Raw genomic sequence first — 57671 nt, 5'->3', positions numbered from 1 at the left:
CGCCGCGTGCCGTCCTCGTAAAAGTGATAGTCGAAACGCCCATCGCCGCGCCGCTTCGGCGTGACGTTGAAGATCGGCCGGAGCCCGACAAAACGCGGCCCGATCATGAGACGTTCGGCATAGGCATTCCCGCGCAAGAGAAGATGCGCGGCCGATGCCTCCCAATATTCCATTCCGGTCTGACCCGCGTTCGGGCTTGCCGTCAGGATCTCGGCGATATCCGGCTCGATCTTCTGACGCGATCCGTTCGCCTGGCGCTCATATACCGCAAGCGGAATAGACCCGATCATTTCGGAATTGCCTTTGACGCAGGCCCAACCGGCCGAGAGCGTCAGTGCAGAATTGACCGTCACGCTTTGGCCCGCGTCGCTCGTGTATCCGGCCCCGTTCCAGGGACCGACAGTCGAGACCACTTGCCAGCCGCTTTCACCGGCCGCGAGCTCTGCCCGCACGCCGCGCACCGCGGCTTTCATGTAGCGCAGGACCATCAGTAAACCCCGACCGGCGAGGCCAGCATGCCGGAAAGGCTCCGGCGCTTCGATGCCGCCGGGTTGAGGCTCATCAGATAGACCGCATTGAATGTCGACATGAGCGGATCAATCTTGCCCGCGCCAGAAACCGCCTTGGTCACAATCACCGCATTTCCCCTCGGTTCCGTTTTTGCGTTGCCCACGCACCAGGACATGAGCGGTTGCCCCCCATGCACCAGGGAGCCGTCGAAGAGCTTTCGCTCGGTTCCCTTGATCGCGCCGTTCAGCTTGTAGCCCTGTGACACGCTGGCCAGCGCGTCGGACGGGATCCCGGCCAGCTCGAGCCCGTCCACGATCGCCGCCACGCCCTCGGGATCGAGCCCGACCCCGCCACGCTCCGGCAAGAGCCCCGCGTCATGCACCCGCTTGACCAGGGCGAGCAGCTCCTCGAGATCCTGCGTCGGCGTCTTGCAGATCGTGAGCGCATCCTCGCGCTCGAGATCCCGCAGCTTTTCCGCGATCGCCTTGCGCCGCGTGAGCGCGACCTCGTGCACCCAGGCCGAGCACCACAGAAGCCAGCGCTTCGTCACCCGGTCCCGGCCGAGGATCGCGAGGCCGAGAAGGTCATCCATCCCGCCACCGTCAATCCCGATCGTGCAGACTTCCGAGCGGGCGAGCAGCGCCTCGAGATCGAGTGTCGGATCGACGGCCTCGATCCAATGGCTCGCGCCGATCCAGCCGCCCTTGTGGTGGCCGAGCCCGATCTGGATATTCAGATGCTGCGACGCCCACCGCGCCAGTTCATCCTCGCTCGTGTCGACCGCCTTGTGATACTCCGGCACCAGGCGCTCGATCGTGATCGAGGCGCCGAGGTTCGGAAGGACCGCCGGCCAGAGCCGCGGGTTTCGCCAGGGCTGTTTCTTGTCGGCCTGCAGCGCTTCCGGAAACTCGTAGAGCACCGGCAGCATGCGAACATGTTCCGTTATGTCGCCGTCCCGCACCGCCCGCGCATATTCGAGCTCCGACTTGAACACCCCCTGCGGCGGGATTTCCGATTGCGTCGTGATGATCACCAGGAGCGATTGCGCGTTGGTGATCATGCCCCCGCGGATCTGCCCGATAACCCGCGTGGCGAAATGCTTCTCGGCCATCACGTGCAGCTCGTCCAGGATGGCGAACGCCGGGATCCCGCCGGTCGTCACCTTCGGATCGAATGACGCCACCTTGCACCTGGAGTTCATCGGCCGGCCGGTTTCCGGATCCGGGTATATGTCGACGATCGTCTTCTTGTGCTCGACCACCCGGAACCGTTTCGACAGCCACGGATCCGCCTCGATCATGCCCTGCATCTGTCCGAAACAGGTATCCGCCACTTCCTGCGTCGGCCCGACCACAATGCCCTTGATGTTCGGCGTCGTGTTCATCTGCAACGCGATCAGACCGATGCAGGCGGCCAGCGTCGTTTTCGTGTTCTTCTTCGGCACAAGGCAGAAGATCTCTCCGACCCGCCGCGCGCCGTCCGGCCCGATCGAGCCGAAGGCCGCCCGAACGATATCGCGCGCCCATTCCTCGGCAACGTCCCGCATGAGCGGCTGACCAGGAATATCCGGAACGACAAGCTTGTCGAAAAGCTCGACCGCGATCTCGGAAAGGTCCGGATCGAGATCGAGCGCCGGGATCGGCGTGGCACCCCGTTGAAGCTTTTCCCACCAATCCGGGCAAGCTGCCCAGGAAAGATCACTCACTGTTGCCGACCCTTGGCATGGATACGGTCGTAAAGATCCCCGTACCCGGCCGCCGGATCGGCAGCATCAGCCAGCCGCTGCGCCTTCTTGCCGATCGGCGGCCCCTTGCCCTCAGCATCTTCATTGCCCCGGCCCTTACTCGGCGGCGGCGGCGCCGCAACGCGATCGAGGCGATCGGCGAGAGCCCGCACACTCGGCGTGTGACCTTCTCGCACCTTCTGCAAAAGCACGTCCAGGCAAAGCCCTTCCATCATCAGCGCGCCGCCCGAAAGCTCCCGGGAAAAATGTTTTCGAAGCGTCTTCACATCGCACCCGAGCGCATCCGCGATCGCGTCCTGCGACCACCCCGCGGCCGCACGAACGGCCACAAAGTCTTGATTTCGCTTATCTTTTTTGTATGACGGGCGGCCGCGTCGATCGCGTAGCGGCTCGATCAGGTTGCCGAAGAGGTCAAACCCGCCCGCCGAGCCCTGATTTTCGTCAGACATGGGAAAAAAAATCTCCGAGTGAGGGGGCGCTGGTAAGGATCCCGCGGCTTTTCTGACTTTTGACCCACCCCCTCCCGGCGGTCATCGGTCAGACGCGCGCGCGCTCCTGCTTCTGTTTTTCGCTATCGTGCCAAGCCTTCGCCACGGCCTGCAGGTTTTCGGGATCCCAAAAGAGCACCGGATCGCCCTTGTGCTCGACAATATGGTCGATCACCGGAGCGTCGGGATCGTCACGCTTTCCGATCAGAGGAACGCCCGTCTGGCGGCAGGTATGACCATCGCGCTTGAGGATCTGGCGCCGGAGCTTGTGCCACCGCGTTGAGGAGTACCAAGCGCGCCACGGCTTCACCTTGTACCGCTCACGATCTTGCGCCCTCGTGTCGCCGCTGGCGGCGCCGAGCTTCGGTTGCGCGGCTGCGATGCGCGGCGGCATTGTCTTGAGCCGGCCCATCAGGACACCCGGCACCGCACGAACCACCGCAACGGCAGACCCACGCGCAGGCAGAGCCAGGCGAGGAGGAGACCAGCGAGGCCGAGCCGCTTCACCCAGGAAAGCAGGCCGGCAGATATCCGGATCTCGCATTTGCCCACCGTCTCCATGCTCTGACCTTTCCTTGAGATTGTTGCCGGCCGCGGGAACACCCGAACCGCGGCCGGCGCAGCGCCATCGCGTCGCGGCCCCCGCAAGCCGGTCGCAATGTTCCGCTGTAAGTAATTTGCTATGAGCGGCTTGCATTAAGTGTCAATAGGCAATGCACACGAAATCATGCAATGCCCGCATCACGACGCAGCAGATCGAGGAGCTCGAGGAACGCGACGGCCAGCGCCTTGCGCTGCTTACCGTGCGCCGACCACCCACTCGCACGCAGGATCGCGCCCATATCCAAGCCATCGACGCAGACCGCGCAAAGCAGATCAAAAGCCTTGATATCCTGCGCCTTGCCGTTCCGGCGCTGGACCTTGAACGCGATCCGCTCGGCACCGCGCACAACCCGCCCGGCCCGGTGATCGAACTCCCATCCGTTCACCACATCACGCGCCCGGTTGAACCGTGCCGCGTGCTTGACCTTTGTCGTCGCCCCGCCGTCAGATATCGCGCCCTTAGTGCAACTGCCGGCAAGATCCGCCCCGGCGATCGCGCCGATCTTCTCAACCGTCGCCGCAAACTTGAGCGCCTCGATCCGCCGCGGATCCGCCGGACCGAGCGCCGCCAGGACGGGCGGGAGAGATGCCCGTGCCGTTTGATATCCGATCGGCGTCTGACGCTTGAAAATCCATTCGCCATCGTCGCACCACCCGACAGCATCCTCGATCGTGACAAGATCCCGCCGCGGCTGACCCAGGCCGGCCGGAGATCGCGCGCCGTGACCTCGATCGAGACCTTGCCGCCGCTCTGCCGCGGCCGAGAGAAAAGCCATGTTCAACCGCTCGACCGCTGATCTGGCCCGCGCCTGATAGGTTCCGTTGAGATTATGCATTATTTCGCCAGTCCTACATTTAGACACCTTTAGTCTACCTCAAACAATATCTTGAAAATCTACGGGAGTAGTGAAGCATCAACGGGAGTAGTACGGGAGTAGTACGGGAGTAGCGGATATAGCCCAAGCACCTGAAAACAAATGAATAAAACGTGTTTACGGGAGTAGCGGGAGTAATATCGCCGCGTTACACATAAACCCGCATCCGCAACCCTCCTCCCCTCCACGCGTTATAGGGAGAACCCCGAAAACTACTCCCGCTACTCCCGTAAAACACCTATCGAATTGAAATCGAACGAAAATCTGCGGGAGTAGCGTCATTTCGCTAGTCCCGCGCAGCGGGATTAACGGGAGTAGCGGCCGTTCTGAGGAGGGGTAAGGGGAGGGAAGGGAGGAAAGAGAAGGGGGGCGCGGGATCCCGGATCCGGCAACCTGCGCCCGGATCCGGAGCCTAGGTAATGCGGTGCCGGCCTTCGGCCGGCGCTTGCAAATACAGAAGCCCGGCCAAAGGCCGGGCTTTTCTGACGAAGAGGAGAGGGGCGCGACCACGCCGGACAGATCCCGGATCGGCCCGCGCTATGGCGTGCAGGCCCTGCTAAGAGGTCAGGCGGCCGCGCCCCGAGAGCTTAAGCTTGGTCGGCCGAGACCTGCCCCATTGCACTCGCGAGGCCTGCGGCGTGTACCGCTGCGCCCTCGAGCACGTGGCGCAGCTCCTCGAGCTCGGCTCCCATCGCAACCAGGCGGCCGTTCAGCGCCTCGGAAATTGCGTCAATAACCTCGAGCTCCTCGCGCGCGTTATCGACGCTCGCACCAAGCGCGAGCGTGTTGATCTGGCGCACCAGCGTTTCGCCGCGCGCAAGCTTCACCTGAAAGTCTTCTAGGAATTGGAATGTGTTGGCGCTCATAGCGGCCTCCTGCGGTTCGAATGAACCCGGCCGACAGCTTCCAATCTGGTGGCCAGGCAACAACGGGTTGGAAGACCGCCCACAGGAACGGCGCCGCTTTCACGGCCCCATTGCGCCTGACCATAGAAAAAGCCGCACTTGTGGTGCGGCTCCGTCATGCACCTGTAGATCGGCGGGCTTCCAATCCCGACACGCCCTTTTTCGACGTGCAGGGGCAGGGTGCGCCCGCCCCAGGCGCATTGTCAAGGTGGCTGTCGTCAGCCACCGTCATTCTCTAAACAGGCCCTGTTGCAGGCCGGGTTTCAGGGTTACCGCCCCTGCAGATCGCGCCGGCCGCTGCCGTTCGATCGCCGCATCGCGACGCTCCTCCGCCGCCGACCGGCACCCCTGGCACGCCCAAAGCGACCGAACGCCAGGCCGCTGCGCCTTCCGGCCCCCCGGCATCTGGAACCCGAACGGCGCAGGCTCGGCCCCGCAGATATCGCAAGGAAACGGCCGCAGCGGCGGAGCTCCGCGCACGGTCAACCCTTTCTCGCCGAGGCCGAGCGCAAGCCGTCGCCATATTGGGCAATCCGGTTCATCGCCGCCTCATGCATGCGGATCCCGCAAAATCCAACGTCCGACCTTTTCACCGAAGAGAATTGCTCGCCGTTCGGCCCCTTCACGACGCCCACCCGATCGTGAATTGCATTCGAGACCGCCCTCGACCCCCATGCCGCGTCTCCTCGATCGAGGAGAAAGGCGTTGAACCCGTCGCGCAGATCGCGGCTTGCGGTCCAGTCGTCGGGAAGGCCGGTGATCTCGCATTCGGTCTGCAGGAAAAGCCGGAGCTTGTCGCTCTCGAGGCGGTATTCGTCCGTCGCCTCGCGCACCACCGCCGGCGCCGCAAGGCCTTGATCGGCCCATTCCAGGAACCCTTGCACGGCCCAGGCAAGAATGCCTTCGGCCTCTGCCCAAAGCTTATCCGCGAGCGTCGGATCTACCTCATCATCCGGGATCTGAACAAGCCACGGCACCAGGAGCACGCGGCGCCATATGCCATCATCCGAGCCCCGGATCTCCGGCTTGTGATTTCCCGATATCATGAGCTTGAACTCAGGCACCACTTCGACAAATTCCTGCATCATCCGCCGGATCATGATCGCCTCGCCGCCGGTCAAGGCCTTGATCAGCGCCTCTTTCATCCGCGTGCCCTGTTCCGGCTCCGAGGCCCGCACGAACCGCGCGCCAGGCAGACGAACAAGATCCGGCGTCGCGTCAGACCCTTTCCGCTGTTCTGTGCCGGTCAAGGTCTCGATCGGAACGGTCGTTCCGTAATCCGCGAAGATCCTCGCCAGCACGTCGACAAAGGTTGATTTACCATTCCGCCCGCCGCCGTAGTTGAAAACAAGCTTCTGCTCGGTTGTCTTGCCCGTCAGGCAATATCCGATCCAGCGCCGCAGAAATGCCTGAACTTCCGGATCAGGCTGGACCCGATCGAGGAAGGCAAGCCAGGCCGGACACGCGGCCGCCGGATCATAGGCAACCGGGATCATTTTCGATATCAGATCTTCGCGATCGTGCGGATGCAGCTCGACCCGCCATTTCGGCCTGGCATCGCCCCAGGCCTCTTCATGCGGATCGACCCCAAAATGAAACTTGACCGTCCCGTTTGCCACGTTGACCGAATAGGGATCCGCGTTGATCTCGGCGATCATCCTCGCGACTTTCGGCTTTGCCTCCAACAGCATGTTCGAGATTTTCGCACTGTTGCCGCTCGCGCGCGCGTGTTGCCGATGCTGCGATTTTCGCCGGCCAAGATCTTTGCGGATTTCTGCCGCCTCATCTGCAATGGTTCGCAATTCCGATTTCCTGCGCCGGCCCGCTTCGTCCAGGTCTTCCGGCTTTTTGCGCTCGGCCGCGCGCAGCTCAGCCGAGGTCTCGCGCGCCAGATCCAGCCGAGCGATCTCCCAAGCCTCAAGCGCCAGATGATTGACCTCTATGAGGATCCGGCTCGCGATCTTCTGCGCGTCGCCACGCACTGTCAGCTCATCCTCATCCGCAAGCCATCGGTCGCCCTTCCAGCGATACCAGCCGAGACGCGGGACAAAGAGGATATCGTCGCCGAAATACTTGATCAGGCGCTGCCCGTTGCCGAAATCGTTGAGCGGATAAAGCGCCGCCGCGGCCTCCGGAGGCTCGACATATTCCGGCCCCGGATTGCAATCCTGGCCGCCACCGTCTTGCGACGGGATCAGCTCGGCGCGCGCAAAGGCGCCGGCAAGATCGTCCGTACCATCCATATTCTCACCTTCCCCAAGGATCCCGGCGGCCGCTCCTCTCGCGGCCGCCGGGCTTGTCACGTCACGCTCAACGGAACGCCGCCGGATACCCGGCCGAGCGCATGAAAACGGGCGGCACCTTCGGCCGCGGCCTATTCGGCCGGATCATCGCCATCGGGCTTCTCCCCTCGCAAAACATCGTTGAAATCCATGCCGGGCGGCGCGGCGACGATCTCGGTCCTGCCGATCCCGCACCGCGCCTGCGCGCGACGAAGCCCCGCGAGGAGCTTCGCCCGCGTCGCGGCCGGGTTGCTGTCACCGTCCTGCAGATAGATCAGGCGCTCGATCCACCGCGGCGGCAGAAAGGCGTCTTCATCCTCGAGATCCGGGATCCCGGAATGTCGCTGACCCTCGATCTTGATCTGCCGGCCGGCCATGTTCCCGAGATCAACCCCGGCCCAATAGGAGGCACCCTCAACCGGCGCGCACACCAGGACCGAGGCGGTCGTTTCGATGCCCTCACCCACGATCAGGCAACCACCCTCGAGCGGCATCGGCGAAAGGCGGATTGCCCCGCCCTTTTTCGACCCCCTGACCAGCTTGGAAGGCAAAGCCCCGCCGTCTCGATCGAGGATCTCCGCCTTGCGCCCAGGGCGATCGGGATCAATCCAGGTTTGATGAACTGCGCGGATCCGGCCATCTGGCGCCTGTATCGCCGCGATCATCGCAGGCCCGCGGTGAAACTCCTCGAGGCGGCCGCCGACCTTTCGCTTGTAAGGATGATCGGCGAGGCAACGGATCGTCGGCGGCCAGCTCGGAAACGAGATCCCCCGGCCGGCCAGATAGGCAACCGCCGGCGCCGGATCCTGCCCGACCGCCGAGGCCCAAATATTGCGCGCATCCTCGATCGCGTAGGCACGCGCGCGCGCCGCATAGGCGTCGCGCTGCGCGGCATCCTCGGCGCGCTTCTTTTCGCGTCGCGCCCGCTCTTCCTGAGAGATCTCGATCTCGCGAGCGCCGACAAGCCAGTCGAGCGCCGCAGGGAACTCACATTTCAAGGCCAGGCGCACCAGGGCGATCCCGTCGCCGGTTTCGCCGCAGACCCTGCAATTGAAAACGTTCTTCTGCGTATTGATCGCGAAACGATCCTCGCCGCCACAGTCTGGACACGGACCGGCGCTTTCGACCGCAGATACCCGCTTGAGCTTGAGATCGAGCCGGTCGACCACTTCCGCGACCGGCACCGCCTGCGCCTCGCGCAACCGATCATCACTCCGCATCATCGCCCCCGAAGCTGAAACCATCTGGCGCCGTCAGTCGGTATCCGACCCCCGACCAGGCCGAGATCACGGCTGGCAATCCCGCGCGTGCGATCGCCTTGCGCAATGTCGAGATCCGCGCGTAGACCGTGCCGGGATCCGACCAATCCGCCGCCGGCCGATCGCCCATTGCCGCGGCGTGCAATGACTGCAGGGTAACGATCCGCCCGCGGCGCCGATCGAGCGCATGCAGGATCCGCGCCTCGGCGGCCGAGATCCGAAGGCCTTGCGCGGCGATCGAGCTCATGAACGCGGCCGGAGGATCCAGATAGAACGCGAGGAGCCCGATCGCGTAGTCGAGCCGCTCACGCTCCGGCTGCGCCATGATCTCGGCCTCGAGCCGCGCGGCGATCATGGCTTGACCGACTTTCTGGACCAACGCACGCAGCCCACGTCGCCGGAGTGAGCCTCCTCGCGCGTGCTCAGGCAGGTTCGCGCCTTGTGATCGCGCAACTTCCCGTCAAAATGTTCGCACGTCCCGCAGATCACGCGCAGATGCCGCGGGCAGTTTTGCGCGAGCGGCAACTCCTCATTCGGCCGGAGCTGGATCACGACAGGTCTCATATGTCCGACCTCCGGCGCGCGCCGGCGCGGATCCCGGCCAGTGGATTGCGGGGCAGGGCGCCCGGCACGTCCCGCAACAGGCGCAGATATGCGGCGACGATTTCCGGGATCAGAACATCGGGCGGCACTTCGGCATCAGCCGCGATCGCCTTCACGTCGCGGCGATCCTGCGGCGAGAGGCCTGCCAGGGGATCGACCGGCTCACTCACTTTCACCCCCGGAAAGATCGAGACGCGGGAGCGGCGGGATTTCGATCCCCTCGCGGCGGGCTCGCTCCCCAATATCGGCAGTCAGCCTTGAAGCTGTGCCAAGCGTCATGTCGCGGCCGTGTTTGCCCAGGAAGTGCTGCAGCGTGTTTCTGCCGAGCCCGAGCTTTAGCGCGTCGCCGCTTGGCCGCAGGCTCAGGAGGGCCATCGACTGCCGCAACCAGGAACGGAATGCGTCGGCGTCAGGTAAGGTATCCGGTACTTGCGTTCTCATGCTGTCTCGCCTCCAAAAGTGGGGCCGCATCACTGACGGCGTCCATCCTGGAAGGCATCGCACAATAAATCATGCAAACACAAGAAAAAAGTACTCCGCACTTGTAGACGCTTCGCGCACACATGAAAGACGTTCACATTTTAATGTGCGTCGTACATTATACCACCCATTGAAAGCGACCGAGATGCTAGATCATTTAATGAACAGTCCAGTGAGCAGCCCGATTTCAGACCCTCGCGTAGAAGTCGCGCGGAACAACATCCGCATGGCGGCAGCCCTTCGTCATATGAATTTTTCAGACATCGCGCGGCAGGCTGGGCTCAGCCGGAACGCGGTTTCCCAATTCGTTTCCGGTCGATCTGCCCTGACATACCCCAACATGCTGCGCGTTTGTGACGTGCTCAAGATCCCGATCGGGTTGGTACACGTACCCGACAGCATAACCGAAGGGCGGATCCGCCTTCACTCGGCACTGGTCTCACTCCCCGCGCACAAGGCAGAAGAGGTTTTTGCCGCGATCGACGGGCTCGAGCGTTGAGGTGGCGCCGAGAGGCGCTCAAGCTCATCCGCGAGGCGAATAAGATCCGCCTCAGACCAGCCGGCCGTCATCTCGTGAGCCTGACTGATTACACTTTCATCTATTCGCATGCGTCCTCCGTCCCTCGGGCCGCGCGGCGTTTCTTCGCCCCGATCTTACCCCAAAGAGGTTTATCCTAAACGCAAACGGATTCTGCAAGTCGGATCGTGCAAATATAAGTTGTAATTGACCATGCACGTTTAAATGTGCAATGCATAGCTTCGGAGCTAGATCTGGAGAGGTGCAAAGATGTTCTCGGCCAAGCCGCAACCCGTTTGCCAGAGCTCGAATGAAGCGGCCGCAGAAGCCACGACCCGCCGACGGCCGGGCGCGATCGGCACTACCGACCGCCTGTTATCGACCGACCAGGCGGTTGCCTACCTGGCGGCGCGAGGCGTGCAGACCTCTCGCCGCCTTCTGGATCAAATGCGTGCCGAAGGCGCCCTTCCGTGGGTCAAGGCGCGCGGCCGGATCCGGATCCTATATCGCCCCGCCGCGCTCCTCGCGGCCGTTCTGCAGGAGGAAAGCGCATGCTCAGAACCCACCGAAGAGCGGCCGGCGGGAATTTCTACATCCGCGGCACCGTCGCGGGACAGCACATTTACGAAAGCACTCGCACAAGCGACCCAGGGCGCGCAGAGGCGATCCGGATCCGGCGCGAGAAAGAGCTCCTCGACCGTCACGCATATGGAAAAGCGGCGACGCTGACTTTTGCCGAGGCGGCGCTATCCTACATGCAGGCCGGCGGCGAAAGTCGGTTTCTCGCCCCGATCCTACGCCACTTCGGCCCCGATCGGCTTATCGCCGAGATTGACAACGCGGCGATCCTCGAGGCCGAGGCCGCGATTTATCCGAAGGCCGCGCCCGCTACAGTCAACCGCCAGCTCATCACCCCGATTTCAGCCGTAGTCACTATGGCGGCCGAGGAGGGTCTCGCGCCGCCCCGAAAATTCAAACGGCGGAAGGGAGACCGGAAGCGCACCCGATGGCTCACGCCGGAAGAGGCCGAGCGCCTGATCGAGGCCGCGGCCGAGCTGCAACCGCACATTTTGCCGGCGATCGGCTTGATGCTTGGCGCAGGCTTGCGATCGAGCGAGGCATTGGCGCTCGACATGGCGCATTTCTACCCAGCCACGGCCGAGGCGTGGATACCAGAAGCAAAGAACGGGCACCCGCGCATGATCAGGCTCGCGCCCCGCGGGCTCGATCTGATCCGCAGCCGGCCGCTACCAGATGCCGGCGCCATCTGCCGGAGCCCCAAAGGGAAAGCCTATGTGCAGCGCGAACATGGTGGCGGCCAGATCTCGGCCGCGTTCGCTGCGTGCGTGACGGCCGCCGGGCTCGATCGCGCCGAGGTCACGCCGCACACATGCCGACACACATGGGCAACCTGGTTCTACTCCCAAACCCATGATTTTGGCGGCCTCCTCGATATCGGCGGATGGCAAAAGGCAGACATGGCGTTGCGCTACAGAAAAATCGCCCCAGCTGATCTAGCGGAGCGACTGCTGACGCAAGGCTGGGATTTCCGTCACGGGCTGGCCACAGGTTCAAGTGAATATACAGATTCACGAAACGTCGGATTGCGTCTGGTCAGATAGCATGTGAGGGGGCAGCCGGATACCTCGGTAAGGCTTGAACGTCGGCCGCTGTTCCAGGGAGAGTTGTCCATGCTGGAAACTCTTCTTTGGCATGCCCCTGTCAGTTAGGGTGCTGGCGAAGATCAAATGTAACACTGTGGCACGGCGTCCTTGGCTGACGATCGACTGGTGGATACTAGTCCAAAACCTCACGGAGCACGTACTGCCGTACCTACACACATATAGGAAGTGGAGCAAATGGTAGACTGGGACCAGGATCTGCCTCTCAGAACCTCCAAAACAGTCGATGTGGAGCTTCTCGAGTTTGACCAAGACAATCCGCGCTTCACGCCGGACAAAAGGCCCGAGGACGGCAGCGACGAAGCGATCATAACGCTCCTAGACCGCAGTTCCGATTTGGGGGAACTGGTGCAGTCGATAGCCTTCAACGGTTATATCGATATCGAACCCATGATCGTTTATGCCAACGAAGATGGCTTAGTCGTTCTTGAGGGAAACCGCAGACTCGCGGCGGTGAAGGTGCTTCGCAGTCCAGAGCTTGCGGCTGCATGCCGGATCAGCACGCCAAAGCTGACGGACGAAGCCCGAGCCTCACTTGATAAGGTTTTGGTCTACAGGGTCGAAGACAAACATGGTGCAATCGATCTTATCGGCTTCAAGCACATTAACGGGCCTCAGGCATGGGACGCATATGCCAAGGCTTTGTACGCAATGCGCTGGCTCGATGCTGAGCGAGGGAAGAAAGACGGATTGACGCTTTCCGAAATCGCACAGCGTATGGGCGATAAACACGACACGCTACACAGGATGGTTACGGCTGCCTACGCGCTAAAACAGGCAGAAGACGACTACGTTTATGACCTTGATGATCGAATTAAGCGGCACTTCAGCTTCTCGCATCTCTACACCGGTCTTACCTATCCAGAGTTCAGCACCTTTCTCGGGATGGATCGCATTGCGCGAAGCGAGGATCCACTTGAGCGACCAGTCCCCGCGGACCATGAAGGGGAGCTACGTCAGATGCTGGTATGGCTCTATGGTTCAAAACGCGAAGATACAGATCCCGTCGTCCAAAACCAAGCCAGCGATTTGCGGCGTCTGAAACAAGTTCTAACTTCGCAAGCGGCTACCCGCGAACTAACGGAGCGCGGCGATCTCGGCGCCGCGGTGGTCACTGCTACTCCTGCATCTGACTTGTTTGCAAAGAACCTCATCGATGCTGCTGCGTCTTTGCGGCTCGCTGTGGATAATTCCACGGGGTACGATCCTGAGTTGCACCCAGATATGATGGAGTTCGCAAAGTTGTGTGTGGATCGGTCTGACATAGTTCTTGGCACTATGGAACGCCGGTCAGAAAGGTCGAAGAGAGGGAAATAGAATGACGCCAAGCCTCGTTTCTCCTCCTCCCGTTAACGCAACAGCGGATATTCTTCTCGATTGGCTCGAGTTAACGGCATTTTTTGACGAGTTTGAGCGAGCACGAATCGACGATATCGCCGGCAGTAATCGAACCCAAGAGGAAACCCAGGATGAAGATTTTGGCGACGCTGACCGGAAGGATGATAATCTTCGAGAGGAAATAGAGCGTGAGGTAGACCACCGCCAAAAAGCACTTCAAGCATCCTATCCCTTCGAGCTCGATAGGACCGGGGAAGAACTTGGCCTCAGCCGAAAATTCAATGATCCACAAGCTAGCTTTTATCTACTTTGTTTGATCGCTTCACACGTTACGAAGTCGCCACTTCTGCGCGTTCCGCCAGATGATGCTCTTGTCAATCGGATGCGGAACAGGGTGTTTCAAGTGCTTGGAACTTTAGCTGTATCTGGTTTGGCAGGAGGACCGGCGGTAAGCGTCGGATATCCTCGAGAAGACAAGGCTACGATCTTGGACGTACTTGGACGTGCCGAGGAATGGGGGTTAGGGCTGTCTCCTCGAGATAAGCCAGGACGGCACGCCGCCCCGCAAGCCAAGGATGGTGGCGTTGATGTAATTGGATGGGCTTTCGCCGATAGACCGCCACCTCCAAGTATCATTTTTGGCCAATTGGCTTCCGGGCGAAACTGGATAGATAAGCCGATGAGTATTGAATATGGAAACTTTATGAATGACTTCTTTGAAGATAGAGGCCCCGAGCAGCACAACTTTGCTACGTTAATACCTTACAGAATTTTCGATGATTTGGAGTTCCGGCGCGCAAGTGTGGTGCATCGGACTATATGTGATCGCCATCGCGCACCCAAATACGCCCTTGATGGTGCCATCTTAGCAGAAAGAGGGGTGCCAATGGACGAAATCGGCAATGTTGGTCAGATTGTCGAATGGCTCGAAGATTATCGAGCATTTGCTTTGCCAGATCCGGCTTAGATGGATTGAACGAGGATCTCACGTTCCTTTCGCGTTGTTTTTAGGCTGTAATTTACCTGGATTTTCCGCTGCCGAAAATCGCGATATAGCCTGTGGACTAACGGATGATTGTCATACGTTAGAACCCAATGCGGGAAGCGACCGCTGTTGAGCATGTCAGCCAAGGCACTGTGCTTGCTCTCGCTCATTGCGTTCAGGTACAATCGTGAACCTGCCTCGACATAAGGAGGGTCGACAAAAAACAAGGTTTTCTCAAGCGAAACTCGCGCTTCCGATCGAGCGAGGAAGACCGTCGCATCTTCGTTGGTCAAATGAATGCGGTCGCGATTTTCTCCGATCCAAGCAATTCTACGGCTCATGCTTTCGCGGTAAAATCGCGCGTCAATTTTCCATCGACCAGTTTGGTTATATCCCCCTATGGGACCAGACCCGAGAACTATCCCTGACCGACTGGTTCTGTTGATAAAATATGTGGCATATCCAACTTCGAAAGAATAGTCACCGTTCAGCTGCATGTTTTGAAGAGTTTCTCGAGCTTCATACCACTCTTCCATATCGACACGTGCAGAGGCTATACGCTCTAGGAACCGTTCGGTCTCATGCACCATGGCATTCCAAGCTGAGTACACTCTGGCGTCGGCGTCGTTAAGGTGGATGGAAGCGACCTTGCCGTCTTCTAGAAGATTGACCGCTGCACCGGCTCCGCCGCAGAAAGGTTCGGCGTAGACCTTCTCTTCGCCAGGAAGGGTATCAACCACAGTAGCCAAAAACCCAGACAGAAACCCTTTCCCGCCAGGATATCTGAAGGGTGACGCGGATTTTTGTACATGCCGGCGCGGATACTCGGACAAGTCGAGTAGATCTTCGTAGGACATAGGCCTGTTCTTGCTGCTCGAGTCTCGTTCCACCACGTATAGCGGCCCACTCGCTGACTTTACACCACAATCTGTGTATCAGATCGACTTGGGTTGCCCTTTGCTCTCGCGCTGTGGAGGCGTCCGGCCATTGTGCGGCGAGATTGGTCTCAGAACAATGTCTCCGGTCAAACTGGTAGGCAGATATAGCTGTATCAGGCCGCCTGGACATTCCGGAAACCTGCCGCGAGCGTGATACGGATGGACGAGATCACGCGCGTCGCAGCGTGTCGCTCCTACGACTGGCCAGGCTGACACACGGCCAATCTAATGACCGCCGGCGCTCGGGATCTGCGGAGCTTCCGGAATGACCGCCGGTGCCTCGACACCGTGCCGCTCGAGCCATTCCTTGATTACACCCCACCGATCGGCATCCTTCGGCGCGGATCGGTACTCATCCAGGCGCGCGAGATCTCGGGCCAGATCGTGCGGTATGTTTGAAGGCCAGGGCATCGCGCGCTCCTAAAGCCCGGCCCCAATCGGCCGGCCGCCAAGGTCTATCCCGACACCATGAACAAAAAAAGCCCCCCGCGCCAGGAGGCGCGGGGGGCTAGAAACGAAGCATCTTCGCTTCGCAGGCTCTTGAGGGGGTTTCAGCAGTCGTGACGGACAGAGCCGGGCCTGACCTTCCCGTCGGCCGACGCCGCGGGCCAGGCCTGCGGCAGCGGCGAGCCTGAGGGTTTAGCGGCTTGCTTCGCGCGGATCTCCTCGACATTCTCCCAGACCCGCTCAAGCTCTCTTTCGCCGCAGGTGATCATGTCCAGATCATGCGCCGAACAGAAGGCTGCAAGCGTAACCATCACGCCGCCGACTTCCTGGGTCGGCAATCCCGCGATCCGCGACCATGTGTATTTCTCCAGTGTGGCAACTCGATCTTTTGGGTAGCCGCACGACTGCAGTAGCTCGAAGACCTCCTCGAGTAGACGGTCGCCGCGCTCCAGGTGACAGGACGTGACTTCTGGGCCGAAACAATCCAGTGCCCATTGGGCGACACGGTCCTGGTAACCCGAAAGCGCGCTATCGGCCTCCGGCTCCCATCCGCTGAAAACGTCTTGCAACTCGCACATGTCTCCGGCCTCGATCGCCTTGATGCCAGACAGGAGACATGCAGCGCTTTCGAGGTCGAGATCATCAAGCGCGCGGGACAACCGGCTTACCAGCACTTCCTTGAAATCAACCTCGAGCTCTTCGCTGTCCGGCAGACCGCCGGTCAGCATCTCGAGATAGGCCCGCCCCGCGGAAGCTAACTCCTCAAGCGCCTCATAAGACGCGAACCCGATCCTGTTCGCAGCGCGATCCAGATCGTCCGGGTGATCGGCTTCCGGATAATGCCCTTCCCACTCTTCTCCTACCCTGCGACATTGATCGGCGCGGGTTTCTTGCGGATCGCCGATCTTTCCTTCCTTTTCCAGTGTCTCCATCGCGATATCACCGGCCAGGGCGTTGAAGTCCAAGACGACGCCGCCCTGGGATATGAGGCTCTCGATTTGCTCCCAAGTCAGGCATTCGACTATGTGCAGCGCGCCGGCGCGCAGTTCATCGTTCGGCTTGAACCGGCGGATAAGGCTCAAGGGCCTGCCGGTCGGATTGATGGCATCCACAAGCCGACTATTCTTATCGTCCACAGCAAGATGTGACGGTCGATAAATCACGATCGGTGCGTCACGCAATACGCCGCTGCGCGCATGTTCGAGTGCTAGAAATCTCATGGGCTTTCCTTCCTTTTGCATAGCACATTTTTCTGTGCATTGCGCGACAAGAAAAGCAAGCAAAAAGGCAACCCGTGCAAAATCCATGCACCTGTCGATGGCAGCGGCAGATTTGTAAAGCTAAATCAAGGGATTGTGTAGAAACTGCGCGGCCCTTAGCAGGGGAGCGCCTTCGACCACTCGGCCACGTCTCCGCCGGCGTGTCTACGGGCAGAGGCGGAGGGATACAAGAGAAAATACCCGCCGGATGCGGCCGGTTGACGGAACGGCGCAACCGGTTTCGCTCGGCTGTGGCAGTCTCGCCGTCTGGTCATGTCCAGAGGCAGGCGTCGGGGTGCGTATCGCGGATTTGCTGCCAGTGCCGGTCGTAGGCTGCCCGGAGTGTTGCGGCGTCTTCCGGCGACCACGGAGAATAGGACGGGTACTGGGCACCGGACGGAAAGGCGCGCGCCAGCTTGCGGGCGGCGCCCGGACCGCCGGGCAGGTTGCCCCGGCTGTCTGCCAGCGCGGCGAGTTCCGTCATCGCCCGGGCCGACAGCGAGCGGTTGACGCGATCGGCGGAGGCGAAGTTCACGGGGCCGCCTGCAAGGTGGCGCAGGATCGCGTCGCGGTGGGGCGTGAAATCCTCGTACTGCCAGACCGTCAGGCGGGCGTTGGGAAAGTGCGCTCGGATGTCGGCCAGAACGTCGGGCCAGCCACGGGCGAGCGCCAGCAGGGACGCGCGCAGGTCGTCGAAGGCGAACAATTTGCCACGGCGCGCCACCGTCGAGATGTTCGCGGCGAAAAAGCTGTCGTAGCTGCGGATGGACAGGCAGATCTCCGTGTCCGGACTGTCGAGGTCGGGCGGCAGGCAGGACAGGCGGGGCCCCGGATCGGGGTAAAGCGCCCGTGCCGTCAGGTTCATTCGGCTGGAGCCGAGGAGGCCCTCTTCGGACAGGACGACGCGAGGCGCGCGCGCGCCTCTCAGCAGTGTATCGAACCGGGCGCGGGTGCGATGGACCTGTGCGTCCCGGTCCGCATCCCCGGTCGAGGCATAGGCCAGATCGGGGTCTCCGCGCAGGTGTTCGGGCAAAAGCACCGCGGTGCCGCGTCGGCGCAGCGCGTCCGCGTTCAGGCTCAGCACCTTCTGGATGAAGGTCGTGGCGGTCTTGTGCGCACCAAGATGCAGCACCGTCTTTGGCGGTTCGGTCGGTCCGGGTCGGGAAGGCTGGGGCATGCCGGTAAGCACTCTGTGGCGAAGGGGCAGAGTGCGCAGGCCCGACGGTACCGTCAAGTCGGTCTCATTGTAACTAACCTGTCCGGCCCGGGTAACCGGCCATTAAGCAGGGGCTCCTAGCCTCGGCCTCGGGTGAAAATCATCGAACCAGGGGTGGGCGATGTCTATCAGTATTAAGGCGGCAGGCGCGGTGACGCGTTCTGTGAAGGTGAGTGATTCATTGTTCGGGGTGAACTTCCTGTTTCACGCGGACAGGGCGGAAATCGGCAGCGATTATCATCAGGTGATGGGGCGGACGGGCACCGAGGTGCTGCGCTTTCCGGGCGGCACGATAACGGAGCAGTTCTTCGATCCGTCCGACCCGGATGCGGATATCGGACGCGACATTGTCGCCATCAAGCACGGCGAAAGCCGTGTCGAGACGCGGACGGTCGAAAGCCTGAGCGACTTCCTGGCGTTCTGCGAAACGGAAGATTATGCCGCGACGGTGGTGCTGCCGACATACCGGTATTTCGACCAGAAGTCGGGCCGGCTGCAGGCCGGGGCGGAGGCCGAGATCAAGGGCTTCGTTCGCAAGCTGGTGGCGGGCGAATACGGCAGTGCCGACATCCATTCCATCGAGCTGGGCAATGAATGGTATCAGGACAAGTTCCGCTGGAGCGTCGAGGAATTCGCCGACGTCCAGGCGCAGGTGGCGGTCTGGGTGCGCGAGGCGATCAATGGTGTCGATCGCGGATCCGACATCCGGATCCTTGCGCAGGCCGGGCGCAATGACGACGACAACGCGATCCTTGCCCGCGCCATCAAGGACATGAAGGCGGGCGTGGATGGTGTGATCACGCATCTTTACGGCGTCCATGGCGGGGGTGACCTGTTCGGGATCGGCTACGGGCTCGACAAGCGGCTCGACACGATCTCCGATGTCTGGAAGGCGGTGCTGGACCGTAATGTGCCGATTTCGGTGACGGAATGGAACGTGGGCGAAAGCGGGCCCCAAACATCCGTCATCAACGGGCTTGAGCGTACGGTGCCGTTGATGCGGATGTTCGCGGAAATGGTCGAAAACGATGTCGACATGGCCGCGATCTGGACCGGGCAGAACATCAGCCCTGCAGCCCTTTCCACGGTCGAAGGGCAGGGCACGGCGCTGACGCCGACGGGCTACTTCTATCACATGCTGTCGACGGCGCTGCCGGGCACGGCGCTGCAAGTCTCGGCCGGTGGGCCGCAGGTGCAGGACGCCAAGGGGCATGATGTGGCCTACCAGTACAACTTCACATCGAAGGATAAGGCGGTGATCTACGTCACTTCGGGCAGCGGCGGGCGGCTGGATATCGACCTGGACGTTTCGGCCTACGCCAAGCGGGCGCATCATGTAAGCGTCACGTATCTGGAGGCAAAGCCGGGATCGAAGGCCGATGCCTATGATGCCGAAGCCCGGATGCGTGTCGATGAAGATGTCGAGATCGGCCGGAACGGGCGGCTGGACCTGAAGCTCGACGCGTTCGAGACGGCCGAGGTGACGCTGACCTTCACCGGCGGCATCCTGCTGCGGGGCGATCCGGAAAACGGCATGGCCGACCTGTTTCGTGGCACCCGGTTCGATGACGATCTGCGCGGCGGGGCCGGCGCGGACACCCTGTTCGGCAATGGCGGCGCCGACCGTCTGGATGGCGGCGCGGGTCATGACAGGATCGTCGGTGGCGGCGGTCGGGATGTGATCGCGCCGGGCGCGGGCGACGACATCGTGATCGGTGGCGATGGCAAGGACACCATCAGCTACCGCGATGCGGGGGGCGGGGTGAATGTCTACCTGTCCTCGGGACATGCCGAAACGGACGGCGGCACCGACACGCTGATCGGGATCGAGAATGTCGAGGGCTCGCAGGTGTCGGACCGGCTGTTCGGCGATGGCGCCAACGTGCTGGAGGGGTTGGGCGGCGACGATTTCATCTGGGTCGCGGGCACCCGGGGCAACCTTGCCGATGGCGGCGCGGGCGACGACGTGATCGACGCGCGATCCGGCGGCGGCGTGCTTTTGGGCGGCGCGGGCCAGGACCAGATCCTTGGCGGCACCGATGACGTGCAGGCCTATGGCGGCGGCGGTGCCGATTGGATCATCGGCGGATCGGGCAATGATTTCATCGAAGGCGGCCGCGGCAGCGACCATCTGGCCGGAGGGGCGGGGCGCGACGTGTTCCATTTCGCGCTGGGCGACGGGAACGACGTGATCGCCGACTTCGAAATCGCGCGGGACCGGCTGTCCTTCGATCTGGGCGGCAACACCATAGCGAACGCGCGGGTTTCCGGGCAGGGGGATAATACCGTCCTGAAGATCGCGGACCTGGAGATCCTGTTCGAAGGGGTCAACCCCAACGGCTTCGACCTGGACGATCTGCTCGTCTAGTCGGTCCCGTCGGGCGGTTCGTGGAAGCTCCAGCAATCCTTGAACCCCGGCATGTCGGCGCCCAGGTGGCGCCGGCTTCGGTCCATGCGGGAAAACAGCGTGTCGGCCGTTTTCAGGCGCAGGATGTATTCCGTCAGCACGCGGCCTGCCACGGGTTCGCGTCCGGCGGTTTCCAGCAGCATTGCCATCGTGTTCAGCATCAGGTCGGTATTGCCCAGCCGGAACCGGTCCATGCCGGGAAAGCCCGTCTTCGTCGTCGGCTTCGTGCCGGAATAGAGCGCATCGGGGGCGTGGCCTTCGATGGCGCGTTCGCCCTCGTACGCCTTCAGCAGGTTTGAAAAGAAGAAACCCGTGCCGCCGATCATCCGCTGATCCTCGGTTTCGCCATGGTCGAAGAAGGTCTGCAACGTCGAAATCAGCCACCGCGCGGGCAGGGTGCCCAGCAGGATCTCGTGCTCCTCGCGCCAGAGCCGGAGGAACAGGTGCCGCGCTTCTGATGTATAAGGCGTGTCGCGGCGCAGGTAGCTGATCGTCAGCGCGTTCAGAAGCGTCGCCGCGGGGCGGTGGCGCAGGCGGTGGGACAGGATCTCGATCTGGTTGAGCATGTTGGCCCGCTTGCCGCCGGGAAATTCCTCGGCCCCGTCCACAAGATCGGTGCGCAGGGCGGCAAGGTCGATATCGGGTTCCGGCAGGACATTGTCGATCTTGCCCTGCCGCGAGACCCGCTTGGCCGCGCGCTGGCCAAGGGCGGCCAACGCCTTCGGCACGGGCAGGACCGGCGCGCGCGGGGGCCAGTCCGGGTAGGAGGCCGCGGTTTGGGGCGGGGGACCCGCCGTATCCGGGGGCAACAACAACCGGGTGCGCGCAGCCTCTTTCGCGGCGGGCGATGCGGGCGCCTCGACGATGGCCGCCAATACGCCGCCGATCCCGGCATCCGCGGCCCTGCCCAGAGGCATCCGCCGTTGCAGGGCACCTGTCGGGTCCAGCCGATCAAGAAACCTGCCCGCGGCGACAAGCGCGTCGTTGCCGTTGATGGCCTCAAGCCCGGCAGGCGGAAGAACGGCCGTCCAGCCCCGGGAGAAATCCAGGCGCGCATCGCCCGCGACGCCGCGGATCTCGCGATCCGTGCGGGTGGCCAGCACGCCGCGCAGATCGGCGAGCCACAATTCCTCAGGCGGACACAGGAAATAGAACCGGCACTGCTGGTCGGGGAAGGCCGCGGCCACCTGTTCCAGCCGCTGGGCCAGATCGGGGTAGGGGCTGAAATCCTTCGACAGACCGGGCAGCGGGCCGGCCAGATCGGGGCATGAAATCACGCCGTCCAGCGACGGTGTCTCCCGCAGTTCCTTCGCCAGCCGCCGCAGCCGGCGCTGTCCTTCGGGCGCCTTGCCAGTGTTGAAGCGCAGCGCGGCCTCGGCCACCGGGATGGGGGGCAGGACCGACAGCGACAGGCGCTCCCGCAGGTCGTCGCGGGAGCTGTCCAGCGCCCGCGTGATGGCATGTTCGCCCGCCGCATGGGGGCCGATGTGGATATGGACGGTCTGCATCGGGCTCTGGCGCACCTGACTGAAATCGCCGGGCCCGGGCTCCGGCAGAATAGAGACGGAGAGTGTCAGGCTTGCCGCGGCGTTGCAACTGCGGGCGGAGCGTTCAGTCCGGCGGGTCGTCGGTGGTCTGCCCAAGGTTTTCCTTCAGCAGGATTTCCACCCGGATCGTCTCTTGCGAGGCCAACGGCTCGCGGTTGTCGCAGCGCGCGCGCAGAACGCGGATGGCGCTGCGGACAAGATGGCCGGGGTTCTGCGCGATCACCGCATCCAGTGCGCGGGTCATCAGCATGGCTTGGGTGTATTGCGTGCGTTCGTGGGCCAGCGTGACAAGGCTGGACAGATCCCGTTCGTTCCGGATCGCCTCCAACGAAAGGCGCGCCTCGGAGCTGAGGACATAGGCCGCGACGATATCGTCGTGGTTGCGGAAGGCGGTGCCGACGATGCGGCAGGCGCGGTCGGGATCGCCATAGGTTTCCAGCGTGGGCAGGGCGGTCAGGCCGGGGTAGTCGGCCGTGATGACGCTGTCGAATCCGTGCCGGCGTTCGACGCTGTCGCGGGTCATCATCGTGTCGGACACGACGAGGATCTTGCCCGTCCGGCCCCCGCAGAACTGGCCCACCAGCCGCCCCGCCGTCGCGCCTGCGGCGGCGTTGTCGACGCCCACGAAATCGATCGGCAGCTCGCCCGAATGGCCTGAAACCAGGGCCGTCACCTTCACCCCGCGTTCGTGCAGGCGCAGCATCGCGTCCCGCACCTGCGGCGAATCCGGGGCCATGAGCGCCACGCCATCCGTGTCCTCCCGCGTGATCCGGCCCAGCATCGCCGCGATCTGGTGGGGATCGGTATCGACGGCCCTGCGGCAGCGCACGAAGGTCGCCTCGGCCGCGAAGGCGGATTGTGCCTCATCGACCCGGTCCAGCAGCGTATCGAGGAACTGGTCGCCCTGTTTCGGCAGCAGGAATTCCAGCCGGTAGCTGCGCCCGCGGGCAAGGTTGGCGGCTGACAGGTTGCGTTCGAATCCGATCCGTTCGATTGCCTCGTTCACCGCCTCGACCGTGGTCTTGCGGACGCCCGGACGGCCGTTCAGAACCCGGTCGACGGTCGCCAGGCTGACGCCTGCGGCTTTGGCCAGATCCTTTGTTGTCGGTCGCATCCCGGCGTTCGAACCTCACGTTCCATGGGTGATGTCCGGTCATTTTCTCCTTGTTTGCCGGGCAATTGCAAGGCGAATGACGTACGTACCTCAAACTTTTGTTGCTATGAGGTACGTGCCTCAGTTAGCATTCTTTCAATACCGCGAGTCGCTTGAGGAGGCGACGACATTGCCTTGGGAGGAGAAACGTCATGAAGCGTAAACTGATTTTGTCCGTGGCTGCCGGCGCCCTGACTGCCGGATCTGCTATGGCCGAGGACCTGACCCTGTGCTGGGCGGCCTGGGACCCGGCCAACGCGCTGGTCGAGCTCAGCACCGAGTTTGAAGAGGAATCCGGCCACAACATGAGCTTCGAATTCGTGCCCTGGCCCAACTTCGCCGACCGCATGCTGAACGAGCTGAACTCGGGCGGGCAATTGTGCGACCTGATGATCGGCGACAGCCAGTGGATCGGCCTTGGCGCCGAGGCCGGGCATTACGTGAAGATGAACGACTTTTTCGATGCCAACGGCATCTCGATGGACGATTTCATCCCCGCGACCGTGACGGGCTATGCCGAATGGCCCAAGGGCACGCCGAACTACTGGGCGATGCCCGCGTTCGGTGACGTGGTGGGCTGGACCTACCGCAAGGACTGGTTCGAACGTCCCGAGCTTCAGGCCGAGTTCAAGGAAAGCTACGGTCGCGATCTGGCGCCGCCCGCGACGCTGGCGGAACTGAAGGACATCGCCGAATTCTTCCAGGGCCGCGAGATCGACGGCACCACGGTTTACGGCGCCGCGATCTATACCGAGCGGGGCTCGGAAGGGATCACGATGGGCGTGACGAACGCGCTTTATAACTACGGGTTCGATTACGGCACCGCTGACGAGCCCTACAAGATCGACGGCATCGTCAATTCGCCCGAAGCGGCGGCAGGGCTGGAGTTCTACAAGGAGCTTTACGATTGCTGCACGCCGCCGGGATCGTCGGACTGGTACATGTCGGAAAACATCGACGCGTACAAATCCGGGCAGGTGGCGATGCAGATGAACTTTGCCTTCATCTGGCCGGGCGTGGAAGCCGACCCGAACGTGGGCGGCGGCAAGTCGGGCTATTTCCCGAATCCGGCAGGCCCGGGCGGTCAGTTCGCGCAGCTGGGCGGGCAGGGCATTTCCGTCGTGAACTATTCCGACAACAAGGATGCGGCGCTTGAATACATCAAGTGGTTCTCGCAGCCCGAAGTGCAGAAGAAATGGTGGGAAGTCGGCGGCTACTCTGCGTTGAACGCCGTGGTCGAAGATCCGGGCTTTGCCTCCAGCCAGCCCTATGCGCAGACCTTCCTGGACAGCATGGCCATCGTGAAGGACTTCTGGGCCGAACCCGCCTATGCCGACTTGCTGATCGCCATGCAGGACCGGGTCCATGCCTACGTGATCGCGGGCGACGGCACCGCGCAGGAGGCCTTGGACAAGCTCGTCGAGGACTGGAACGAGGTCTTCGAGGACGAAGGCAAGATCTGATCGCGCGCAACGGCCGGCCCCGACCTCCTCTCGCGGGGCCGGCTTTCGGACGCCGTGGGGCGGCACCACCGCTTCCCGGCGCCCGAACTCAACGAACGGACCCTAATTCATGACGGACAGCACCGTGGATCGACTGGCCCAGGCCACGCCGCCGACCCTTGCACGCAAGGTGAAAGGCCTGTCGGACCGGGCCATTGCCTGGCTTTTCATCGCGCCCACGATCTTCCTGCTTCTGGCGGTGAACATCTTCCCGCTGATCTGGACGATCCGGCTGAGCTTCACCAACTACCGGGTGAACCGGCCCAACTCCGACGTGGACTGGGTGGGTACCCGCAATTACGAACGCATCCTGACCGACGAAGACACGTGGGAGAAGATGCAGGCCACCGCGCATTTCCTGATCTCGACCCTGGCGATCCAGGTCCTGATCGGTTTCGCGCTGGCCTACCTGATCAACAAGAAGTTCAAGGGCGATGCGCTGTGGACCACGATCATCGTCTTCCCGATGATGCTGTCGCCCGCCGTTGTCGGCAATTTCTGGACGTTCCTGTACCAGCCGCAGATCGGGCTCTTCAACACTGTTGTGGGCACGATCCTGGGCACCGATCCGGCCAGCTTTTCGATGATCGGCGACGTGCATCTGGCGCCTTGGGCCATCGTCATCGTCGACACGTGGATGTGGACGCCCTTCGTCATGCTGATCTGCCTTGCGGGCCTGCGCTCCATCCCTGAATCGATCTACGAGGCCGCCGAATGCGACCGTGCCTCGGGCTGGCGGCAGTTCTGGACGATCACCATACCGATGGTGCTGCCCTTCCTGATGCTCGCCGTCCTGTTCCGCGGCATCGAGAACTTCAAGATGTTCGACCTTGTCGTCCAGCTGACGGGCGGCGGTCCCGGAAACACCACGACGCTCACCTCGATCGACCTGAAGCGCGAGGCGTTCGAACGCTGGCGCACCGGCTATGCCTCGGCCTACGCGATCATCCTGTTCGTGACGGTCTTCGGGCTGGCCTCGATCTACGTGAAGGCGCTGAACAAGGTGAAAGAACGATGAGCTATTCAATCACCGACCCATCGCCGCGCACGAAGTGGTTCGCCGGGACGCTCGTGATCCTCTACGCGCTGATCACGCTGATGCCGCTTCTGTGGATCATCACCACAGGCTTCAAATCCCAGAGCGAGGCGATTGCCTATCCGCCCTCCGTCCTGTTCGAACCGACGCTGGAAGGCTATGTGAACCTCTTCACCACGCAGACCCGCGTGTCCGAGGCCGACCTGGCCGCCAACCCGCCAGAAACCTTCGCGGAAGAGATCGCGGCCAGCAAGGGGATGATCATCGTCGGCCCGTCGCGCTTCGGGGAGCGATTCCTGAATTCGGTCATCATCGGTTTCGGATCGACCTTCCTGTCGGTGGTCCTGGGCACGCTCGCGGCCTATGCGTTTTCCCGCTACAGGGTGCCGCTGAAGGACGACCTGATGTTCTTCATCCTGTCCACCCGGATGATGCCGCCCATCGCCGTTGCGATCCCCATCTTCCTGATGTTCCGCACGCTGGGTTTATCCGACACGCATCTGGGCATGATCCTGCTTTACACGGCGGTGAACCTGTCCCTGTCGGTTTGGCTGCTGAAAGGGTTCATCGACGAGATCCCCCGCGAATACGAGGAAGCGGCCCTGATCGACGGCTACACGCGGTTTCAGGCCTTCTACAAGGTGGTGCTGCCGCAGGCGGCCACGGGGATCGCCTCGACCGCGATTTTCTGCCTGATCTTCTCGTGGAACGAATACGCCTTCGCGGTGCTGCTGACATCGGGCAACGCCCAGACGGCGCCGCCCTTCATCCCCACGATCATCGGTGTGGGCGGGCAGGACTGGCCCGCCGTCGCCGCCGGGGCCACGATCTTCCTTGTCCCCGTCATGGTCTTCACGATCCTGCTGCGCAAGCACCTGCTGCGGGGCATCACATTCGGAGCCGTCCGCAAATGACCCAGTTCCTCCAAGGCCTTCTACGCCTCCGCCGCGGCCCGTGGGAGATGGTGGCAAGCATCCTCATCGGCCTGGGCGTGGTGATGCTGATGCAGCCCGTGCTGATGATCGCCTTCACCTATTCCTTCATCGTCACGCTGACGGGAACGGTCATGTTCCTCATCGTCAGCCATTTCCCGGAGTAAGCCATGGCCCAGATCCGGATCGAGAACCTCCGCAAGGACTTCGGCAGTTTCACCGCCGTACAGTCCTCGTCCTTCACCATCGAGGACGGAGAGTTCTTCATGCTGCTTGGACCGTCGGGCTGCGGCAAGACGACGACATTGCGCATGATGGCGGGGCTGGAGCTGCCGACATCGGGCCACATCTACCTTGACGGGGACGACGTCGCCGACCGCCCAGCGCGGCAACGTGACATTGCCTTCGTGTTCCAGATGTACGCGCTGTACCCGCACATGAACGTGCGCCGGAACATCTCGTACCCGCTCATCAGCCAGGGCATGTCGCGCGGCGACGTGCGCCGGAAAGTGGACGAGGTGGCGGGCATCCTGGGGATCGAGGATATCCTGTCCAAGCCTGTCGGCGGCCTGTCGGGCGGCGACCGTCAGCGCGTGGCCCTTGGCCGGGCCATCGTGCGGGACCCGAAGGCGTTCTTCATGGACGAACCGCTGGGCGCGCTGGATGCGGAGTTCCGGGAGCGGATGGCCGAGGAGCTGCGTGCCCTGCACGACCGCATGGGCGCCACGACCGTCTACGTGACCCATGACCAGCTGGAAGCCATGCAGATGGGCGACAAGATCGTGGTGATGAACCACGGTGTGGTCGAACAGTTCGGCGTCCCGCAGGACATCTACGACTGGCCCGCGACGATGTTCGTGGCGAACTTCATCGGCTCCCCGCCCATGAACCTGCTGGAGTTCCACGGGATGGCCGGGCGCGGCACGGATCACGTGATGCTGGGCGATGCGAAGATCGCCGTGCCCACGCTGCTGGACGGCGCGCAGGGCGATCTTGCGCTGGGCGTCCGGCCGGAACATGTGCATCTGGACGATGATGGCAGCTACCGTGGCCGGGTAACTGCCACGGAATACCTTGGCACGACGCAGATCGTCACGCTGTCGACGGCCCATGGCGACGTGAAAGCGCGGATCGCGTCCGACAAAAAGGTCGAGATCGGAGAGGTCGTGGGCCTGCGTTTCAATCCGTCCACCGTATCGGTCTTCGACCGCTCCACAAGCCGCGCGATCCTGAGCGACGGCAACAAGGGAGTGCTGGCCCATGGCTGAGATCACGCTTTCCGGCATCACCAAGGATTACGGCTCTGCCCGCGCCCTGGACAACGTCACCATGACCGTGCCCGATGGCAGTTTCGTCGTTCTGCTGGGCCCCACCGGCGCGGGGAAAACAACGCTCTTGCGCATGGTCTCGGGCCTCGACCAGCCGACATCGGGCGAAATCCTGATCGGCGGCGCCCCGGTCACCGCCCGCACACCTGCGGAAAGGAACGTGGCGATGGTGTTCCAGCAATACTCGCTTTACCCGCACCTGACGGTACGCGAGAACCTGGCCTTCCCGCTGAAATCCCCGCTGCTGCGCACACCGAAGGACGAGATCACCCGCAAGGTCCAGCTTGTGGCCGATGCGCTTCAGATCGCCCACAAGCTCGACAACAAGGCCACGGCCCTGTCGGGGGGCGAGATGCAGCGAGTCTCCATCGGCCGGGCCTTGGTGCGCGAACCTGCGGCCTTCCTGATGGATGAACCGCTGTCGTCTCTGGATGCCAAGCTGCGGTCGGATCTTCGGGTCGAACTGAAATCGATCCAGTCCAACCGTGGGGCCACATTCCTGTATGTCACGCATGACCAGATCGAGGCGATGACGATGGCCACCCATGTCGGCGTTCTGGATCACGGGCGGCTGGTGCAGTTCGGCACCCCGCGCCAGATCTACGAAGATCCGGTCAGCGTCTATGCCGCCAGCCGCCTTGGCCAGCCGCGGATCAACATCCTGCCGGCGGACCTGTTCGCAGGCGCGCCTTGGGACGCGAAGCACATCGGCCTGCGCCCGGAACAGATCCGGCAGGGCGAGGGCGAGGAGAGCATTGTCACCCGCATCGAACGCCTGGGCGACCAGACGCGGCTGCATCTGTCCTACCGCGATCACGACATCATCACCGTCACCGATCCTCACACCGACCTGTCCCATGGCGACGTGCTGAAGATCCGCCCCGAAAACCCGTTCTACTTCGACGCCACCGGCGCGCGGACCCATTGAAGGAGGAGACCATGTCTCAATTCGTCAATCGCAGGGAAGACATCGTGTCAGAGGCCGTCGACGGGCTTGTCGCGGCCTCGGGCGGAAAACTCGCCCGCTTGGATGGCTACCCCCACATTCGGGTCGTCGTTCGTGCCGACTGGGACAAGTCCAAGGTTGCGCTGGTCTCGGGCGGCGGATCGGGGCACGAGCCGTCGCATGCCGGGTTCGTTGGTCCGGGAATGCTGACGGCGGCCGTGTGCGGGGACGTCTTCGCGTCTCCGTCCGTCGATGCGGTGCTGGCGGGGATCCTGGCCGTCACCGGCCCGGCGGGCTGTCTGTTGATCGTGAAAAACTATACTGGCGACCGGCTGAACTTCGGGCTGGCCGCGGAACGTGCGCGGGCCTTCGGGATCAAGGTGTCGATGGTCATCGTGGGCGATGACATCGCCTTGCCCGACCTGCCGCAGGCGCGCGGCGTGGCGGGGACGTTGTTCGTTCACAAGATCGCCGGCGCGCTCGCTGAAAACGGCGCCGATCTGGACGCCGTCACCACGGCGGCCGAGCGGATCGTTGCGGGCACCAAGTCCATCGGCATGTCGCTCGATACCTGCACCGTGCCCGGCACGGCGAAAGAAGGCCGCATCCCCGAAGGCAAGGCAGAACTGGGCCTTGGTATCCATGGCGAGGCCGGGATCGAGCAGGTCGATTACACGGACGCCCATTCCGCGATGGAGATGGTCGCAGGCCGTCTGGCCGCCGAGATGGAGCCGGGAAAACGCTATGTCGGCCTTTTGAACAATCTCGGCGGCGCATCGGTGCTGGAAATGCAGGTACTGGCGCATGAAGTCCGCCAGTCCGCGATTGCCGATCAGGTCGAATTCCTGGTGGGACCGGCAGCGATGATGACCTCGCTCGAGATGCGCGGGTTCTCCATGTCGGTTTTCCCGGCCACCGCCGACGACCTTATGGCGCTGCAGGCCGCGACGCCCCTGGCCGCGTGGCCTGGCATGAACCGGTTGAGCGCCGTGACCGTGCAGGACCTGCCCGACGGGTTGCGGCCGATTCAGCCGATCCCGTCGAAACATCCCGCAACGGCGGCCTTCATCACGCAATGCTGCGAGGTGCTGATCGGGCTGGAGGACCACCTGAACCAGCTCGACGCACGCGCGGGCGATGGCGACACCGGCACGACGCTGGCCACTGCCGCGCGTGCTCTGATCGCCGCGATGGACAGGCTGCCCCTGGCCGATCACACGCAGCTTTACCGCGCCATCGGGCTGGAGCTGAGCCAGACGATGGGCGGGTCCTCGGGCGTGCTGCTGGCGATCTTCTTCGCGGCGGCAGGGGACGCGGCATCGAGCGGGCAGACGATGGTCGACGCGCTGAAAGCCGGGCTGGCGCGGATGCAGGAGATCGGCGGCGCCGAGCTGGGCGACCGTACGATGGTCGACGCGCTTCAACCCGCCCTGTCGGTGCTGGATCGTGGCTGGGCCGAGGCGGCGACCGCCGCGCGGGATGGCGCGGACCGGACGGCAGAAATGGACTCGGCCCGAGCAGGCCGCTCGGCCTATCTCAGCGCGCAGCAGCTGCACGGCCATGTCGATCCAGGGGCCGAGGCGGTAGCGCAGTTGTTCGAGCATCTGGCCAGCATGGACCAGAGCCGCGCCTTCGCCTCGCAGTAATGACCCACGGCCCGACCCGGCGGGCCGGATCAGCCCTTGCCGGTGAAGTCCGGTTTCCGTTTCTCAAGGAACGCGCTCAATCCTTCGGCGGCTTCGGCCCCGAAGCGGGCACGGTTGATGCCGCTGGCCTCCAACGCGAGGTGCGTCGCCAGATCGTTGGTCGGTGCGGCAGCGATTTCCGACTTGATGATCGCCATCGAGCCGGCAGGCCCTGCCGCCAGTTTCGCGGCCATGGTCGTGGCGGTGGAGAGCGTCTCTCCGACCGGTGTCACGGCGTTTACCACGCCCAGAGCGTGCAGGCGTTCGGCTTCGACCGGGTTGCCGGTCAGGCACATCTCGGTCACCAGCTGGCGGGGCAGGGCGGCGGACAGGAAATGGGTCACGCCGCCATCGGGGGCGAGGCCGATCTTGACGTAGGCCACCACGAATTTCGCCCCTTCGGCCGCCACGATCATGTCGCAGGCCAGCGCCAGCGACATGCCGGCGCCCGCCGCGCCGCCTTCGACGGCGGCGATGACCGGCGTGGGGCAGGAACGGATCGCAATGATCATCGCGTTCAGGGCGTCGGTGTTGCCCGTGACCTCGGCCATGGTGCTTTGCGCGCTGGCCTTCAAAGCGTTGATGTTGCCGCCGGAGCTGAAGAACCCGTGCCGGCCCGTCAGCACGATGGCGCGGATCTCCGGGTTTTCACCGGCCATGATGATGGCCGATTGCAGTTCCTTGTAGACGGGCGCGCTGATCGAGTTGCGTGTCTTGGGACCGTCGAGCGCGATGGTCAGCACGGCGCTGTCCAGTTCGGTGACGACGTCCGTGGCGGGTGAGGTCTGGGTGGTCATGCGGGATGCTCCTTTGCCGGTGGCCCCGGTCCGTCTATGGTCGGACCAAGGGCGGACCTTGGCCGCGTCGCTGCCCAAACTACACCTATTGCGAGGGGAATGGCGACCGGCATGTCCGTGTTCCGTCCGGACAGGGGGCGCGCGTGGCCAAGGCGTTCATGTCGGTCAGGGGAATCCGTAGGGTGTGTGCTTTGCACGCACCGCTACCTGCGGGCGGTAATGGTGCGTGGAGACCACGCACCCTACGGCGGCTGTCCGGTCAGGTTTTGGGCGCGTGCGGCGCCCGCGCCATGACCGGGGGAAACGACATTCCCATGCTCAGACCGAAACGCTGCCCTGCAACACGTCGCGGCCAAGCTCTTCCTTGCGGCCGCTCAGCTTCACCGATCCGCGTTCGACGACGTAGAAGACATCCCCCAATTCGTAGGCGAATTCGAAGTATTGTTCGACCAGCACAATCGCCATTTCGCCCTTTTCCCGCAGAAGCGATATGACACGCCCAATCTGCTGGATGATGTTGGGCTGGATGCCTTCGGTGGGCTCGTCGAGAAGCAACAGCTTCGGCTTGGTGATCAGCGCGCGGGCGATTGCCAGCTGCTGCTGTTGCCCGCCGGACAGGTCTCCACCGCGGCGATGCAGGAAGTCCTTCAGGATCGGGAACAGCTCGTAGATCTCGTCCGGGATGTGGCGTTCGCTGCGGGGGAGGCAGGCAAAGGCCGTCTCCATGTTCTCGCGCACGGTGAGCAACGGGAAGATGTCCCGGCCCTGCGGCACGTATCCCACGCCCTTCTTGGCCAGCACGTGGGCGGGAACCTTGCCCAGATCCTCGCCATCCAGCCGGTAGGTGCCGGACGACCGCTGATGCGTGCCCGACAACGCCTTCAACAGGCTCGTCTTGCCGACACCGTTGGTGCCCATGACGCAGGTCACCTCGCCCACGCGGGCGGTCAGGTCGATCCCGTTCAGGATCTGGCTGCCGCCGTAATGCAGGGTCAGCCCGCTCGTTTCCAGAAGATCAGCGCCCAAGGTAGACCTCGATGACTTTCTCGTTCCTCGTGACGTGGTCCAGCGAGCCTTCCGCCAGGACCGAGCCTTCGTGCAGAACGGTGACTTTGCAATTCAGCCGCCGGACGAACTCCATGTCGTGTTCGACAACGACAACGGCGCGGGTCTTGGCGGCTTCGACCAGCAGATCGGTGGTGTGTTCGCGTTCGGCCAGCGTCATGCCCGCGGCGGGTTCATCGACCAGCAGCAGGCGCGGCTCCTGCGCCAGCAACATGCCGATCTCCAGCCATTGCTTCTGACCGTGGCTCAGTTCGCCGGATTTGCGGTGAAGCGATGTGGCCAACCCGATTTCACCCGCCAGCGTCGCGACACGGTCGCGGTCGTCGCGGCTGGCGCGGAAGGACAGGACCTTGAACGGATTGCGGTCCTTTTTCAGCGCCATCATCAGGTTGTCTTCGACCGACTGGTCTTCGAACACGGTCGGGCGCTGGAACTTGCGGCCGACGCCTGCCTGCGCGATCCGGCTTTCGGACATGGAGAGGAGGGATATCCCTTTCTCCCCCCACAACACCGTGCCTTCGTCGGGCCGGGTCTTGCCGGTGACGATGTCCATGAAGGTTGTCTTGCCGGCGCCGTTGGGGCCGATCACGGCGCGAAGCTCACCTTCCGCGATGGAGAAGGACAGGTTGTTGATCGCCTTGAACCCGTCGAAGGAGACGGAGACACCGTTGACCTCAAGCAGTTCGCTCATTTCTCGGCCTCCCGTTCCTGCAGGGATCCCATATCGGGGCCCAGATCGGCGCCGTGGCGGTCGGGCGACCGGCGTTCGGTGATTAGGTCGACCAGCCCGCCCAGGCCTTTCGGTGCAAAGAGCGTCACCAGCACGAAGGACAGGCCCAGAAGCACCGTCCACCAGTCGACCCATTGCAGGCGGAACGATCCGATCACGATGTCGGGCGCCTGCCCGCCGGTGAACCAGGTGGACAGAAGCGACACGAAGGCCGCGCCGACGACGGCACCGTACAGCCGCCCGCGTCCGCCGATGGCGACCCAGACGGCAAGGTAGATCGACGCGATGGGCGCGATTTCGGCCGGGTTGATGATACCGGCCTGCGGGTAATAGAGCGCGCCTGCAATGGCCGCGATGATCGCGGTCAGGGTGAAGACCAGCAGCTTGAACGCCTCGACCGGGTAACCAAGGAACCGCACGCGGGCCTCGTCATCCCGGATCGCGCGGATCACCGATCCGAACTTGCCCGACACGACCCACGCGCAGAAGACATAGCCCAGCCCAAGCGCCAGCGCCGAACCCCACAGGAACCACATCGACACCGCGTCCTGAGAAACGCTGTCGAGCCCCGGCAGGTTCTGCAGCCCCGACAGGCCGTTGTTGCCGCGCAGGCCGCTGTCGTTCTGGAACAGGTACAGCGACAGCGCCAGCGTCATCGCCTGGGTCAGGATTGACAGGTAGACGCCCGTCACCCGGCTGCGGAAGGCGAGCCAGCCGAAGACCAGCGCAAGGATGCCCGGCACGATCACCACGGCGGCCAGTTGCAGCGGCAGCGAATGGGCGAAGCCCCAGATCGGCGGGAAATCGGACGCTCCGACGACGCCGAAGATCTGGCTGGCGATGCCATCCGATATTTCTTCCGGCGTGGGGGGCAGGGGGGCGTTCGACAGGCTTTCGACCACGATCATCTCGGTCCGGGCGTACATCAGCCACATGCCGATGGCGTAGCCGCCCAGACCGAAGAACGCCATGTGCCCCAGCGAAAGGATCCCGCAATAGCCCCAGACAAGGTCCATCGCGAGCGCCACAAGGCACAGGCACAGCGTCTTGCCCAGCGTCTTGATGAAGCTGGTGGACAGCACGCCGATGCCGAAGCCTTCGGACAGCACGGTGACGCCCACGGTGAAGATCGCGAGGCACGCCAGGAAGATCAGCACCGACGGGTGGCGCATCACGAAGGCGCCGCGGGGAGAGGAGGGAGCTGCGATATCGGTCATGTCACGCCTCCGCCGCGCGGCCCTTGAGGGCGATGATGCCCCGTGGCCGGAACTGGATGAACAGGATGATGAAGAGGATCATGTAGGTCTGCGCGGCCAGCGTGTTCGATGGCGTCATCCATTCGATGCCTTTCTGGACCGATCCGACAAGGACAGCCCCCACCAGCGTGCCCCAGATATTGCCTACGCCGCCGACCACCACGGTCATGAAGCTTTGGACGATGTAATCCTGCCCCATCTCCGATGTGACCTTGGCATAAAGCCCGATGGCCACCCCGGCGATCCCGGCAATGCCGGAGCCGAGCCCGAAGGTCAGCATGTTGATCTTGTCGGGGTTGATCCCCATCGACGCCGCCATCCGCGGGTTCTGCGTCACGGCGCGCACTTCAAGCCCGAGCCGGGTGCGGTTCATCACGAAGAGGAACAGCGCCAGGAACAGCAATGCCAGCACAAGGATCGCGATCCGGATATAGCTGATCGACACGATATCGTTGATCACCAGCGATCCGTTCAGCCAGTCGGGCGCCGTCAGGGGACGGGCCTGCGTGCCGAAGATGTTCTTGGCGATCTGCTGCAGCGCGATGGAGATCCCGAAGGTTGCCAGCAGCGTCTCAAGCGGACGGTGGTAGAGCCAGCGGATCACCAGCCGCTCCATCGCGACCCCTGCCGCGAAGGTTACAGCGAAGGCCAGGGGCAGCGCCACGACGATCGACAGCGTGTAGTTCGGGATGAACAGCTGCACGACGTAGCCCGTGTAGGCACCGATCATGATGAACTCGCCATGGGCCATGTTGATCACGCGCATCACGCCGAAGGTGATGGCAAGCCCGATGGCGGCCAGGAAATAGATCGAGCCCAGCGACAGCGCGTCCATCACTAGGTCGATGAAGCGGGCGACGCCCACCGTGATTTCGGTCGTGGCGAGCGCGTCCTGCGCGGCCTGCGCCACGGCGGGCGAGGCGCCGATGAACCGTTCGAAGAAGAAATGCGCGGCCAGCGCGCGATCCACGTCGGCCTCGGTCGCCAGCTGCTCCACCGTTCCGGCGCGGGCGAGTTCGGCATAGGCCAGGTCGCGCGCGGCTTCGGTGTTCAGGTCGGCCACCTGTATTCCGGCGACGGAGCCATTCTCGACATTGGCGATCAGCGCGTTGCGGCGGTCGCTGGCGGTGATGGCAGGCGGGGTCAGGCCTTCCTCGACCAGCAGGTTGTAGGCCTGCGCGCGCGGCAGCGCATCGGTGCCGGGGGTCAGGGTGCGGGCGATGTCGGCGCCCGAGGGTTCGGTTTCGGACACTTCCAACCGGGTCGCGACCAGAGGGTTCAGCGTGGCGCGCACATCCACGCCCAGATCGCCGGAGAAGCCTTCGATGGCCGCGATCCGGGCGGCGTCGTCTTCGGCGAACTGGATGGTCAGCAGCCGCTCCAGCCGTTCCTTCTTGGCCTTCACCCCGGCATCGGGTTCGTTGTCGATCGCGGCGCGGAGGGCGGTCAGGTGCGAAGGCTCGGCATCACGGGCAATGGCATCGAGCGCGGTCAGGCGGGTGGCGGCATCGGGAGCGTTCAGCTGGAACTGGACCAGCGCCGCGCCGATCATGCTGCGCACGCCAGAATTGGGGCGAAGCTGATCATACGGGTCGTCGGGCACCACCCCGATTTCGGATCCATCGGTGATGGCAAAGATCCGAAGCGTGTCGCGGTCGACCTCTTCCCCGAAGACGAAAAGACCCGTCTCCTCGTTCAGGTAAAGCTCCTTGTTCTGCCAGCGTTCCAGCAGCATCTGCGCGGCGGGCAGCCCGCTGGCGGCGAGCGCGTCGATGGCAGGCCCGATGGTCCGGCGCGAGCTTTCGGCGATCAGCGCGCCGTTTTCCTGCATGATCTGCTGGATCGGCGCGTCCGCGTTCTGCGCATGGGCAGGGAGGGAAAGACAGATGGCCAGGGTGGCCAGAAAGAAACGGGCAAGAATTCGCATGTGCACCCTCAAGTGAAATCCGGGAGCGATTGCCGCTCCCGGACAGGTTTCGGTGTCACATCAGTAGTTGGACTTGATCTGCACGCAGGACTTGGTCTCGGTGTTGTACATACCGCAGCCCAGTTCCTTCCAGTCGCTGGTCAGAACCGCCGATTCCGGCAGGAAGTCGGTCCAAGCGTCGCCGGGCACTTCTTCGGTCTGGGACAGGATGTCGAACTGGCCGTCCTCGGTGATCTCGCCGATCAGCACCGGCTTGGCCAGGTGGTGGTTCGGCAGCATCGTGGCGGTCCCGCCCGTCAGGTTCGGGGCTTCCTGGCCGTACATCGCGTCCCGCACGGCATCGACATCGGTGGTGCCGGCGTCTTCGACGGCGTTCTTCCACATGTTGAACCCGATGTAATGCGCCTCCATCGGGTCGTTCGTCACCCGCTTGTCATCGCCGATGAACTCTTTCCAGTCCGCGATGAACTCTTCGTTCTCAGGGGTGTCGGCCGACATGAAGTAGTTCCACGCGGCCAGGTGACCGACGAGGTTCGACGTGTCGAGGCCCGAAAGCTCCTCTTCGCCGACCGAGAACGCGACGACCGGAATGTCATCCGCAGAAACGCCCTGTGCCGCCAGCTCCTTGTAGAAGCCCACGTTCGCGTCGCCGTTGATCGTCGAGATCACGCCGACCTGCTTGCCGTCCGCACCCAGGGCCACCACGTCCGACACGATCTTGGACCAGTCGGAATGACCGAAGGGGGTGTAGTTCACGAAGATGTCCTCTTCGGGAATGCCCTTCGAAATCAGGTAGCTTTCCAGGATGTTGTTCGTGGTGCGCGGGTACACGTAATCAGTGCCCAGCAGCGCGAACTTCTCGACGCCCAGTTCTTCCAGGAAGTAGTCCGTGGCCGGGATCGCCTGCTGGTTCGGGGCGGCGCCGGTGTAGAACACGTTCTTCGACGATTCCTCGCCCTCGTACTGGACGGGGTAGAACAGCAGGCCGTTCAGTTCTTCGATCACCGGCAGGACCGATTTCCGCGAGACGGAGGTCCAGTTGCCGAAGATCACGTCGACATCGTGTACGGTCAGCAACTCGCGCGCCTTTTCGGCAAACAGCGGCCAGTCGGAGGCGGGGTCGACGACCACGGCTTCCAGTTCGCAGCCCAGAACGCCCCCGGCTTCGTTCTGCTTCTTCACCAGCATTTCCATGGTGTCTTTAAGCGTCGTTTCCGAAATGGCCATCGTCCCGGAAAGCGAGTGCAGTACACCGACCTTGATCGGGCACTCCGCGTCCTGGGCCAGGGCCGGCAGCCCGGCAGCCATCAGCGCGGCGGCCGCGGAGGTCGTGAAAAGTGTTTTCAGCATCGCAATTCTATCCCTCAATTCTCCCGCGCAGGACCATTGCGGCCACGGTGCCTTGCACCGTAACAAGCCCTTGCGCATGCGTTGCGTAGTGCGGTGGTGCGATGCTTGCAGGCGAGCATCACCGCACGCTTCAGACCGGCGTAACCCCGCCGGCTGCTCTTGGATGCACAACATTCGAGCCTTCGTGGAATGGACTCTCAGCACGGCGCGCCATGTTTCGGCAGTGGCGGCGCAATTTTCATCAGCAAGCGGATGGATGCCCAAGACTTGTGCGGGTCCGCGTTGGGCAAGCTGCGAGCACCCGCAGCAACGCACCGCCGAACAGACAGGTTGTCGATGCATTGCCTGTACAATTTAGGGGAGTTCTATGCGGATTTCGCCATATGTCAGCGCGTTGCCGCGAAAGGGGCTCGAATCGATGCGATCGGAGATAAGCGGCGACTGACCATCGGAAGGTCATGGAGCGGGTAACGGGAATCGAACCCGTAACTTAAGCTTGGGAAGCTCGCGTGATACCTTTTCACCATACCCGCGCCGTGGCGTGAGCGATTACGGCAAGGCCCGTCAGCCGTCAAGCAGATCAGGCATCGGGTGCCAGAATTTCGCGCAAGGGCGCCATGTCTCCGCCCCGCATACGGCCCTCCCGCATCACGAAAAGCCCGCGCACCTCGTGCCCGCGCACGACGGGCCTGTCGCCGACGAACCCGTTGTAGGCCAGCCGTAGGGATTTCGCACCCCAGGCGTCGAACCGAAGCTCCAGCCGCATCAGGTCGTTCTCTCCCGCGGGGGCGGTGAAGCCTGCGCCGGCGTCCATCAGCCCGATGCCCATGGCGCCCAGCCTCTCGCAAAGCGCCCGGTGCCCGCCTGCGCGTTGGGCCAAGAGGGCGTGAAAGCAGCGGTCGAACCAGCGGAAATAGTTCGGGTAGAAGACGATCCCCGCCGGATCGCAATCGCCGAAACTGATCGGTACCTCGATCTGGAAATCCGGCTGGGTCGTGGTCATGGCGGGCGCTCCCGTGTCGGTGTCCGATGTGGCGCGATCTGTGCCCGCGCTGGCCGAAAAAGTCACCGCGTAGGGCGGGTTTGACTCGATTATGGGCGGATGCAACAGTCCGGTCCAGATCCGCAAAGGTTGCGTCTTGCGCCGTCCGGAACGCCCTTCACGATAGTGCATGAGGCGGCCCGTTGCAGGGCGACACAAAGGGGAGCGACAGAGACCCGGTTTCGACCCGTGACAGGGCTTCGCGCCGTTTGACACAAATCTGCCACGCTGTGTAGAAGCTATTGTGTCATGCGAAACGGATCCACCCAGAAGATCCAGACATAAATAATCAACAACGCATGAGAGGGAGAACACATGAAATATCTTGCACAAGCTGCCGTCGCGGCCACGCTGGCCGGGTCCATGGGCCTGCAACCGGCGCTGGCAGACACCGCCAAGATCGGGTTCGTCACAACGCTGACCACCCCCGCCGCGGTGATCGGCAACGACATGAAGAACGCCGCCGAACTGGCCAGGGAACACCTGGGCGGCAAGGCCGGCGACACGGATCTGGAGATCATCTTCGCCGATGACGGCTTCGCACCCGAAACCGGCAAGCAGGCCACCGACAAGCTGGTGAAGCAGGACGATGTCGATTTCGTCACCGGCTTCATCTGGAGCCATGTCCTGCTGGCCTCGCGCAAGTCGGCGCTGGATGGCGGCAAGTTCCTGATCTCGGCCAATGCGGGGCCCAGCCAGATGGCCGGCAAGCTGTGTGACGAGAACTATTTTTCCACCTCGTGGCAGAACGACCAGACACCGATGGCCATGGGCGAGGTTCTGAACCAGCAGGGCGTGAAATCGCTTTATATCATGGCGCCCAACTATGCCGCGGGCAAGGACATGGTCGAAGGCGTGGAGCGGACCTACAAGGGCGAGATCAAGGGCAAGGACCTGACGAAGTGGGGCGCCGATGCGCAGCTTGATTTCTCGGCCGAACTGGCCAAGGCCGAAGCGTCGGGCGCCGAAGGGATCTTTGTTTTCTATCCCGGCGGGGCAGGCGCGGCCTTTGCCAAGCAGTACGATCAGGCGGGTCTGGCCGACAAGCTGCCGCTTTATTCGGTGTTCACGGTCGATGCGCTCAGCCTGCCCAAGCTGCAGGATGCGGGGCTTGGCGCCATCATGGGGTCGCGCACCACGCAGCAATGGGACCCGACGCTGGACAATGCCGCCAACAAGAAGTTCGTCGACGACTTCAAGGCCAAGTACGGCACCTATCCGTCGTTCTACGCCGCGCAATCCTATGACGCGATCATGCTGATCGCTTCGGCGATCGAGGCCGCGGGCGGCAACATGGACGACACGGACGCCCTGCGTGCCGGTCTGAAGGCCGCCGATTTCGACAGCGTTCGCGGAGATTTCAAATTCGGCAACAACAACATGCCGATCCAGGATTTCTACCTGCGCGAAGTGGTTGCCGATGACGATGGCAAGTGGACCACCAAGGTCGTCAGCACCGTCTTCGAAGACCATCAGGACAGCTATGCCGCCGAGTGCAAACTGAACTGATTTCGGTGATCTGAAACAGGGCCGGCCGGAGCTTTCCGGCCGGCTTTCTGCCGCCGGGCCGGTCATTTCAGAGCGGGACAGGAGACGCGCGTGGACGCATCGCTGCTCATCATCCAGACATTGAACGGCGTGCAGCTGGGGCTTTTGCTGTTCCTTGTCGCGTCGGGCCTGACGCTGGTCTTCGGCATTCTGGATTTCGTAAACCTTGCCCATGCGGCGCTTTACATGGTGGGCGCCTTCATCTGCGCCTCGCTGACCTATGCGCTTGGCAATTTCGTTCTGGCGGTGCTGCTGGCGCTGCCGCTGACGGCGGTTGTGGGACTTGTCGTCGAACGCACGGTGGCCCGGCCGCTTTATTCGCGCGGGCATCTGGACCAGGTGCTGGCGACCTTCGGCCTGATCCTTGTGTTCGAGACTCTGGCCCACATGATCTGGGGTCCGGCCGGCATGTCGGTGCCCTTGCCCGACAGCCTGAACGGCCAGACGACCCTTCCCGGCGGCATCCAGATCCCGACCTTCCGGCTGGTGATCATCGGTGCCGGGCTGGCGGCGGCAGGGGGGCTCTTCTGGCTGGTGAACTACACGCGGCTGGGCATGCTGATCCGGGCGGGTGCATCGAACCGGACGATGGTGTCGGCCCTGGGGATCAACATCCAGCTTCTGTTCTCGCTTGTCTTCGCCCTTGGGGCCGCGCTGGCGGGATTGGCCGGAATGCTGATCGCGCCGATTACCGAGGCGTCCATCGGCATGGGCCATTCGATCATCATCACAGCCTTCGTGGTGATCATCGTGGGCGGCATCGGATCGATGAAGGGCGCCTTTGTCGCCGCGATCCTGATCGGTCTGATCGACACGCTGGGGCGGTCCTTCATCGATGACCTCTTCAAGCTGGTGATGTCGTCCGAGGCGGCGGAGAACGCGGCGCCCGCCATTTCGGCGATGCTCATCTACATCATCATGGCCGCGGTGCTGGCCTTCCGCCCGCAGGGCCTTTTCCCTCCGAAGGTGCGCTGATGACACGACAGGACTGGATCGCCGTCATCATGCTGGCCCTGCTGGCGGTGCTGCCGCCCCTGTTCATCTGGACGGGGCAGTATTTCTGGATGGATCTCGCCACGCGGCTGGTGATCCTGGCCATCGCCGCCAGTTCGCTGAACCTTGTGCTGGGCTTCGGGGGCCTCGTGTCCTTCGGCCACGCCGCTTTCGTTGGCTTGGGGGCCTATGCCGTGGGCATCCCGGCCTATCACTGGCTGTACGGGGGCATGGACGCCATCGCCGTCACCAACGGGTTCACGCAGTTCGGGCTGGCCATCGGCGTCACCGCCTTCTTCGCGCTGATCACGGGGATGATCTGCCTGCGGACGCGCGGCGTCTACTTCATCATGATCACGATGGCCTTCGCGCAGATGATCTACTACGGCATCGTGTCGATCGAGGAATATGGCGGGGATGACGGGCTGGTCATCGACACGCGGTCGGAATTCCCGCTGATCGATCTGGACGATCCGCTGCAGCTGTACGGGCTGTGCTGGGTGTCGCTGCTGGTCGTTGTCCTGTTCGTGCGGATGATCGTGCGGTCGCGCTTCGGGATGGTCCTGCAGGGCGGCAAGGGCAATGAAGAACGGATGGCGACGCTGGGCTACAACGTCTACGCCTACCAGCTGGTGGCCTACGTGATCTCGGGCGCGATCTGCGGCTATGCCGGCGCGCTGCTGGGCAACTTCACCACGTTCATTAGCCCCGAGATGATGGACTGGACGCGGTCGGGCGAGCTGATGTTCATGGTCATCCTTGGCGGCGCCTCGACACTCGCGGGTCCGATCATCGGTGCCACGATGTTCATCGTGCTCGAGGAAGTGCTGTCCTCCTGGACCGTCTACTGGCATCTGCCCTTCGGTCTCTTCCTGATCCTTGTCGTCCTGTACATCCGCGGCGGGCTGACGGGGCTGCTGTCCGGCAAGAAGGGGGAGGGCGAATGACCCAGATCCTGCGCGTGGACGGCCTGAACAAGAGCTTCGGCGGCATCACGGCGACCGACAACCTGACGCTTGGCGTCGAAACGGGCGAACTGCACGCCATCATCGGCCCCAACGGCGCGGGCAAGACAACGCTGATCGGCCAGTTGTCGGGCCTGCAATTCCCGGACACGGGCCGCATTACCTACAAGGACCGCGACATCACCCGGCTGCCGGCCTACAGGCGCGCGCCCTTGGGCATCGCGCGGTCGTTCCAGATCACCTCGCTGGTGATGGAGATGAGCGTCATCGACAATGTCACCCTGGCGCTGCGGGCCAAGCAGGGCCATTCCTTCCGCTTCATTCGCGCCGTGCGCAAGGACAAGGCCCTGCGCGACGGCGCGCTAGCGCTACTGGACCGGGTCGGGTTGGCGGACAAGGCTGACAGGCCCACCGTCGCACTGTCCCATGGCGAACACCGGAAGATGGAGATCGCCATAGCTCTGGGCGCCAAGGCCGAACTGATGCTGCTGGACGAACCGATGGCCGGGCTGGGGGCCGAGGAATCGGTGCAGATGGTGGAGCTGTTGCGCTCCATCAAGGGCCGCCATTCGATCCTGCTGATCGAACACGACATGGACGCGGTCTTTGCGCTGGCCGACAGGATTTCCGTGCTGGTCTACGGCCACATCATCGCCACCGGCACACCGGACGAGATCCGCGCGAACGAGGCCGTGCAGCACGCCTACCTGGGTGAGGAATGACGATGCTGAAGGTCACCGGCCTCACCGCGCATTACGGCACGTCGCAGGCGCTCTTCGGCATGGATTTCAGCCTTGAGGCGGGGCAGGTCGGCACGCTTCTGGGCCGCAACGGCATGGGCAAGACCACAACGATCAACACGATCATGGGGATCGTGAAGGCGACCGGAGGCTCCATCGCCTTCGAGGGAGAAGAACTGGTGGGCCGCGACAGCTATCGCATCGCCAACCTCGGGCTGGGGCTGGTGCCCGAAGGAAGGCAGATTTTCCCGAACCTGTCGATGATGGAAAACCTAGTGGCTACCGCGTCGAACCATCTGGGGCTGGCCGATCCGTGGACGATCGACCGCGTCTTCACGCTGTTCCCGGAGCTTGAGGCGCGAACCGGGTCGATGGGCAACCTTCTGTCCGGGGGCGAACAGCAGATGCTGGCCATCGGCCGCGCGCTGATGACCAACCCGCGGCTTCTGATCCTTGACGAGGCGACCGAAGGGCTGGCGCCGCTGGTGCGCCAGAAGATCTGGGCGGCCCTGACGGAAATCCGCAAGCAGGGCATGTCGATCCTTGTGGTGGACAAGAATCTGTCGGACCTTCTGCGCATCGCCGACCGGCATTTCATCGTCCAGCGGGGGCAGGTGGAATGGGCGGGCACCGGCGTCCAGCTTCAGGCGGATGCCGAGGTGCGGCAGCGTTACCTGGGCTTCTGACGCCACAGGTGGGCCGGGCGCGTTGCAACGCCGCTTGAGCAATGGTTGGCGCGGGGCTAATCCGCGTGCGATGGACATTCGCTACAACACCCCGCTGACACCTGAAGAACAACTTGCCTTCGGTCTCCCCGAAGCGCAGCCGCTGGCCATTGCCGACAGGGTCCGCTTTGCCGAGCTCGACAATCAGAACCACGTGAACAACAAGGCCTACGTGGAATGGTTCGAAACGCTGCGTGTCGAATACAACACCCGGTTCCTGATGCCTGTCTGGGGCGAAGACAGGCCCCGCGGCGTTGTGCATTCCTTCTCGCTCAGGTTCCTGCAGGAGACGCTGCGCGGTGAAAGCTATGTCGCCACCTGCCGCATCGCGAAGTTCCGCACGTCGTCCTACACCTGCGACCAGCAGATCTGGGCGGGCGGTACATGCCGGGCGACGATGTCCTGCGTGATCGTGTTCCTTATGCGGGACGGCGCGGGCCGCTTCCCGATCCCGGCGAACATCGTTGAAGATTTCCGGTCGCGGGACAGGGCTGTCCAGGAAGGCTAGGGCCTGTCCTGCGCCAGCGATGCACTTTTCGGCCGTCAACGCATTGAGCTGTGCGCGGAACTCTGTTTCCGTTCACTCGGGGGGGTATCCATGAACCACACGACCGAAGACAACCGCAACGCCAGTGCCGACGCGATCGTCCGGTCCGGCGTCGAGACTGCGATGGCGTCGGCCACGTTTCCGGTGTGGAACATCTACGCCGCCGCCATTCTGGGTGTGCAGACGAGGATGACTTTCCAGCTGTGCGAGCTCTACGATACCGAGTTCCAGACAGAAACCGCGCGCCGACTGATCCGGGCGTTGCTCGAACATATTGCTCCCGAACTGGCTGCGAAGGATGATACCACCCCGTCGAAGCCTCCTCCGGACACCGGCAATGCAAGCGAGATCAAGATCCTTGCCGGTGCCGCGACCCACTCGGTCGGACACGTGTTCGCGGATCACCTTGCGCAGGGCGGGACCGTTCTCAACCTTGATCCGACGGCGGAGAAAGCGGCGCTCGAGGCGTTGTTCGACACGGGGAAGACCGTCGCGGAAGGGCTCGCGACGGACTAGAAATCCCGGCGCGCATGAACCTCTCCGAACGCCTCCTTATGTCCCGGACGACGGCTGGCTCGCGACAGTATCCTCCGGCGCTGCCTTGCCGACGCCCAGCTTCGATTTCACCGTCTCGCGCGACCATTGCATCACGGCGAACAGCCCCGGCACCACCAGCACACCAAGTGTGGCAGCGGCGAGCATGCCGCCGAAGACGGCGATCCCCAGCGCCTTCTGGCTGGCAGCACCCGCGCCCGATGCGATGACCAGCGGTACCACACCCAGAAGGAACGACAGCGCCGTCATCATCACCGCGCGGAACCGCTGGTGCGCGGCGATGGCGGCGGCTTCGGAAATGGTCTTGCCGGTGGCGCGCTCCTGCATCGCGAATTCCACGATCAGGATGCCGTTCTTCGACGCCATCCCCACAAGCATGATCATCCCGATCTGGGTATAGAGGTTGATGTCGCTCCCCGCGACAGCCACCGCGGCCACGGCCCCGAACAGCGCCACTAGCACCGACAGGATGATCGCCATCGGCATGGTCCAGCTTTCGTACTGGCCCACAAGGAACAGGTAGCCGAACAGGATCGCCAGCCCCAGAAGCGCTAGGATAGTGCCCGACGTGCCCTGCTGCTGCAGTGCCGCGCCGGTCCACTGGTAGGTGTAGCCGTCGGGCAGGGCGGTCTGGGCCACTTCCTCCATCACCCGGATCGCATCGCCCGTGGACAGCCCTTCGGCCTGCACCCCGGTGACCGAGGCCGACCGGAACTGGTTGTGCCGCGTCAGGGTCGACGGGCCCAGCACGTCCTTGACCTCGACCAGCGTGGACAGGCGCACCATGTCGCCGCCGGCGGAGCGGACATACAGGCTGTCGATATCCTCGATCTTGTCGCGATAGGCGCCTTCCGCCTGGATCATCACGCGGTAGACCCGGCCGAAGCGGTTGAAGTCGTTGACGTAGAACGAACCCAGGTAGCTTTGCAGCGTCAGGAACACGTCCGACACGGCCACGCCCAGCAGCTTGGCCTTCTCGCGGTCGAGATCCAGCTGGATCTGCGGCACGGCGGCCGAGAAGCTGGAATAGCTCTGCGCGATTTCGGACCGCTGGTTGGCGGCATAGACGAGCGACCCCACGGCCGCGGCCAGATCCTGCGGAGTGCCGCCATCTGTCTGCTGCACCTGCATCTCGACCCCGGAACTCAGACCCAGCCCCGGGATCGGCGGCGGGTTGAAGGCGACGATGCGGGCGGAAACCTCCTGCGCCGCGATGGCGTTGATCTGGTCGAGGATGCCTTGCGCGCTCAGCGCCTCGGTCTGCCGATCGTCCCATGGTTTAAGGTCGACGATCACCATGGCCGCGTTGGGCGCCTGTCCGTTCAGGAAGCTGTAGCCCGAGACCTGCACCGTGCTGCGCACGCCGTCGATGCCGGCCACGTCTTGGGCCACGCGGCGGGCGACGGCTTCGGTCCGGTCCAATGCCGCCGCATCGGGGAGCTGCATGTCGACGAAAAGGATGCCGTTGTCTTCCAGCGGGATGAACCCTGTCGACGTGCGGTCCAGCAGGAATGTTGTCGCTGCCGCCAGCCCGGCCACGGCAACAAGCGCCACGATGGAGACCCGCAGGATCGTTCGAACAATGCCCACGTAGACCGACCGCATCCCGCTGATGGCGCGCTCGAAGACGGCCAGAAGGCCCTTCGGTTCGCTCGACGGTTTCAGCACCAGTGCTGCCAGCGCGGGCGACAGGGTCAGCGCGTTGATGGACGAAATCACGACCGCGACCGAGATCGTGACCGCGAACTGGGAATAGAGCTTGCCCGCGATGCCGGGCATGAAGCCCACGGGCGCGAAGACGGCCAGCAATACCAGCGACGTGGCGATGATGGGCCCGGTGATCTGGCCCATCGCCTTGCGGGTGGCGGCCCGGGCATCCAGCCCTTCCTCGCGCATGATGCGTTCGACGTTTTCCACGACGATAATCGCGTCATCCACGACGATGCCGATGGCCAGCACCAGCGCGAACATGGAAATCGTGTTGAGCGACATGCCAAAAACCAGCAGGAAGGCCAGCGTGCCGATCAGCGACACGGGGATCGCTACCATGGGGATCAGCGTCGCGCGGGCATTGCCAAGGAAGACAAACACCACCGCCACGACCAGCGCGAACGTCATTCCCAGGGTCAGGATCACGTCGTTCATCGATTGCACGACGAAATCGGTCGCGTTCATCGGGATGACGTAATCGATATCGTCGGGGAAGTTCCCGGCCAGCCGTTCCAGTTCGGCGGTGGCCGCCTCGGCCACCGCCAGCGCATTGGCGCCGGGCGTCTGGTAAAGCGCCATCACGGTGGCCGGCTGGCCGTCGTAATGGCCCGAGGCCCCGTAGAAGCTGGCACCCAGTTCGACCCGGGCGATGTCCTTGACCTGCACGATGGCCCCGTTTTCTCCGGTGCGCACGATGATGTTGCCGAATTCCTCTGCCGTGGTCAGCCGCCCCTGCGCCTTGATCGTGTACTGGAAGGCCTGTCCTTCCGGGATCGGCGGCGCGCCGATCTGGCCAGCCGAGACTTCGATGTTCTGGTCCTGGATCGCGGCGATCACGTCCGATGGCACAAGGCCAAGCCCCGCCATCGTGTCGGGTTTCAGCCACATCCGCATGGCATAGTCCTGCTGCGTGAACAGCTGGACCTTGCCCACCCCGTCCACACGCGAGAGCGCATCGACGATGTTGATCGCGGCATAGTTCGACAGGAAGATCGCGTCGTAGGAATCCTTGGGCGACACCAGCCCCACGACCATCAGCATGTCGGTGGCGGCCAGTTCGGTCACCACGCCCGATTGGGTCACGTCGGATGGCAGCGACGGAGTGGCCTGCGCCACGCGGTTCTGCACGTTGACGGCGGCGATGTCGGGATCGGTCCCGATCTCGAACAGGACGGTCAGCGAATAAGACCCCGAATCCGACGAGGTCGATGTCATGTACATCATCCCGTCGACGCCGTTCACCTGCGCCTCGATCGGTGCCGCGACCGAGGTTTCGACCGTTTCGGCACTGGCCCCGGTGTAAGTTGCGGATACGTTCACGACCGGCGGCGTGATGTTGGGGAACTGGGCGACGGGCAGGGCGAAGTACCCGATGGCGCCCATGATCGTCAGCACCAGCGAGATGACCATCGCCAGCTTCGGGCGGTCGATGAAAAGGGCCGAGAACATCCGCGCTACTCGCTATCGGTCTTGGGAGCGGCGGCATCGGTGGTCGCCGTGTTGTCCGTGCCGTTGTTTGGCGCAGGGGCTGCCACGGTTTCAACTGTCGCGCCGGGCCGGACCTTCTGCAGGCCCTGTATGATCACCTGCTCGCCCTCGCGCAGCCCGTCGAGGATGACCATATCGGTCCCGTTCTGTGATCCCGTCTGGACATAGCGCTGCTGCACGAGGTTGTCGCTGCTCACCACGAGAACGAACGAGCCCTTCTGATCTCGGCTGATGGCCGTCTGCGGCACAAGCAGGCGCGTGACCGGGGTTTCCGACTGGATGAAGACATCGACGAACCCGCCGTCGAAGATCAGGCCCTGTTCGTTGTCGAACTGCGCCCGCACGGTGATGGCGCCCGTGGCCGGGTCGATCCGGTTGTCGATATAGGCGATCTTGCCCGGTTGCTTCAGGCGGGTGCCGTTCGCAAGCTCCACATAGACTTTCGCCCCGGCGCCACCGTCGGGCACCTGGGGGGAGGTCGTGCCGACCTGCTGCATGACATCGATCAGCGTCCGGTCGCTGACCGAAAATGCGACATAGATCGGCGCTTCCTTCACAAGTGTTGCCAGCGGACCCGATGTCGGGCTGATCAGCGCGCCGACGCTGACCTGCGCGCGGCCGATCCGGCCGTCGAAGGGGGCGGTGATCTTGGTATAGCTGACATCGAGCTGGGCCTGCCGGGCCGCGGCTTCGGCCGCGGCGACCTGTGCTGCGGCGACCTTTTCGGCGGCCGTGGCGGTATCGACATCGGCCTGGGACACGGTCTGGCGTGTCAGCAGTTCCTGTTTGCGCTTCAGGTCCAGCTGCGCGTTTTCAAGGCTGGCCTTGGCCTGTGCCACATCGGCCTGCCGCGCTTCCAGCACCGCCTGGTACATGTCGCTGTCGATCTGGAACAGCAGGTCGCCCCTTTTCACGTTGGTTCCGCTGGGCGCGTTCTGGCTTTTCAGGTAGCCGCTGACACGGGCCGTCAGGTCGACCTTGTCGATGGCCTCGCCCCGGCCGATGAACTCGGCCTCCTGCGCGATCTCGCGGCTGACAACAGGGGCCGTGACGACCTTGGGCGGGGCGGGCTGGGCGACCGCGGTCGCGGCGAGCATGCCGGCAAGGGCCGCTGCCGCAAGCCGGCCGATCAGCTGCGACGCACGGGTCCGATGGGCGATGGGCATGGCGATATCCTGTCGGGTGGTTCCGGAATTCCCTTACTTGGTAGCGCCGCGCCGGCCACATCGCGAGCTTTTTCAGGTAACATTTCTCAAAGCCTGGGCGCCGCGATGCGGCGCCCTGTCCGGCCTGCGACCGATGTGCACGGCCCGTCACACTGGCGTGAAGCTCCTTTGCGCAGGCGCCGCGCTGCGGCATCCTGCAGGCGGCGGTGATTTGCTGCCTCATCCATGTTCCGGAGATCCTACGCATGCCCGACACGGCCCCCGACATGACCCTGCGCGCCGCCGACCTCGTGGCGCGGCGCCTCTACGAGGCGGGCTGCCGTCATGCCTTCGGCATGCCGGGGGGCGAGGTTCTGACCATCGTCGACGCGCTGGAGCGGGCGGGCATCCGCTTCGTTCTGGTCAAGCACGAGAACGCGGGCGGGTTCATGGCCGAAGGTGTGCATCACCGCAACGGGGCGCCGGCAGTGCTGGTCGCGACGGTGGGGCCGGGCGCGCTGAACGCCGTCAACGTGGTGGCCAACGCGCATCAGGACAGGGTGCCGATGATCGTGCTGACCGGCTGCGTCGACGCGGACGAGGCGCTGACCTATACGCACCAGGTGCTGGATCATCAGGCGGTGTTCCGCGAGGTGACGAAGGCCAGCTTCCGGCTGACCGCCGACGGCGCCGACACGATTGCCGACAAGGCCGTGGTCACCGCGATGGAACCGCGGCAGGGGCCGGTGCATATCGACGTGCCCATCGGCGTGGCCGATGCCCCCGCGGCGCCGGTTGTCCGGCGGCGGCGGGGGATTGAGGCGCCAGTCCAGCCCTCGGGCGCAGCGCTGGCGCAGGCGCGGGAGTGGTTGCAGACGGCCGAGCGGCCCCTGGCGATCATCGGGCTGGATGTGCTGACCGGCGGTGGGTCGTCCATCGCGCGGGCCTTTGTCGAACATTTCGGGATTCCCACGATCACGACCTACAAGGCCAAGGGAGTTCTGCCTGAAGATCATCCGCTGGCGCTGGGCGGCGCAGGGCTGTCGCCGCTGGCCGACGGGCACCTGCTGCCGCTTGTGCGGCAGGCCGACACGATCTTCCTGATCGGCTACGATCCGATCGAGATGCGTGCCGGCTGGCGCGAGATCTGGGACCCGGCCGTGCAACGCGTCGTCGACATCCCGGCGGTGCCCAACACGCATTACATGCACCAGGCCTCGCTGAACCTCGTTGCCGATGCCGGGGCAACGCTGGAAGTGCTGGCCAGTGGTATTCCGGCGCGCCGGACGTGGTCGGGGGGAGAGCCCGGGGAGGTGAAGGCAGCGCTGGGACGCGCCTTTACGGCCGGGGATGACTGGGGACCGGCCGCCGCCATCGAGGAAGCGCGGGCGGTGTTGCCCGCGGACACGCTGGCCACCGCGGACAGTGGCGCGCATCGGATCCTGCTGTCGCAGATGTGGGAGTGCCCTGAGCCGAAGGCGCTGGTGCAATCCTCGGGGCTCTGCACGATGGGCTGCGCGGTCCCGCTGGCGATGGGGCTGAAGCTGGCAAGCCCGGATCGGCCGGTGGTGAGCTTTTCAGGCGATGCCGGGTTCCTGATGGTCGCGGGCGAACTGGCGACAGCGGCCGAGATGGGGCTGGCGCCGATCTTCGTGGTCTTTGTCGATGCGAGCCTTGCGCTGATCGAACTGAAACAGAGACAGCGGCAGATGGCCAATACCGGTGTCGACTTCGCCCGCCACGATTACGCGGCCATGGGGCGGGCTTTCGGCGGGGAAGGCGTGACGGTCCGGGATCGGGCCGGTTTGCGCGCGGCGTTGACCGATGCGCTGACGACCGACCGGTTCACCGTGATCGCGGTGGAAATCGAGCGCGGGAGTTACGACGGGCGGATCTGAACGGCCGGAGTCTCCGCCAAGCGCGCGGGCGGCCCGCCCGCGCTCCCTGCGGCTTGAAACCTGGGCGTTTCCAGCCTGGACGCCCGGGCGCGTGGCTCTCCCTTAGCGAGAGTTTCATGTGCGCACGCGCGATTCGCTTGTTGTGTGAAACTGCGCAGTCCGGAGGGGCGAAAAACCGCCTGAAACCGGCGCTGCTGTCGGCATCGCATTGCCCGGCGTGGATTTTTCGCCCCCGAGAATGTTTCCAGTATGCGCGAAATGGCGCCGGTTCCCCGAGATATTGGCGAGCCACCGCACACAGCGCTTCACCAATACGCGAGCGTGGTCGATAGGGTCTTCGGCCAAGGGCTCCGTCTGCTACGCAATAAATGAAACGCCTGTTTGGCGCGGACGAAACCCAAGGCGGGAAACGGCATGGAACACGATATCTTCTGGCAACCTGTCAGCCTGCCTTCGGGCACATCCCTTGAGAACTGGAACGGGGTGCTGCGGGGGTTCCTGTCTCATGCCGCCGCGACGCCCGCCTATCTGGCGGCGGTTCTGGATGCCGAACCGGATTTTGCCAAGGCCCATGCGATCAAGGGGCTGTTCCTGCTTCTGCTGGGCCGCCGCGAACTGATCGCCGATGCCGGCGACGCGCTGCGCAACGCGCGGGCGGCGGCGGCGCGGACGGCGCCTTTGCCCAACGAGGCCCCCTATATCGAGGCGCTGGCCGACTGGATGGCGGACCGGCCGGAGAAAGCGGTCGAGCGGTTCGAGGGGGTGCTGACCTTGCAGCCCGACGACACGCTGGCGATGAAACTGGGTCACGCGATCCGGTTCGTGCTGGGGGACGGGCCGGGGATGCGTGCGTCGATCGAACGGGTCCTGCCGGCTTATGCGCCGGATCACCCCGGGCGCGGCTACCTGCTGGGCTGCCAGGCCTTCGCGCTGGAGGAAACCGGCGCCTACCTGCAGGCCGAGATCGCCGGTCGACAGGCGCTCTGGATGGCAAGCGACGATGCATGGGGCCTGCATGCGGTGGCGCATGTCCATGACATGACCGGGAACGCGTCGCGCGGGCTCGACTGGCTGTCCGGGCGCGAGGCCGCCTGGGCGCATTGCAACAATTTTCGCTACCACGTGTCGTGGCACAAGGCGCTGATGCTGCTGGACCTGGGCCGAACCGAGACGGTGCTGGAGCTTTACGACCGCGAGATCCGCAAGGACCGGACCGACGATCACCGCGATATCTCGAACGCCACGTCGCTGCTGATGCGGCTGGAACTGAACGGCGTGGATGTGGGCGCCCGTTGGGATGAACTGGCGGACCTGAGCGCGGAACGGACCGAGGACGGCTGCCTGATCTTCGCCGACCTGCATTACCTGATGGCGCTGACCCGAGGCGGGCGCGATGGCGCGGTGGCCGATCTGCTGGGCCGCCTCCACAGCGATGCGAACCGCGCGGACTGCGTGATGTCGCGGCGGATGGCGCAGCCCGGCGTGCCGGCCGCCCTGGGCCTGGAGGCTTTCGGCGACGGAAACTATGCCGACGCTTTCGGGCATCTGGTGCGCGCGCGGGAGACGATGCAACTGGCAGGCGGAAGCCATGCCCAGCGGGACGTTTTCGAACGCATCACCATCGACGCGGGCCTGCGCGCAGGCCTGCTGGACGCGACCGAGACGCTGCTGGACGACCGCCGCCGCAACCGGGGCGGGCACGAGGATGGCTATTCGGCGGCGCGCCGCGCACTGATCGCGTCAGGACGCGATGCCGCAACGCGGCAGCGTGTCCCCGCAGAGTAAACTGGCCACAGACAACACTAAAAATGGCCGGACAACTGCCCATGACCTCTGCTACCCCCGATCGAGATTTCGCTACGGTCCCACGATCCCCGGGCAGACCCGCTGAAACCGCGACTGTCACCACCCGTGACTTGCGCCTGGACGTGGCGCGCGGCATCGCGATGTTCATCATTCTGATCGCGCATATTCCCTACGACCCGTGGGCCAACTGGATCCCCGCCCGATTCGGATTCTCGGACGCGACCGAAATCTTCGTCTTCTGTTCCGGCATGGCCTCGGCCATTGCCTTCGGCGGGGCGTTTCTGAACCGCGGATGGGCGATGGGCACGGCCCGGACTGCCTATCGCCTCTGGCAGGTCTACTGGGCGCATATCGGGCTTTTCTTCTTTGTTGCCATGTCGATGGCCGCGATCGACCTTTATGCGAACTTCGACAAGAGCTATGTCGACGCCCTGAACCTCCAACATTTCTTCGAAGCGCCCGAGAAGAATATTGTAGCGCTCTTCACGCTGACATATGTGCCGAATTACTTCGACATTTTGCCGATGTATCTGGGTGTTCTGGCATTGATGCCTGTTCTGATGTTCATCGTCATGCGTGTTGGCGTAGCGGCTGCGATGGCGACATCCGTCGCGATCTGGCTGGCCGCGAATTTCGGCATGTTTCCCCTTCCGGCCGAGCCATGGTCGGACAGGCAGTGGTTCTTCAACCCGTTCGCCTGGCAGCTTCTGTTCTTCACCGGTTTCGCTTTCATGCGCGGATGGCTGCCGGCCCCGCGGATTTCCGCCGGCCTGATCTGGCTGTCGATCGCCTTCCTGATCCTTGGCGCGCCCTTCGGAGCGTGGAAGGTTTTCCTGTGGGTCGAAGCGGGCCACCAGGGCCTGGGCGACTGGATCCGGTCGACCTATCCGCTGACGGCCGAACTGCGCGACAAGACCGAGTTCGGGTTGCTCAGATACCTGCATTTCCTGGCCATAGCGTACCTGGCGTACGCGGCCGTGGGTGATGGCGGGCATCGTTTGCACGCCACGGGCGACGGTTTCGGCGCGCGCATCTGGCGCTGGCTGATGGTGCAGATCGTTAAGGTCGGGCAGCAGTCCTTGGCGGTTTTCGTGTTCTCGATGGCCATCGCCCAGCTGATCGGCATGACGTTCGATCAGCTGGGGCGTTCCTTCGCGGTTGTAACGGCAGGGAACTTAATCGGATTTGGGTTGTTAATAGGCGTGGCCTATCTGGCCAGCTGGTTCAAATCCCAACCTTGGCGGGGGCGCAAGGCATGACTGTAACACGACGCGTCTTCATGGCCGCGCTGGCGGCGGCTGCCGCGCAGCCGGCATTTTCGCGACGTGCGCATGCGGAGGGCGAGCCGTTCTCGCACGAGCAGGTCATCGCGTTGGCCGAGGCGCTTTCCAAGAAGAGGTACAAGGCCCGGCCGATGGTGCCCGAGGCATGGCAGACGCTGACCTACGATCAGTACCGGGCGATGCAGTTCGACACCAAGAAGGCGATGTGGCGGGAAAGCCCGTCGTCCTACGAGGTCGATTTCTTCGCGCCCGGGCTTTACTTCCCGCGGTCGGTTCAGGTGTTCGAGGTCATGAATGGCATGGCCCTGCCGGTGCCGTTCGAGATGGACAAGTTCAAGATCTACGACCACGTGGCGCTTCCCGACCTGCCGGTCGACGAGACGCTGGGCTATTCCGGCCTGCGGCTGCGGACCTTCCTCGATGTTCCCGGCAAGAAGACGGAATACGCCGTTTTCCAGGGGGCCAGCTACTTCCGCGCCATCGGCGTGGGCCAGACCTATGGCCTGTCGGCCCGTGGCCTCGCGTTGAACACCGGCGACCCGGAAGGCGAGGAGTTCCCGGACTTCACCCATTTCTGGATCGAACGGCCCGATGCGGAACAGCGCGACGTCGTCGTGCATGCGCTTCTGGACAGCCCATCCGTCTCCGGCGCCTACCGGTTCGACATCTCGCCCGGCGAGGCGGCGGTGATAGACATTCAGGCGACGCTGTTCCCGCGCGAGGATCTGGAGCATGTGGGCATCGCGCCCCTGACCTCGATGTTCCTGTTCGACGAAAAGGACCGGTCGCGCTTCGACGATTTCCGCCCCGCGGTTCACGACAGCGACGGGCTGTTGATGAAGAACGGCGTGGGCGAGACGATCTGGCGGCCGCTGTCCAACCCGCGCGAATTGCAGGTGTCGTCCTTCGTGGACGAAAACCCGAAAGGGTTCGGCCTTATGCAACGCGCCCGCGATCTGGACGATTTCGCCGATTTCGAGGCGCTTTATCACAATCGCCCCTCTCTCTGGGTCGAACCCATGGGGGATTGGGGCGCGGGCGTGGTGCGGCTGGTGGAGATTCCGGCAGATCGCGAGATCTACGACAACATCGTTGCCTACTGGCGCCCGACCGAACCGTTGGCGGCCGGGTCCCGTACCGATCTGTCCTACCGCTTGACCTGGGGCCGGAAGGCGCCTGGCGAAGGCGGTCTGCCGCGGGTGGCCAACACGCTCATGGGAAGGGATTTCGACGGCAAGCAGCTTGCCGTGATCGAGTTCGAACCGCACCCGATGCACGAAGGTGATCTGGAGGACATAGACATTCACGTCTCCTCTCCCCATATCGAACTCAACCCGCCAATTCTTCAGCGCAACCCCGTGACAGGGGGCTTGCGTCTGGCGTTCTCATACGAACCCGGTGACCGGACGGCCGCAGAAATGCGCGCGCAGTTGCGTCGAAACGGGGAAAATATCTCTGAAATCTGGCTTTATCGGTGGACATCGTGACCCGAGATCTTTGCGTGATGCCTGACGCGTCTCCGTTGGAGATGCCGGCACAGAACTTCCAGTCCGTTTTCCGCGACGGGGCGGCGCCCCTTGGCGACGTGCCCCGTACAGCTGTGCTCTGGCGGCTTCTGGCCTTCGGTCCGGCGCTGGCGGCGACGGCGGGCTTGGTGTGGCTGATGGTGGGCTGGTTCGGCGACGACGGCATGGCGGCGATGGAAACCGGGCTGGTGACGCTGATCGCCTTCAACTTCTTCTGGATCAGCCTGACCGTCAGCACCGTCCTGCTGGGCCTGTTCCGCCTGACGCGCAAAGAGGCGATGCCGGCCCCGCAAGGCCCGGCCCGGCCGCTGAAGGTCGCGCTGCTGATGCCGGTCTACAACGAGGTGCCGTGGTACATTCTGGGCAACGCGCGGTCGATGCTGGAGGAACTGCGCCGGCGGGGCGGGGGGCATGAATACGCGCTCTTCATCCTGTCCGACACGCGGGACGAGGCGATTGCCGTCTCCGAACAGGCGGCGGTCGAGGCCGTGCGCGCGACCCTGCCCGAAGGCGCGCAGCTCTACTATCGTCGGCGGGCCGAGAACACGGACCGCAAGGTCGGCAACATTGCCGACTGGGTGCGCGGCTGGGGCGGCGCCTGGGACGCGATGCTGGTGCTGGATGCCGACAGCCTGATGACGGGCCGTGCGATCGTGCGTCTGAGCGATGCGCTGGCGGCCGACCCGGGCGCGGGGCTGATCCAGTCCTTCCCTCAGTTGATCGGGGCGCACAGCGTCTTCGGCCGGATGCAGCAATTCGCCAACGGCGTCTACGGCGCCGCACTGGCGGAAGGCGTGGCAAGCTGGAGCGGGGGCGAGGGCAACTACTGGGGCCACAACGCGATCATCCGCACGCGGGCCTTCGCGGCCTCGGCCGGGCTGCCGCACCTGCAGAGACGCGGCGGACGGACGGCGCTGATCATGAGCCACGATTTCGTCGAGGCGGGGCTTTTGCGCCGGGCCGGCTGGTCGGTCCGGTTCCTGCCGCGGATCAAGGGTTCCTACGAGGAAACGCCCGCCACGCTGATCGATCACATCCGCCGCGACCGGCGCTGGTGCCAGGGCAACCTGCAGCACCTGAACCTTCTGGCGACGCGCGGGTTCCGCGGCATGTCGCGCTTCCACCTGTTCAACGGGGCGATCGGTTACCTCATGTCCCCGATCTGGTTCGCGCTTCTTCTGATGTGGGCGCTGATCGGCCCGAGCGAAGAGGCGAGCGTGCTGAGCTATTTCAGCGAGACGAACCCCCTGCGTCCGGTCTGGCCCGAGATGACTGAGGGCCGGCACGTGCTGATCATCGTGCTGATGTACGCGATGCTGCTGGCGCCCAAGCTTCTGGGCATCGTGGCGGTGCCGCTGTCGGGCGCGAGCTTCGGTGCATTTGGCGGGGCTGGTCGGTTCGGCCTGGCGCTGGTGTCGGAGATCATTCTTTCGATCCTTTATGCGCCGATCCTGATGGTGCAGCAGATGATCGCCGTCTTCCGGATCGTGTTCGGGCTGCAGCAGGGCTGGGCCCCTCAGGCGCGCGACGGCGGGCAATACGGGTTGCGGACGCTTGCGATCTGCCACGCGCTGGAAACTGTCAGCGGCGTGGCCCTGACGCTGGGCATCCTGATCGGCGTGGTAACACCGTGGTTGATCCCGATCGCGATCAGCCTTGCGCTGGCCATCCCGCTCTCGGCGCTGAGCGGCCTGTCGCTGGCCGGGCGCGCCCGGTCGTGGATGGGCACGCGCGAGGATTATCGCGAACCGGCCGTCACCCGCACGGCTCGGATCTATCGCGGTGAGCTGAAGGCCATGCTGGAACGTCCGGCAGTCGTGCAGCCGGCGGAATAGGCGTCCCGCCCGGGCCGCGCCCGCTGGCGGCCCGCCCGCCCACCCTCGTCGGATCGCGTTCCGCGATCCTCCT

51 protein-coding genes and 1 tRNA gene (1 of these 52 cut by a window edge) are annotated in these 57671 nt (G+C 63.7%); 25 read left to right on the top strand and 27 right to left on the bottom strand.

Features of this window, described 5'->3' with window-relative positions; translation table 11 throughout:
* The 12 genes from D4754_RS07150 to D4754_RS23905 all read right to left on the bottom strand — a co-directional run.
* Positions 1-488: the start of a phage portal protein gene (locus D4754_RS07150; RefSeq protein WP_121062201.1), read on the bottom strand. The gene continues 742 nt to the left of window position 1, outside the view; 488 of the gene's 1230 nt are visible here — the first part of the coding sequence; its start codon is at positions 486-488; the stop codon falls past the left edge of the window.
* Complete coding sequence (locus tag D4754_RS07145; protein WP_121062200.1) at positions 488-2215, bottom strand: terminase large subunit; 1728 nt, start codon at positions 2213-2215, stop codon at positions 488-490. The genes D4754_RS07150 and D4754_RS07145 overlap by 1 nt, the downstream gene beginning before the upstream one ends.
* On the bottom strand, positions 2212-2703 hold the full coding sequence (locus tag D4754_RS07140; protein ID WP_121062199.1) for a hypothetical protein: 492 nt from the start codon (positions 2701-2703) through the stop codon (positions 2212-2214). The genes D4754_RS07145 and D4754_RS07140 overlap by 4 nt, the downstream gene beginning before the upstream one ends.
* An 88-nt stretch (positions 2704-2791) precedes the next feature.
* On the bottom strand, positions 2792-3154 hold the full coding sequence (locus D4754_RS07135; protein WP_121062198.1) for an HNH endonuclease: 363 nt from the start codon (positions 3152-3154) through the stop codon (positions 2792-2794).
* 313 nt (positions 3155-3467) lie between these two features.
* Entirely contained in the window at positions 3468-4181 is a 714-nt protein-coding gene (locus D4754_RS07130; RefSeq protein WP_121062197.1) for a hypothetical protein, read from the bottom strand.
* A gap of 626 nt (positions 4182-4807) precedes the next feature.
* A complete protein-coding gene (locus tag D4754_RS07125) occupies positions 4808-5086 on the bottom strand; it encodes a hypothetical protein (protein WP_121062196.1) in 279 nt (92 codons plus the stop codon).
* A gap of 521 nt (positions 5087-5607) precedes the next feature.
* On the bottom strand, positions 5608-7368 hold the full coding sequence (locus D4754_RS07120) for a phage/plasmid primase, P4 family (RefSeq protein WP_121062195.1): 1761 nt from the start codon (positions 7366-7368) through the stop codon (positions 5608-5610).
* A gap of 131 nt (positions 7369-7499) precedes the next feature.
* Positions 7500-8627 (bottom strand): DUF7146 domain-containing protein, encoded by a 1128-nt coding sequence (locus D4754_RS07115; RefSeq protein WP_240453782.1) that lies wholly within the window; start codon positions 8625-8627, stop codon positions 7500-7502.
* Positions 8617-9021 (bottom strand): helix-turn-helix domain-containing protein, encoded by a 405-nt coding sequence (locus tag D4754_RS07110; RefSeq protein ID WP_121062193.1) that lies wholly within the window; start codon positions 9019-9021, stop codon positions 8617-8619. The genes D4754_RS07115 and D4754_RS07110 overlap by 11 nt, the downstream gene beginning before the upstream one ends.
* Complete coding sequence (locus tag D4754_RS07105; protein WP_163025815.1) at positions 9018-9218, bottom strand: hypothetical protein; 201 nt, start codon at positions 9216-9218, stop codon at positions 9018-9020. Before D4754_RS07105 ends, D4754_RS07110 begins: the two co-directional genes overlap by 4 nt.
* 8 nt (positions 9219-9226) lie before the next feature.
* The gene (locus D4754_RS23910) at positions 9227-9439 is read right to left on the bottom strand and encodes a hypothetical protein (RefSeq protein ID WP_163025814.1); all 213 of its coding nucleotides are present in this window, start codon (positions 9437-9439) and stop codon (positions 9227-9229) included.
* A complete protein-coding gene (locus D4754_RS23905) occupies positions 9432-9710 on the bottom strand; it encodes a hypothetical protein (RefSeq protein WP_163025813.1) in 279 nt (92 codons plus the stop codon). Before D4754_RS23905 ends, D4754_RS23910 begins: the two co-directional genes overlap by 8 nt.
* A 211-nt stretch (positions 9711-9921) precedes the next feature.
* On the opposite strand from D4754_RS23905, the gene D4754_RS23900 reads away from it, so the two are divergent.
* The 4 genes from D4754_RS23900 (at position 9922) to D4754_RS23895 (ending at position 14253) form a co-directional block, all read left to right on the top strand.
* Entirely contained in the window at positions 9922-10248 is a 327-nt protein-coding gene (locus D4754_RS23900) for a helix-turn-helix domain-containing protein (protein ID WP_163025812.1), read from the top strand.
* A 569-nt stretch (positions 10249-10817) separates the two neighbouring features.
* The gene (locus tag D4754_RS07095; protein WP_121062190.1) at positions 10818-11888 is read left to right on the top strand and encodes a tyrosine-type recombinase/integrase; all 1071 of its coding nucleotides are present in this window, start codon (positions 10818-10820) and stop codon (positions 11886-11888) included.
* Positions 11889-12125: 237 nt separating this feature from the next.
* Positions 12126-13265 (top strand): hypothetical protein, encoded by a 1140-nt coding sequence (locus tag D4754_RS07090; RefSeq protein ID WP_121062189.1) that lies wholly within the window; start codon positions 12126-12128, stop codon positions 13263-13265.
* A 1-nt stretch (position 13266) separates the two neighbouring features.
* A complete protein-coding gene (locus D4754_RS23895; RefSeq protein WP_163025811.1) occupies positions 13267-14253 on the top strand; it encodes a hypothetical protein in 987 nt (328 codons plus the stop codon).
* On the opposite strand, the gene D4754_RS07080 is transcribed toward D4754_RS23895, so the two are convergent.
* Positions 14250-15128: a DNA adenine methylase gene (locus tag D4754_RS07080; RefSeq protein WP_121062187.1), complete on the bottom strand. Its 879-nt coding sequence runs from the start codon at positions 15126-15128 to the stop codon at positions 14250-14252. The genes D4754_RS23895 and D4754_RS07080 overlap by 4 nt on opposite strands.
* Positions 15129-15437: 309 nt before the next feature.
* Here D4754_RS07080 and D4754_RS23890 point away from each other — a divergent pair, with 309 nt between their 5' ends.
* Positions 15438-15608, top strand: a complete 171-nt coding sequence (locus D4754_RS23890; protein WP_163025810.1) for a hypothetical protein — start codon at positions 15438-15440, stop codon at positions 15606-15608.
* Between the two features lie 152 nt (positions 15609-15760).
* Here D4754_RS23890 and D4754_RS24220 read toward each other — a convergent pair whose 3' ends face one another.
* Together D4754_RS24220 and D4754_RS07070 are read right to left on the bottom strand one after the other, a co-directional pair.
* Positions 15761-16876 (bottom strand): BTB/POZ domain-containing protein, encoded by a 1116-nt coding sequence (locus D4754_RS24220; RefSeq protein WP_205589584.1) that lies wholly within the window; start codon positions 16874-16876, stop codon positions 15761-15763.
* A 310-nt stretch (positions 16877-17186) separates the two neighbouring features.
* Complete coding sequence (locus D4754_RS07070; protein ID WP_163025809.1) at positions 17187-18092, bottom strand: hypothetical protein; 906 nt, start codon at positions 18090-18092, stop codon at positions 17187-17189.
* A 208-nt stretch (positions 18093-18300) separates the two neighbouring features.
* Between D4754_RS07070 and D4754_RS07065 the strand changes: the two genes are divergently transcribed.
* Positions 18301-20499: a calcium-binding protein gene (locus tag D4754_RS07065; protein ID WP_163025808.1), complete on the top strand. Its 2199-nt coding sequence runs from the start codon at positions 18301-18303 to the stop codon at positions 20497-20499.
* Here the strand turns inward: D4754_RS07065 and D4754_RS07060 are convergent.
* Complete coding sequence (locus D4754_RS07060; RefSeq protein WP_121062184.1) at positions 20496-22046, bottom strand: hypothetical protein; 1551 nt, start codon at positions 22044-22046, stop codon at positions 20496-20498. The genes D4754_RS07065 and D4754_RS07060 overlap by 4 nt on opposite strands.
* Positions 22047-22149: 103 nt before the next feature.
* A complete protein-coding gene (locus tag D4754_RS07055) occupies positions 22150-23199 on the bottom strand; it encodes a LacI family DNA-binding transcriptional regulator (protein ID WP_121062183.1) in 1050 nt (349 codons plus the stop codon).
* 191 nt (positions 23200-23390) lie between these two features.
* Here D4754_RS07055 and D4754_RS07050 point away from each other — a divergent pair, with 191 nt between their 5' ends.
* The 7 genes from D4754_RS07050 to D4754_RS07020 all read left to right on the top strand — a co-directional run bounded on the left by D4754_RS07050 (position 23391) and on the right by D4754_RS07020 (position 30628).
* Positions 23391-24701 (top strand): ABC transporter substrate-binding protein, encoded by a 1311-nt coding sequence (locus D4754_RS07050; RefSeq protein WP_121062182.1) that lies wholly within the window; start codon positions 23391-23393, stop codon positions 24699-24701.
* 109 nt (positions 24702-24810) lie between these two features.
* A complete protein-coding gene (locus tag D4754_RS07045) occupies positions 24811-25758 on the top strand; it encodes a carbohydrate ABC transporter permease (RefSeq protein WP_121062181.1) in 948 nt (315 codons plus the stop codon).
* Complete coding sequence (locus D4754_RS07040; protein ID WP_121062180.1) at positions 25755-26690, top strand: carbohydrate ABC transporter permease; 936 nt, start codon at positions 25755-25757, stop codon at positions 26688-26690. The genes D4754_RS07045 and D4754_RS07040 overlap by 4 nt, the downstream gene beginning before the upstream one ends.
* On the top strand, positions 26687-26875 hold the full coding sequence (locus tag D4754_RS07035; RefSeq protein ID WP_121062179.1) for a hypothetical protein: 189 nt from the start codon (positions 26687-26689) through the stop codon (positions 26873-26875). Before D4754_RS07040 ends, D4754_RS07035 begins: the two co-directional genes overlap by 4 nt.
* Positions 26876-26878: 3 nt before the next feature.
* Positions 26879-27976, top strand: a complete 1098-nt coding sequence (locus D4754_RS07030) for an ABC transporter ATP-binding protein (protein ID WP_121062178.1) — start codon at positions 26879-26881, stop codon at positions 27974-27976.
* Complete coding sequence (locus tag D4754_RS07025) at positions 27969-28964, top strand: ABC transporter ATP-binding protein (protein WP_121062177.1); 996 nt, start codon at positions 27969-27971, stop codon at positions 28962-28964. The genes D4754_RS07030 and D4754_RS07025 overlap by 8 nt, the downstream gene beginning before the upstream one ends.
* Positions 28965-28975: 11 nt before the next feature.
* A complete protein-coding gene (locus D4754_RS07020; RefSeq protein ID WP_121062176.1) occupies positions 28976-30628 on the top strand; it encodes a dihydroxyacetone kinase subunit DhaK in 1653 nt (550 codons plus the stop codon).
* Positions 30629-30657: 29 nt separating this feature from the next.
* On the opposite strand, the gene D4754_RS07015 is transcribed toward D4754_RS07020, so the two are convergent.
* The 8 genes from D4754_RS07015 to D4754_RS06980 form a co-directional block, all read right to left on the bottom strand.
* Positions 30658-31464: an oxepin-CoA hydrolase, alternative type gene (locus D4754_RS07015; protein ID WP_121062175.1), complete on the bottom strand. Its 807-nt coding sequence runs from the start codon at positions 31462-31464 to the stop codon at positions 30658-30660.
* 318 nt (positions 31465-31782) lie between these two features.
* On the bottom strand, positions 31783-32490 hold the full coding sequence (urtE, locus tag D4754_RS07010) for an urea ABC transporter ATP-binding subunit UrtE (protein WP_121062174.1): 708 nt from the start codon (positions 32488-32490) through the stop codon (positions 31783-31785).
* Positions 32480-33220 (bottom strand): urea ABC transporter ATP-binding protein UrtD, encoded by a 741-nt coding sequence (gene urtD, locus D4754_RS07005; protein ID WP_121062173.1) that lies wholly within the window; start codon positions 33218-33220, stop codon positions 32480-32482. The genes urtE and urtD overlap by 11 nt, the downstream gene beginning before the upstream one ends.
* Positions 33217-34476, bottom strand: a complete 1260-nt coding sequence (gene urtC, locus D4754_RS07000) for an urea ABC transporter permease subunit UrtC (RefSeq protein WP_121062172.1) — start codon at positions 34474-34476, stop codon at positions 33217-33219. Before urtC ends, urtD begins: the two co-directional genes overlap by 4 nt.
* 1 nt (position 34477) lies before the next feature.
* Positions 34478-36442 (bottom strand): urea ABC transporter permease subunit UrtB, encoded by a 1965-nt coding sequence (gene urtB, locus D4754_RS06995; RefSeq protein ID WP_121062171.1) that lies wholly within the window; start codon positions 36440-36442, stop codon positions 34478-34480.
* Positions 36443-36502: 60 nt separating this feature from the next.
* Complete coding sequence (gene urtA / locus D4754_RS06990; protein WP_121062170.1) at positions 36503-37792, bottom strand: urea ABC transporter substrate-binding protein; 1290 nt, start codon at positions 37790-37792, stop codon at positions 36503-36505.
* Positions 37793-38251: 459 nt separating this feature from the next.
* A tRNA-Gly gene (locus tag D4754_RS06985) sits at positions 38252-38325 on the bottom strand.
* Between the two features lie 47 nt (positions 38326-38372).
* The gene (locus D4754_RS06980) at positions 38373-38795 is read right to left on the bottom strand and encodes an acyl-CoA thioesterase (protein ID WP_163025807.1); all 423 of its coding nucleotides are present in this window, start codon (positions 38793-38795) and stop codon (positions 38373-38375) included.
* 354 nt (positions 38796-39149) lie between these two features.
* Between D4754_RS06980 and D4754_RS06975 the strand changes: the two genes are divergently transcribed.
* The 7 genes from D4754_RS06975 (at position 39150) to D4754_RS06945 (ending at position 44868) form a co-directional block, all read left to right on the top strand.
* Positions 39150-40343: an ABC transporter substrate-binding protein gene (locus D4754_RS06975; RefSeq protein ID WP_240453781.1), complete on the top strand. Its 1194-nt coding sequence runs from the start codon at positions 39150-39152 to the stop codon at positions 40341-40343.
* A gap of 90 nt (positions 40344-40433) precedes the next feature.
* On the top strand, positions 40434-41357 hold the full coding sequence (locus tag D4754_RS06970; protein ID WP_121062168.1) for a branched-chain amino acid ABC transporter permease: 924 nt from the start codon (positions 40434-40436) through the stop codon (positions 41355-41357).
* Positions 41357-42322: a branched-chain amino acid ABC transporter permease gene (locus D4754_RS06965; RefSeq protein ID WP_121062167.1), complete on the top strand. Its 966-nt coding sequence runs from the start codon at positions 41357-41359 to the stop codon at positions 42320-42322. Before D4754_RS06970 ends, D4754_RS06965 begins: the two co-directional genes overlap by 1 nt.
* A complete protein-coding gene (locus D4754_RS06960) occupies positions 42319-43062 on the top strand; it encodes an ABC transporter ATP-binding protein (RefSeq protein WP_121062166.1) in 744 nt (247 codons plus the stop codon). Before D4754_RS06965 ends, D4754_RS06960 begins: the two co-directional genes overlap by 4 nt.
* A complete protein-coding gene (locus D4754_RS06955) occupies positions 43059-43766 on the top strand; it encodes an ABC transporter ATP-binding protein (RefSeq protein ID WP_338031142.1) in 708 nt (235 codons plus the stop codon). The genes D4754_RS06960 and D4754_RS06955 overlap by 4 nt, the downstream gene beginning before the upstream one ends.
* Before the next feature lie 70 nt (positions 43767-43836).
* A complete protein-coding gene (locus D4754_RS06950; RefSeq protein WP_163025806.1) occupies positions 43837-44313 on the top strand; it encodes an acyl-CoA thioesterase in 477 nt (158 codons plus the stop codon).
* Positions 44314-44403: 90 nt separating this feature from the next.
* Complete coding sequence (locus D4754_RS06945; protein ID WP_121062163.1) at positions 44404-44868, top strand: DUF697 domain-containing protein; 465 nt, start codon at positions 44404-44406, stop codon at positions 44866-44868.
* Positions 44869-44904: 36 nt separating this feature from the next.
* On the opposite strand, the gene D4754_RS06940 is transcribed toward D4754_RS06945, so the two are convergent.
* Both D4754_RS06940 and D4754_RS06935 read right to left on the bottom strand, forming a co-directional pair.
* A complete protein-coding gene (locus D4754_RS06940; RefSeq protein WP_121062162.1) occupies positions 44905-48066 on the bottom strand; it encodes an efflux RND transporter permease subunit in 3162 nt (1053 codons plus the stop codon).
* 5 nt (positions 48067-48071) lie between these two features.
* Positions 48072-49271: an efflux RND transporter periplasmic adaptor subunit gene (locus D4754_RS06935; RefSeq protein ID WP_121062161.1), complete on the bottom strand. Its 1200-nt coding sequence runs from the start codon at positions 49269-49271 to the stop codon at positions 48072-48074.
* 245 nt (positions 49272-49516) lie between these two features.
* Between D4754_RS06935 and D4754_RS06930 the strand changes: the two genes are divergently transcribed.
* From D4754_RS06930 to mdoH, 5 genes are all read left to right on the top strand, one after another.
* Entirely contained in the window at positions 49517-51148 is a 1632-nt protein-coding gene (locus tag D4754_RS06930; protein ID WP_121062160.1) for a thiamine pyrophosphate-binding protein, read from the top strand.
* Between the two features lie 414 nt (positions 51149-51562).
* Positions 51563-52933: a tetratricopeptide repeat protein gene (locus D4754_RS06925; RefSeq protein WP_121062290.1), complete on the top strand. Its 1371-nt coding sequence runs from the start codon at positions 51563-51565 to the stop codon at positions 52931-52933.
* Positions 52934-52974: 41 nt separating this feature from the next.
* Positions 52975-54213: an OpgC family protein gene (locus D4754_RS06920; RefSeq protein ID WP_121062159.1), complete on the top strand. Its 1239-nt coding sequence runs from the start codon at positions 52975-52977 to the stop codon at positions 54211-54213.
* The gene (locus D4754_RS06915) at positions 54210-55724 is read left to right on the top strand and encodes an OpgD/OpgG family glucan biosynthesis protein (RefSeq protein WP_121062158.1); all 1515 of its coding nucleotides are present in this window, start codon (positions 54210-54212) and stop codon (positions 55722-55724) included. The genes D4754_RS06920 and D4754_RS06915 overlap by 4 nt, the downstream gene beginning before the upstream one ends.
* Complete coding sequence (gene mdoH / locus D4754_RS06910) at positions 55721-57598, top strand: glucans biosynthesis glucosyltransferase MdoH (protein ID WP_121062288.1); 1878 nt, start codon at positions 55721-55723, stop codon at positions 57596-57598. The genes D4754_RS06915 and mdoH overlap by 4 nt, the downstream gene beginning before the upstream one ends.
* Positions 57599-57671 lie beyond the last annotated feature (73 nt).

Origin of the sequence: Chachezhania antarctica (assembly GCF_003646465.1) — a bacterium.
In the GTDB taxonomy this organism is placed as follows: domain Bacteria; phylum Pseudomonadota; class Alphaproteobacteria; order Rhodobacterales; family Rhodobacteraceae; genus Chachezhania; species Chachezhania antarctica.
The sequence above is the reverse complement of the archived record's forward strand: the minus strand, read 5'-3'. Positions and strand labels throughout refer to the sequence as shown.

What these genes read in the sequence shown, in the direction of transcription:
- D4754_RS07140 (WP_121062199.1), bottom strand. Translation starts at nt 2,703, where the DNA reads ATGTCTGACGAAAATCAGGGCTCGGCGGGCGGGTTTGACCTCTTCGGC.
- D4754_RS07135 (WP_121062198.1), bottom strand. Translation starts at nt 3,154, where the DNA reads ATGGGCCGGCTCAAGACAATGCCGCCGCGCATCGCAGCCGCGCAACCG.
- D4754_RS07130 (WP_121062197.1), bottom strand. Translation starts at nt 4,181, where the DNA reads ATGCATAATCTCAACGGAACCTATCAGGCGCGGGCCAGATCAGCGGTC.
- D4754_RS07125 (WP_121062196.1), bottom strand. Translation starts at nt 5,086, where the DNA reads ATGAGCGCCAACACATTCCAATTCCTAGAAGACTTTCAGGTGAAGCTT.
- D4754_RS07120 (WP_121062195.1), bottom strand. Translation starts at nt 7,368, where the DNA reads ATGGATGGTACGGACGATCTTGCCGGCGCCTTTGCGCGCGCCGAGCTG.
- D4754_RS07115 (WP_240453782.1), bottom strand. Translation starts at nt 8,627, where the DNA reads ATGCGGAGTGATGATCGGTTGCGCGAGGCGCAGGCGGTGCCGGTCGCG.
- D4754_RS07110 (WP_121062193.1), bottom strand. Translation starts at nt 9,021, where the DNA reads ATGATCGCCGCGCGGCTCGAGGCCGAGATCATGGCGCAGCCGGAGCGT.
- D4754_RS23905 (WP_163025813.1), bottom strand. Translation starts at nt 9,710, where the DNA reads ATGAGAACGCAAGTACCGGATACCTTACCTGACGCCGACGCATTCCGT.
- D4754_RS07095 (WP_121062190.1), top strand. Translation starts at nt 10,818, where the DNA reads ATGCTCAGAACCCACCGAAGAGCGGCCGGCGGGAATTTCTACATCCGC.
- D4754_RS07090 (WP_121062189.1), top strand. Translation starts at nt 12,126, where the DNA reads ATGGTAGACTGGGACCAGGATCTGCCTCTCAGAACCTCCAAAACAGTC.
- D4754_RS23895 (WP_163025811.1), top strand. Translation starts at nt 13,267, where the DNA reads ATGACGCCAAGCCTCGTTTCTCCTCCTCCCGTTAACGCAACAGCGGAT.
- D4754_RS07080 (WP_121062187.1), bottom strand. Translation starts at nt 15,128, where the DNA reads ATGTCCTACGAAGATCTACTCGACTTGTCCGAGTATCCGCGCCGGCAT.
- D4754_RS23890 (WP_163025810.1), top strand. Translation starts at nt 15,438, where the DNA reads ATGACCGCCGGCGCTCGGGATCTGCGGAGCTTCCGGAATGACCGCCGG.
- D4754_RS24220 (WP_205589584.1), bottom strand. Translation starts at nt 16,876, where the DNA reads ATGAGATTTCTAGCACTCGAACATGCGCGCAGCGGCGTATTGCGTGAC.
- D4754_RS07070 (WP_163025809.1), bottom strand. Translation starts at nt 18,092, where the DNA reads ATGCCCCAGCCTTCCCGACCCGGACCGACCGAACCGCCAAAGACGGTG.
- D4754_RS07060 (WP_121062184.1), bottom strand. Translation starts at nt 22,046, where the DNA reads ATGCAGACCGTCCATATCCACATCGGCCCCCATGCGGCGGGCGAACAT.
- D4754_RS07055 (WP_121062183.1), bottom strand. Translation starts at nt 23,199, where the DNA reads ATGCGACCGACAACAAAGGATCTGGCCAAAGCCGCAGGCGTCAGCCTG.
- D4754_RS07050 (WP_121062182.1), top strand. Translation starts at nt 23,391, where the DNA reads ATGAAGCGTAAACTGATTTTGTCCGTGGCTGCCGGCGCCCTGACTGCC.
- D4754_RS07045 (WP_121062181.1), top strand. Translation starts at nt 24,811, where the DNA reads ATGACGGACAGCACCGTGGATCGACTGGCCCAGGCCACGCCGCCGACC.
- D4754_RS07040 (WP_121062180.1), top strand. Translation starts at nt 25,755, where the DNA reads ATGAGCTATTCAATCACCGACCCATCGCCGCGCACGAAGTGGTTCGCC.
- D4754_RS07035 (WP_121062179.1), top strand. Translation starts at nt 26,687, where the DNA reads ATGACCCAGTTCCTCCAAGGCCTTCTACGCCTCCGCCGCGGCCCGTGG.
- D4754_RS07030 (WP_121062178.1), top strand. Translation starts at nt 26,879, where the DNA reads ATGGCCCAGATCCGGATCGAGAACCTCCGCAAGGACTTCGGCAGTTTC.
- D4754_RS07025 (WP_121062177.1), top strand. Translation starts at nt 27,969, where the DNA reads ATGGCTGAGATCACGCTTTCCGGCATCACCAAGGATTACGGCTCTGCC.
- D4754_RS07020 (WP_121062176.1), top strand. Translation starts at nt 28,976, where the DNA reads ATGTCTCAATTCGTCAATCGCAGGGAAGACATCGTGTCAGAGGCCGTC.
- D4754_RS07015 (WP_121062175.1), bottom strand. Translation starts at nt 31,464, where the DNA reads ATGACCACCCAGACCTCACCCGCCACGGACGTCGTCACCGAACTGGAC.
- urtD (WP_121062173.1), bottom strand. Translation starts at nt 33,220, where the DNA reads ATGAGCGAACTGCTTGAGGTCAACGGTGTCTCCGTCTCCTTCGACGGG.
- urtC (WP_121062172.1), bottom strand. Translation starts at nt 34,476, where the DNA reads ATGACCGATATCGCAGCTCCCTCCTCTCCCCGCGGCGCCTTCGTGATG.
- urtB (WP_121062171.1), bottom strand. Translation starts at nt 36,442, where the DNA reads ATGCGAATTCTTGCCCGTTTCTTTCTGGCCACCCTGGCCATCTGTCTT.
- urtA (WP_121062170.1), bottom strand. Translation starts at nt 37,792, where the DNA reads ATGCTGAAAACACTTTTCACGACCTCCGCGGCCGCCGCGCTGATGGCT.
- D4754_RS06980 (WP_163025807.1), bottom strand. Translation starts at nt 38,795, where the DNA reads ATGACCACGACCCAGCCGGATTTCCAGATCGAGGTACCGATCAGTTTC.
- D4754_RS06975 (WP_240453781.1), top strand. Translation starts at nt 39,150, where the DNA reads ATGAAATATCTTGCACAAGCTGCCGTCGCGGCCACGCTGGCCGGGTCC.
- D4754_RS06965 (WP_121062167.1), top strand. Translation starts at nt 41,357, where the DNA reads ATGACACGACAGGACTGGATCGCCGTCATCATGCTGGCCCTGCTGGCG.
- D4754_RS06960 (WP_121062166.1), top strand. Translation starts at nt 42,319, where the DNA reads ATGACCCAGATCCTGCGCGTGGACGGCCTGAACAAGAGCTTCGGCGGC.
- D4754_RS06955 (WP_338031142.1), top strand. Translation starts at nt 43,059, where the DNA reads ATGACGATGCTGAAGGTCACCGGCCTCACCGCGCATTACGGCACGTCG.
- D4754_RS06950 (WP_163025806.1), top strand. Translation starts at nt 43,837, where the DNA reads ATGGACATTCGCTACAACACCCCGCTGACACCTGAAGAACAACTTGCC.
- D4754_RS06945 (WP_121062163.1), top strand. Translation starts at nt 44,404, where the DNA reads ATGAACCACACGACCGAAGACAACCGCAACGCCAGTGCCGACGCGATC.
- D4754_RS06940 (WP_121062162.1), bottom strand. Translation starts at nt 48,066, where the DNA reads ATGTTCTCGGCCCTTTTCATCGACCGCCCGAAGCTGGCGATGGTCATC.
- D4754_RS06935 (WP_121062161.1), bottom strand. Translation starts at nt 49,271, where the DNA reads ATGCCCATCGCCCATCGGACCCGTGCGTCGCAGCTGATCGGCCGGCTT.
- D4754_RS06930 (WP_121062160.1), top strand. Translation starts at nt 49,517, where the DNA reads ATGCCCGACACGGCCCCCGACATGACCCTGCGCGCCGCCGACCTCGTG.
- D4754_RS06925 (WP_121062290.1), top strand. Translation starts at nt 51,563, where the DNA reads ATGGAACACGATATCTTCTGGCAACCTGTCAGCCTGCCTTCGGGCACA.
- D4754_RS06920 (WP_121062159.1), top strand. Translation starts at nt 52,975, where the DNA reads ATGACCTCTGCTACCCCCGATCGAGATTTCGCTACGGTCCCACGATCC.
- D4754_RS06915 (WP_121062158.1), top strand. Translation starts at nt 54,210, where the DNA reads ATGACTGTAACACGACGCGTCTTCATGGCCGCGCTGGCGGCGGCTGCC.